Origin of the sequence: Cedecea sp. AS113, assembly GCF_037152415.1 — a bacterium.
Lineage (GTDB): Bacteria > Pseudomonadota > Gammaproteobacteria > Enterobacterales > Enterobacteriaceae > Cedecea.
In genome coordinates, this window is record NZ_JBBCMI010000006.1 from 110,050 (window position 1) to 167,027 (window position 56,978).

Consider the following 56,978-nt stretch of genomic DNA (forward strand, 5'->3'; position numbering starts at 1 on the left):
CCAGCAGCCGCTTGACGACTGGTTGCCTGCCGGGCTATCCCGACATCGTGCCTGGCTAAGCCAGCAGCAGCTTCCTCCTTTTGCAATGCCCGTCTGGCATTACCTGCAGCTACATCAATCCTCGCCTGAGTCCGAAGCGGCAATGCTGCGTCTGGCGGCGTCGCTATGGCTCTCAGACAAACTGACCCGGTCGGTCAACCAGCTTTCCGGCGGTGAATGGCAGCGCGTTCGCCTTGCCGCCGTGCTGCTGCAGATTGATCCCTCGGCCAATCCCGAAGGGCAGCTCTTGCTGCTGGATGAGCCGATGAACAGCCTTGATGTCGCCCAGCAGGCCGCATTAGATCGCCTGTTGCTTGCCTTTTGTGAGACGGGTATTGCGGTAGTGATGAGCAGCCATGATTTGAACCATAGCCTGCGTCATGCCCATAAAGTGTGGCTCTTGCGTGAGGGAAAAATGATCGCTCAGGGGCCGAAGGATGAAGTGCTGACGCCAAAAAATTTAGCCGCAGCTTACCAAATGCCGTTCCGACTCTTGCGTATCGAAGGGCACAGTATGCTGATAAGCCCGCTATAACATCGTGGAAAGCTTGCAATAATTCCGGGCGACAGGCTAAATTACTGGAAACAGCAAGACCGGGAGTTGTCTGAAAATGCGTTTGTGGCTTATTGCAGTGGCATGCATAGTGTTGGTGGGGTGTAGTCATAATGCCCCTCATCCGAACGCCAGGCTTTCCGATTCCATCACCGTTATCGCTCAGCTAAACGATCAGCTCCGCAGCTGGCACGGCACGCCGTACACCTACGGTGGCATGAGTCGACGCGGCGTGGACTGTTCGGGCTTCGTGCTGATGACCTTCCGCGACAGGTTCGATCTGATGCTGCCGCGCATGACCAGCGAGCAGGCAGAAATCGGCACAAAAATCGATAAAGACGACCTGCTGCCTGGCGATCTGGTGTTCTTCAAAACCGGCTCGGGCGAAAGCGGCCTGCACGTCGGCATTTATGACACCGACAACACCTTTATTCACGCGTCTACCAGTCGCGGCGTTATGCGTTCCTCTCTGGACAACGTCTACTGGCGTAAAAAATTCTGGCAAGCCCGCCGCATATAGCCTTTCTTGTTTGTTCTTGACTGAAAATCGTGACCGTTCCCGCAAATCTGCGGGCAACGTCAACGGTATTGGCAATATCAGGTAATATCGGGATGCATTGTGCTTTTCCCGCTAAGGATTGTGTCATGGTCACCCTCGAAGATGTTGCTGCCCACGCCGGCGTCTCCCGCGCCACCGTATCCCGCGTGGTGAATGGCGACACTAAGGTTAAATCGCAAACCCGCGTTAAAGTGGAGGCCGCGATTGCTGAACTGGGCTATTCCCCCAATCCTGCAGCCAGAGCGCTGGCGTCCAGCCAGAGCCATTCCATTGGTCTGGTAACCACGTCATACACCGGGGGTTTCTTCGGGACGCTGATGGATACGGTGCAAAGTGAAGCTGAATCCCACGGCAAGCAACTGCTGGTGACGCAGGGGCGTGGCGTAGAAGAGAACGAGCGCAATGCCATTCAGCGACTCTACAATCTGCGCTGTGATGGCTTGATTCTCCATGTCCGTGCCATCGCGGACGAAACGCTGCTTCAACTGGCGGAACGAGGTAACCGGTTTATCATCCTCGACAGAGACGTGCCCGCATTAAGCCCGCGCTGCGTGGTCTTCGATCATCGTCTTGCCAGCCACATGGCCACCCGCTATTTGCTGGATGCCGGCCACCTGGCAATCGCCTGCCTGCATGGCCCGACCCAGCGCGCCTCCAGCCTCTTACGACGCCAGGGCTTTCTCGATGCCATGGAAGAGCAGGGCATTACCCCGGTGGCGGTGGTGGAAGGCGAGTACGATATGCCCAGCGGCTATCGGCAAACCTCGGCCTTGCTGGATGAATATAAAATCAGCGCCCTTTATTGCTGTAACGAAGAGATGGCCGTCGGGGCGATGCTGGCCATTACCGAGCGGGGCTTACGCATTCCTCTGGATATATCCCTTATTTGTTATGACAGTGGCGATCGTGCGGCATTTGTCCGCCCGGCGTTAACCAGCGTTTATTTCCCAATAGGCGACATGGCCCGCTTTGCCACGCGTAAATTACTGAATGAACATTGTGAGAATGAATCTTTTTTACCTTGCATCATGGCTCGTGATTCCGTTCGGAATTTACGTTAAAAACTGGCTATGTACGGATATCCAGGATAAGCTAAAAGTTATTAAAACATAAAGCTTAAACGTTTCAGGGATGAGTGTGAAATTCACAGCGATAGCAGCTATCCGACTATTTTCGGATTGGCGCTGTATCTCTCTGCCGTCCAACCAGAAATCCACAGGGCTGGCAAAATGATTGTTTCACTTGATAGTGTTTATTGTTCTCACCTCTACTATCGCCCCGCCGTCAGGCCGGACGCTAGCATTTTGGGCGTCGAAATCGTTGCTAACTTCGTGGGGGCCGACGCGCCGGTTCGTATTCCAACCGAATTGTTAATTCCTCATCTTGCGCCTGAACAGCATCTCGAACTGTTTAGAGAAAAATTAACGCAAATAGAAGAACATCAGCATTTCTTTATCACCCGGTACCTTGTTGTCTGGGTTCATATTAATGAAACTATTGTTGATGCGCTAATTAACAACCAGGATTTATATATCCGGCTAAAGGCTTTGCCGTTTATTGAATTAATGATTAGCGAAAGCTTTCCTGATTTAAATAGCGGCAAAACGAATTTAAGACTGGCCTGGCTGGCTGAACGTTTCCCACTCGGTTTGGCTGACTTTGGTGCAGGCAATGCCACCACAAAATCTATTTTTGATGGTCTGTTCCGGCATGTGATCATGGACCGATTTTTTGTTCAGAAACAGCTTCCTGGCCGCACTTTCTCGCCCTTTATGCTTGCCATTCTTGGACAGGTTTCGCCGTTTTGTCAGGCATTGTTGATTGCCGGGATAGATACCGCCAGCGCGCGACGTAAAGTGCAGGGTTTAGGCTTTGCCGCGATGCAGGGCAAACTCTGGCCGCTGGTGCCGCCGGAAGGACTGGCCTCACTTTTCCCCCCTCATGAAGGTCTGGTTCACTAAAGCCCCTGCTGCTCGACTGTGTTTAAAATGCATTACTGGGGCTACACTGTCGGGCGGAGGAACCATGACCAATACTTTAACTTTTCTGAATACCTGGCACGATGAGCTGCCGGGGTTCTATAGCGAATTAACCCCCACGCCGCTGAAAAACGCCCGGCTGCTTTATCACAGCCAGCCGCTGGCAGACGATCTGGGGATTAACGCCTCGTTTTTTGCTGCACCACAGCAGGGGATCTGGAGTGGCGAAACGCTGCTGCCCGGCATGCAGCCGCTCGCCCAGGTTTATAGCGGGCACCAGTTCGGCGTCTGGGCAGGGCAACTGGGGGACGGGCGCGGTATTTTACTGGGAGAGCAGCAGCTGGCGGACGGACGCAAGGTTGACTGGCATCTCAAAGGCGCAGGCTTGACGCCGTACTCTCGCATGGGCGATGGCCGGGCCGTGCTGCGCTCCACTGTTCGCGAATTTCTCGCCAGCGAAGCCATGCATGCTTTAGGCATTCCGACGACGCGAGCGTTAACTATAGTCACCAGCGATACGCCGGTACAGCGTGAAATGGTTGAGCAGGGGGCAATGCTGCTGCGGGTGTCCGAAAGCCATCTGCGTTTTGGGCATTTTGAGCATTTCTACTATCGCCGCGAGCCGGAAAAAGTTCAGCAGCTTGCCGATTACGCCATTCATCACCACTGGCCGCATCTGCAGGGGCTTGAAGAACGCTATGAGCTGTGGTTTACCGACGTGGTGGCGCGTACCGCCGCGCTCATTGCCAGCTGGCAAACGGTGGGCTTTGCCCACGGGGTAATGAACACCGACAACATGTCGATTCTTGGCCTGACCATGGACTACGGCCCGTATGGCTTCCTCGACGACTATCAGCCTGAATTTATCTGTAACCATTCCGACTACCAGGGCCGGTATGCCTTCGACAACCAGCCGGCGGTAGGGCTGTGGAACCTACAGCGCCTGGCGCAGACGCTGTCGCCGTTTATTACGGCCGAGAAGCTGAACGCGATTCTGGATGGCTACCAGCCGGCAATTATGCGTGCTTTTGGCCAGCGGATGCGCGCCAAACTGGGGCTTTTCACCGAACAGCAGGCCGATAACCTAATCCTGAGTGAGCTCTTCGCCCTGATGAGCAAAGAAGGCAGCGATTACACGCGTACCTTCCGGATGCTGAGCGTGACGGAGCAGCTCAGCGCGGCGTCGCCGCTGCGGGATGAATTTATCGACAGGGCAAGTTTTGATGCCTGGTTTGGGCGCTATCGTGAGCGGCTTCAGGCGGAGCAGGTGAGTGATGCCGAACGCCAGCAGAAAATGCAGGCGGTGAACCCGGCGCTGGTCTTACGCAACTGGCTGGCACAGCGGGCAATCGAAGCTGCCGAAAAGGGCGATACTCGTGAACTGGCTAAACTCCACGAGGCGCTGCTCCAGCCGTTCTCCGATCGTGAGGACGATATGACGCAGCGCCCACCTGACTGGGGAAAACGGCTGGAAGTCAGCTGTTCAAGCTGATCACTGGCGCAGGCCTACCTGAGGAACCGGGTGTTCCGGATGTCGGAACACCCGCAGATCGGCCTGATACCAACGCTGCAACGTTTGCTCTTCCAGCACTTCATCAGGCGTTCCGTTTGCCACCAGCCTGCCTTTATGTAACAGCACGATACGGTCGGCCCAGAGTGCCGCCAGATTCAAATCGTGCAGCACAACGCAGACCGATAACGTCCCCATTTGCGCCAGGCGACGCAGCAGGCGCAGCACATGCTGCTGGTGGTAGAGATCCAGCGCCGACGTAGGCTCGTCCAGAAACAGCCAGCCGTGAGGCTGCCCGTCGCACCAAAGCTGCGCCAGCGCCCGGGCAAGCTGCACCCGCTGTTGCTCGCCGCCTGACAGACGACAAAAATCTCTGCCGCTCAGAGAGTCGCACCCGGTCAGCGCCATGACTTCCGCCACGACGCCGGCCGTTGACGCCTGCGGCCACGGTGCACGGCCCATAGCGATCACGTCTTCTACCGTCCAGCTAAACGCCATGCTGCTTTGCTGGCGCATCACCGCGCGTTTGCGGGACAGCGCTTCGTTGGACCACTGATTCAAATCCTGGCCTGCCAGCGCAACGTGCCCGCTGTCAGGCTGTTGAAACCCGGTTAACAGCCGCAACAGCGTGGATTTGCCCGCGCCGTTTGGGCCAATCAGCGCCACAACTTCACCCGGCTTCAGGCTGACATTGACGTTATCAATCAGATAACGGTGGTCCAGCTTCAGCGAAATATCGTGCGTGGACAAAACTTCATTCATCTCGCGCTCTCCTTGCTGCGAAAGATCATCGCCAGGAACCAGGGGCCGCCTATCAGGCTGGTCAACAGGCCTACAGGCATTTCTGCTGGCGCGACAATCGTTCTCGCCAGCGTATCGGCCACCAACAGCAGCATGGCACCGGCCAGCACGGAGCCGGGCACCAGCCAGCGATGATCGGACCCAAGCCACATGCGCACCAGATGCGGAACCACCAGACCAACGAAGCCGATCACGCCGCTGATGGCTACCGCCGCAGCAACCAACAATGCGCTCAGGATCAGCAAATGCCGCTGGGTTGTTTTGACATCCACGCCCAGGTAATGCGCTTCCTCATCACCAAGCTGGAGCAAATTCAGGCGCTTTGAAAGCAGCCAGATGCCCAGGCTTGCAGGAAGAATAAGCGACGCGGTGGCGAGCAGCGTGGACCATTGTGCCTGGCCCAGGCTCCCCATGCCCCACAGAGAAAGCTGGCGCAGCTGAGTGTCGTTGCTTATCCACGACAGCACGCCAACCGCCGCGCCGCACAGCGCATTGATGGCGATGCCCACCAGCAGCAGGCGAGACAAACTGTTGGTGCCTTTCCGGCTAAGCAGGAAAATCGCCAGCGTCACCGCCAGGCTGCCTACAAACGCTGCCAGCATAGGGGCATAAAGCGCTAAAACCGCCGGCAGAGCCAGCGGCATAACAATCGACAGCCCCACCGCCAGCGCGGCCCCGCTGCTGATCCCAAGCAGTCCCGGATCGGCAAGCGGGTTACGGAACAACCCCTGCATCACGCAGCCCGACAGCGCCAGCGCGCCGCCGATCAGCGCCGCCAGCAGCACCCTCGGCAGACGGATGTTGAGCCAGATGTCACGCAGCGTGTCGTCATGCGTCTGCCACAGCACGGCCACAGACAGCCGCATGGCGCCGAGGTTAGCGGCAATAAGCGCCATTGCCAGCAAAACCAGCCCCATCAAACACAGGGCATGGTGAGGCAAAGGTCGGCGTATCACGGCAGTTGCTCCGCTTTTTTGCGCAGGGCGAGGATCGTCTGCGGGGTATCAATGCCAAAGCCGAGCAGCGCCATGTCATCGACGACCATCAGCTGTTTATTTTTCCCGGCTGGCGTTTGCGCAAGCCCTGGCAATGCCCAGACTTTGGCTTCTCCACCGAGGGTTTTCACCCCATCGGTGGTGACCAGGATCAGGTCAGGTTTGCTGGCGATCACGCCTTCCTGAGACAGCGGCTGGTAGCGCTTGAAGCCCTGCATGGCATTGTCCAGTCCGGCGGCGTGAATCGCGGCATCCGCGGCGGTTTCCTGCCCGGCAGCCATGGCGGTCATGCCGCCGTGGCTCATAATGAACAGCACTTTTTTGCCCAGCGGTTTGGCCGGGATCGCCGCTAGCTGGTCGTGAAGCGTTTTGCGCAGCTTGTCGCCTTCGGCTGTTTTACCCAGCGCGGTAGCCACGGCAGCCACTTTGGCATCAATGCTCTCGAGGTTATTTTCCGCCGGAACGGTAACCACTTTCACTTTGCTGGCCTCAACCTGCTTCAGCGCCATGGATGGCTGAGCCTGAGCGCTGGCCAGTACCAGCGTCGGGCGCATGGCTAGAATACCCTCGGCATTAAGCTGGCGCAGGTAGCCCACATCCGGCAGTTTTTTCACGGCATCGGGATGAAGGCTCGTGCTATCACGAGCCACCACATCCTGACCCGCACCCAGAGCCCAGGCAATATCGGTGACGTCGCCACCGATGGTTACCACGCGCTCGGCCGCACCTGCCATCAATGGCAGGGCGAGGATGGCGAGCAGCAGGCGTTTCATGCCGCTAACCCTTTGCCGATCAGGGCTTCAATTTGCAGACGCCACTGCTCCTGCTCCGGCTGGCCTTCAGTACGTTGGCCGTACAGCTGGGCAATTTGCGTGCCGTCGGCGGCAAACAGCTCGAGGCTGGTCACGTGGCCGTCGGCGGTTGGTTTGCGGGTTACCCAGCTTTCGGCGATGGTGTCGCCCATCAGGTGCAGGGTGAATTCCGGGTTGAACACGTTGACCCAGTTTTCCATCGGGACCACTTTGCGGATTTCACCGGTGAAGATCTGCACGCAGCCGCGGTTGCCGACGAAAATCATGATCTCGTTGCCGTCTTCTTTCGCCTGGTTCAGCAGTTGGGACAGCGCTTCGTTATCTACGCGACAGGCCAGATCGTCTTTCACCAGGCGGAAAGCCTGCTGGCGAGTCAGCTGATGGCGTTTAAGCAGCTGGAAGAACTGGTGTACATCGGTCATTGCGCGCCATTCTGCGTCCACTTTGTCGGCCTCGACCGTAGGCGTCATTACCGCTTCTTCAACGGCTTTGATCGCCAGCGCCGGGTTGTCGGTGTGGATGAAACGGGTCAGCACCTGGCTCCAGGCTTCAACATCGGTGTTGTCGGTGGTGTATACCTTCAGCAGCGCATCACCCTGATGATCAAAGAATTGAATGCTCTGGCGTTCGCCGCGAGCGGTCTCTTCCCGGACGTGGAACACGCTCGCCCACTGGTTCAGGAACAAACGCAGATCCAGCGCACGAGGATTCAGTACCAGCCCGGCGTGGCCGTTAAGGTGCTGGTTCTCAAAGCGGCCTACCTGCTCGTGAACGGCATATTCGTTACGGCAGATGCACTTTGTTTCCCCCACGGCTTCCAGCGCGGCGAAGATCTCTTTCACATCGCCATCCAGGCGCCATGCGTCGTGCCCGACGCGGGCATGGGTCAGTTCCGCCTCGCTGATGTGCATCAGTTTGGCGATATCCCGGGCATATTTTTTCGGGTGTTCTTGCTTAAGCTGGATCCAGCTGTCGTAACGCTGACTCATGAATAACTCCTTTACCATTGATAGCTCACGAAAATTTTACCGTTACGGCCATCCTGCGGGAGACCCTGCGGTGACCAGTACTCTTTATCGAAGGCGTTGCCAAACACCAGCGTGGTGGTTAAACCGCGCAGCTGCTGCTGCCCTTTGTAGCTGACATAAAAATCGCTGACCGCATAGCCCGGCTGCTGTGCATAGGAGCTGCTGATATGGGTGGAACGCTCGGCGAAGGTGCCGACCCAGCCCACGGAGAAGCCGCTGTGTGACACAGGGATGTCCAGGGTGGTGGTGACGGTGTCCGGGTTCAGGCTGGAGATGTACTCGCCGGTATCTTCATCTTTACCGCGGGTACGGTTATAGGCGGTATCCAGACTGAACAGATCGGCGGTGTACTTCGCGTTGACGTCCCAGCCCCAAATTTTTGCTTTTGGCACGTTGTAGGACATGGTGGTCGCTTTGGCGAAGTCCACGGTGGTAGAGATGTAATCTTTCGCTTTGGTGTCGAAGTAGCTGGCTTTGAATTCCAGGCCGTCGTTAGCCATGGCCAGATTGTCGAAGCGCAGACCGAAGCCGTATTCCTGCGTTTCGTTGGTTTCCGGGCGCAGGTTCGGGTTTGGTACCCAATAGTTGGTGTAGCGAGTGCCGATAGAGAAGTGCTTGGAGTCGTTGTACATCTCGCCCATGGTCGGCGCACGGAACGCCTGCGCATAGGAACCAAACAGCATCAGCCAGTCGGTTGGGGTGACAGAAACCGCCCCGCGTGATGACCACTTGTCGGCATCCACGTCTTTATAGCCCTGACTGCTGCCGCTGTAGTTGTCATAACGCGTCCCGGCCAGGATAGAAATCGGCAGGTCGCGCAGGGTGATTTCATCCTGCAGCCAGCCGGAACCAAAGTTGATTTTCGCCTGTGGGAAACCGGTCGTCAGGCCACCAGGAGCCTGCTCCTGACGATAATATTCGCTGCCGTAGGTCAGCAGGTTAGCCGCGAAGCTGTCGCTAAACAGACGGCTGCGGTTTTCGAGCTTACCGCCTTTGGTCGTCTGTTTACGGAATTCCCCCCCCTGATTAGGGGTTTCCGCGTTGATACGAGCTTCGGACCAGTAGGCCGTCGCGGTCGCGTTCAGCCAGTCGTTATCCTGCGGATTGAGGTGGTATTTCAGCTGCGCGTCGCGCTGAATGGTGGAGCGATTGGTCATCGGGTTGCTGGAGGCTGAGGCATCCGGCGTCTGCGGGTTTTTCGGTTCCTGCGCGTTGTTATTGTAGTAGCGCAGGGAGCCGGACAGCGACTGAGCCGAATCGATATACCAGGTGCCTTTGGTCAGCAGGTTGCCGATGTTTTCGTCATTAGGCGCGGTTTCACCGTTGCTCTGGCGCAGGTTACCGCGATCGCGGCTGGACCAGGCGACGACGCCATCCAGGTTATCGGTACGGCCAAAGGCACTGGCGCCCATGCCGATGCTGTGGTCGCCGGTACCGCCGGTGCCGAAGACGCGGAAGCCGCTGTTTTGCCCGTCAAATAGAAGATCGGCGGCGTCTGCGGTTTCATAGGAAATAACACCGCCCAGCGCGCCGCTGCCGTACAGCAGAGCCGCCGGACCACGTACCACTTCAATACGCTTAATCAGCGCGGGATCGAGGAACGTACTGTTCAGGTGGCCGGTGTCGGTGCCCTGACGAATGCCGTCTACCAGGGTAAGTACGCCACGGCGGTCGTAACCGCGCATGTTGATGTCCTGGCCGTTGGTGCGCCCGGTGCCGTCGATGGTGATCCCCGGAACTTTGCGCAGCATGTCAGCGGCGGACGTGGACGTCTGGCTCTCTGGCGAATTCGCATCGATAACGCTCACCATCATTGGGGCTTCGAAAGTGCTGCGTTGGTTACCGGTGGCAACCACGGTCATTTGATCGTCTTTTGCGAAAGCGGGCAGGGCGGTAAATACGGCTAACGTGAGTACAGACAGACGAAAACCTGCTGTGTTGGTGCAAGGCATAGCGCAACTCTCCTAAGGAATATCGAAAGCGCTGGCTGCCTGGGTATGACCTGGGTGGCTGGCTAATTTCCCCGTTAGGGTGTGGGGAACGGTTTGTTTAATTTATTTGGTCAGGATCAGCTTCCCGGCCTGAGTCTGGCGTAACAGATATTGCTGTCCTTCATGGACGATAACAACGCGGCCATCGGCACCGAGCAGCGTTTTGCTGTCAACCTGGCGAGGTTCTGTCGCGGGCTGTGGGCGGGCGGGGGTGAATGGTTTGTCCATACGCTTCACTCTGTTTACAAATGACAATCAGTGTAACAATGAGAATCATTATCAGAAAAAGCCGAATCAGCAGCAAGCATTATTTGTAAGAATTGTGTGAATCAGGGAATTTCTTTGCGGGCGAGTTGTCGCGAGGCGTAATGCTATGATATCCGGCGGGTTATCAAGTGCCCGCCGGTGGAAACTATCAGAAGCGTCGGTCAGTGGCCTGCGCCAGCATCGCGACCAGCGTTTCCGTATCTTCCCAGTTAAGGCAAGGGTCGGTGATCGACTGCCCGTAAGTCAGGGGCTTGCCAGCAACGATTTGCTGCGTCCCTTCTTTCAGGAAGCTTTCCGCCATGATCCCGGCAATCGGCCGCGAGCCGTTGCGAATTTGCGTGCAAACATCTTCGCAGACATCCAACTGACGGCGGTGCTGCTTCTGGCAGTTACCGTGGCTGAAATCAATCACCAGATGTTCAGGCAAGTCAAACGCGCTCAGCGTGTCGCAGGCGGCGGCAATGTCTTCTGCGTGATAATTCGGCTGCTTGCCGCCGCGCATAATAATATGGCCGTAAGGGTTGCCGCTGGTCTGGTAAATCGTCATCTGCCCCTGTTTATCCGGGGAGAGGAACATATGGCTGGCACGCGCGGCACGGATGGCATCCACCGCAATGCGGGTATTGCCATCTGTACCATTTTTAAAGCCAACCGGACAGGAGAGTGCGGACGCCATTTCACGGTGGATCTGGCTTTCGGTCGTGCGCGCGCCAATGGCGCCCCAGCTAATCAGGTCGGCGATATATTGCCCGGTCACCATATCCAGAAATTCGGTCGCGGTAGGGACACCCAGCTCGTTGACCTGCAGCAGCAGGCGGCGCGCCTGTTCGAGGCCGTAATTAATGCGGTAGCTGCCGTTCAGATCAGGATCGGAAATTAACCCTTTCCAGCCGACGACGGTGCGGGGTTTTTCGAAGTAGGTACGCATCATGATCTCAAGACGATCCTGATGTTTTTCACGCAGCGTTTTGAGGCGGCGAGCATAGTCCATCGCGGCGTCAAGATCGTGGATCGAGCAGGGGCCGACGATTACCAGCAGGCGCTTATCTTCGCCGGTGAGGATCTTTTCGATCCGGCGGCGGGCGGCGGTGACGTGCTGGGCAACCTCGGCGGAAACCGGGAAGCGCTCGGTTAGCTCAGCCGGTGTCACCAGGCTGTCGATGCGCGCGGTTCGCAATTCATCTGTTTTGTTCATTGGGTGTCTCAGAAATTTTGTCTTCTCTGCGGCAGATTTACCGGGAAGTGATGGGGATCACAATAAACCAAAGCTGACCGATTTCAACATCCGACCGGCTTTGGCGAAAGGATTGCCCCACCGCAGTCTGTACACCCTAGCATACACGCCTGGTCTTTTGTACTAGTTTCTTAGTACATGCGGCGATTCAGCCCCATAATGTCGAGAATTTTGGTCGCCATCTCTTCAACAGAATAGTTGGTGCTGTTGAGGTAGCGGATCTGATTTTTACGGAACAGAGCTTCCACTTCGGCGACCTCCAGACGGCACTGGCGGAGAGAAGCATAGCGGCTGTTTTCACGCCGTTCTTCACGAATGGCGGCCAGGCGTTCAGGGTTAATGGTCAGGCCAAAAAGCTTGTGCTGCAGCGGTTTAAGCACGGCCGGGAGCTGAATGTTGTCCATGTCATCGGCAATAAAAGGGTAGTTCGCGGCGCGAATGCCAAACTGCATCGCGAGGTACAGGCTGGTCGGCGTTTTTCCACAGCGGGATACGCCCAGCAAAATGACCTGCGCCTGATCGAGATTGCGCATCGAAATCCCGTCGTCGTGCGCCAGCGTGTAATCAATGGCGGCAATACGGGCGTCGTATTTCGTCAGGTTACCGGGGTTAAGGCCGTGCGTTCGGTGGGCGACGGGAGTCGGGTCGAGTTTTAGCTCCTGCTGCAGCGGCGCAACCAGGGTTTGCACGATGTCCTGACAGAAACCTTCGCTCTGCATAATGATGTCGCGGATATTGGGCAGCACGATGGAATAAAACACCAGCGGACGCACCCCGGTTTGTTGGTAAATAGCGTCAATCTGCTCTTTTACCGCTTTTGCGCGGCTTTCATTTTCAACAAACGGCAGCGTAATACTGTTGATAGATACCGGGAATTGTGACATGACCGCGTGACCAAGTACCTCTGCGGTAATCGCGGTGCCATCGGAAATACAAAATACCTGACGATCGACTAAATTATCCATTTTTATTCCTGAGCGGGGAACCGGTTTCCCTAAAGCATAAAGTAAAACAAGGGATTCCGAGTAGCGCTAATCTTAATTTAAAAAGTGAAATAGCGTTTTTAAATTTAATAAACCATCTTAAATATATTCAAATCAATACTATACCCATCTAAATTGTGAGGATTATATGATAATCAATGGTTTATGAAATGAGCGGATCTATCCGAAAACGTCATATTTTATTTTGCTTGAACGATTCACTGGTTTCATTCCCCCCTAAGAATATGCAAAGCTAAATACGAAGTCTGGTGTTTCTTGTACCCATTCATTTAAAAAAGGATTGTTTCGATGTCCAATAACGGCTCGTCACCGCTGGTGCTTTGGTATAACCAACTTGGCATGAATGATGTAGACAGGGTCGGAGGCAAAAATGCCTCCCTGGGTGAAATGATTACCAATCTTTCGGGTATGGGCGTTTCCGTCCCGAACGGTTTTGCGACCACCGCCGAGGCGTTTAACCTGTTTCTCGACCAGAGCGGCGTGAACCAGCGTATCTACGAGCTGCTGGATAAAACCGACATTGACGATGTGAGCGAACTGGCAAAAGCCGGGGCGCAGATTCGCCAGTGGATTATTGACACGCCTTTCCAGCCTGAGCTGGAGCATGCCATTCGTGAAGCGTACCAAACGCTCTCCTCCGATGATGCAGAGGCCTCTTTTGCGGTGCGTTCTTCGGCCACTGCGGAAGACATGCCGGACGCTTCCTTTGCCGGGCAACAAGAAACTTTCCTCAACGTGCAGGGCTATGATGCCGTGCTGGTGGCGGTGAAACACGTTTTCGCCTCGCTGTTTAACGACCGTGCAATCTCCTACCGCGTGCATCAGGGCTACGACCACCGCGGCGTGGCGCTCTCCGCTGGCGTTCAGCGTATGGTGCGCTCCGACCTCGCTTCTTCCGGGGTGATGTTCTCCATTGATACCGAATCCGGTTTCGATCAGGTGGTGTTTATTACCGCCGCGTGGGGCCTGGGTGAAATGGTTGTGCAGGGCGCCGTAAACCCGGATGAATTCTACGTGCACAAGCCAACGCTTGAGGCGGGTAATCCGGCCATCGTTCGCCGCACCATGGGTTCGAAAAAAATTCGCATGGTCTACGCTCCAACGCAGGAACACGGCAAGCAGGTGCGGATTGAAGACGTGCCGGAAGCCGATCGCGACCGCTTCTGTATTACCCAGGAAGAGATTCAGGAACTGGCTAAGCAGGCGGTACAAATCGAAAAACATTATGGCCGCCCGATGGACATCGAGTGGGCTAAAGACGGCCATACCGGCAAGCTGTTCATCGTTCAGGCTCGCCCGGAAACCGTGCGTTCTCAGGGCCAGGTGATGGAACGCTACCAGCTGCACGCGCAGGGGCAGATCGTGGCGGAAGGCCGCGCGATTGGTCACCGCATCGGCGCGGGTCCGGTAAAAGTGATCCACGACATCAGCGAAATGAACCGCATCCAGCCGGGCGACGTGCTGGTCACTGACATGACCGACCCGGACTGGGAACCGATCATGAAAAAAGCGGCGGCGATTGTCACCAACCGCGGCGGGCGTACCTGCCACGCGGCCATCATCGCACGTGAGCTTGGTATTCCAGCCGTTGTGGGCTGTGGCGATGCCACCGAGCGCATGAAAGACGGCCAGAACGTGACCGTTTCCTGCGCCGAAGGCGACACCGGCTACGTTTACGCGGAGATCCTCGACTTCACCGTGAAAAGCTCCACGGTTGATGCCATGCCGGATCTGCCGCTGAAGATCATGATGAACGTTGGCAACCCGGATCGTGCGTTTGACTTCGCCTGCCTGCCGAACGAAGGCGTTGGCCTGGCGCGTCTGGAATTTATCATCAACCGCATGATTGGCGTGCACCCGCGCGCGCTGCTGGAGTTCGACCAGCAGGAGCCCGCGCTGCAGGCGGAAATCCGCACGATGATGAAAGGTTATGACGATCCGGTTGAGTTTTACGTGGGTCGCCTGACCGAAGGGATCGCGACTTTAGGCGCGGCGTTCTGGCCGAAGCGCGTGATTGTGCGTCTGTCTGACTTCAAATCTAACGAATACGCCAACCTGGTGGGCGGCGAGCGTTATGAGCCGGAAGAAGAGAACCCAATGCTGGGCTTCCGTGGGGCAGGTCGCTACGTGGCAGACAGCTTCCGCGACTGCTTCGCGCTGGAATGCGCGGCCATGAAGCGCGTGCGTAATGAAATGGGCCTGACCAACGTCGAAGTGATGGTGCCGTTTGTGCGTACCGTTGCCCAGGCAAAAGCGGTGGTTGAGGAGCTCGAACGTCAGGGCCTGAAGCGCGGTGAGAACGGGCTGAAGATCATCATGATGTGCGAGATCCCGTCCAACGCCCTGCTGGCGGACGAGTTCCTGCAATACTTTGACGGCTTCTCCATTGGCTCGAACGATATGACGCAGCTTGCGCTGGGCCTGGATCGCGACTCTGGTGTGGTGTCTGAACTGTTTGACGAGCGTAACGACGCGGTGAAAGCGCTGCTGTCGATGGCGATTAAAGCGGCGAAGAAACAGGGTAAATACGTCGGGATCTGTGGGCAGGGGCCGTCCGATCACGAAGACTTTGCCGCCTGGCTGATGGAAGAGGGGATTGACAGCCTGTCCCTGAACCCGGACACCGTGGTGCAAACCTGGCTCAGCCTTGCTGAACTGAATAAGTAACGTTCAACCCTTCTCTGCAATAAAGAGAGGGGATCCGGCCCGGAGCCTGCCTGCCTTATGCGGAGCAGGCCACCGGGCCGACACTTATCCCCGCTTAATCAATTCCTTCATGCCGGTAATAATGGCCTCGCACCAGGCGGCGTAATCATGCCCGCTCGACCAGGGGTTAAAGCTCACCTCGTAGCCCTTTTCACGCAGCACGGCTTCAAGCTGCTGCGTATTACGGTAAATACCGCCGTCTGCGCCTTTGCTTTCAAAGCGTCCCGCCTGCAGCCAAAATCGCACCGGCAAGCGCGGGGATGCCTGATACTGACGGGTAAGCCAGCCCGGCGCTTCGCCCTCGGGTGCCCACCAGTAAGAGCCGGACAAACTCAGCACGTTGCCAAACGCTTCGGGATGGCGAAGCGCCACCCAGGCTGAAGCCAGGCCGCCGTAGCTGGAGCCTGCCACGATGGTTTTTTGTGCCGGGGTGGTGATGCCCTGACGGCGCAGCCACGGCACCAGCTCATCGGCCATAAAATCGGCGAAATCGGGATTGGGCGGCAGCTCTTTTTCCCGTCGTTCGCCGTCGAGGCTGTCGATAAACACGGCGTTAACCGGCGGCAGGGCATGACGGGCTATCAGGCCGTCCAGCACATTGGTGAGATGATAACGGTCCTGGTACATACGGCCATCGAACAGCATTAGCGTCCAGCGGGCGGGCTGCCCCCCGCGTGGCCGATAGACGGCCACTTCCCGACGGTTGGCCAGCTTTTTGCTTTCTACCTGATAGCGAACCAGGGAGCCCTGTCGAATCGGCTCGGCGGTTGCCTGCGGGGTAAAATAGCGGTGGGTGGTCAGGTCCAAAAGCGAGAAACGATTCCAGCGGTCGCCTTTGCCTGCGGGGCTGAATTGCGGGTTAAGCGGGTCAGTCTGGGCCGACACCAGAATCGCCCGGCGCTGGTCGCGCGCGGTGCCTTCCACAAGGGGAACGTCGGGGGCAAGTTTGTACTGCATTAGCGTATCAGCCGGTACCACATAGCTGCGATACCAGACGTCGGACTGCCCGAGGCGGAACATCGGGTCATGGTCACCGGCCGGTGAACCGAGCACGAACACGTTGCCCTGGGCGCCTCGCCACAGGAACGTCACGCGTTTACGGCTGGCATCGATGGGCTCGACCAGCGGCGTGCCCTGCTCGCGCCTTTCCTGCCAGAAAGCTTCCGTACTTGCGCCGTGGCTCAGAGCCTGCTCAAGCGCCAGCAGTGCCGGGCTTTCCGGGGATTGTTCGTCGTTACGCTTGAGCGGCACGGTTTCACGGATCTGCCAGCGAAACAGCCAGCGCCTGCCGGGCTCACCGCGAAGCACCAGCGTAGAAGGCTGACCGACGGGCAGGGCAAAAAGCGGATTGTGCTGGCCATCCACCGGCCCATTTTCCACCAGCGAACGCCAGAGCCTGCCTTTGCTGTCTACCAGGCTGGCGTCGGTTACGCCGCTCAACCGGACGTTGGCGTAATTTTCACCCAGCGCCGGAAGGGCAAAGCAGATTTCGCCGCTGGCGTCGAACTTCCCATCCTGCTCACCCTGGCTGCCGGTAAAAGTACAGGTCGCGGCCACCGCCGACGCTGAACAAAGTCCCAACATTAATGCGCTCCACGCGGCTCTCATCGTGTTTATCATTCCTGATAAAAAAGTGCACACACGCTAATGCAAACGAGATTGATTTGCAATAACATTGCGAGTCGTTGCGTTTTACGACAAAACGTAACAGGAGAGAAAGGCGAACTTAATTCACCTAATCACATGGGATGTTACGGTCATGCACTTTAAAAATAATAAGGTAACCTGCGGCCTTTGGCTGATGGGATTCAGTGCCCTGGGGATGGGAAACGGCGTTCAGGCGCAGGAGCGGCAGGGCAGCGAGGAAACTCTGGTTGTCACCGGCTCCGTTAGCGAGGATCCTTCTGCGCCGCTGAAGGGGATGGTGGCTACCAAAACGCTGTCTGCAACGAAAACCGCGGCTGATTTGCTCCAAACGCCGCAGTCGGTTTCGGTGATTACCCGCGACCAAATGAACGCGCAGGATGTTACCTCCGTGTCGCAGGCTTTGCGCTATTCGGCCGGGGTGCTGACGGAGTATCGGGGCAGTTCGAACCGCAACGATGAGGTGTTTGTGCGCGGCTTCAGCTATGTCCCAAAATATCTTGATGGACTGAGCTACGGCGCAACAGCGTCTTCCCAGACCGGGACGTTTGACCCGTGGCTGCTTGAGCGCGTGGAGCTGGTGCGCGGCCCGGCATCCGTGTTGTTCGGCCAGGTGAACCCCGGCGGGCTTATCAGCATGACCAGCAAGCGGCCGACAAGGGAAGCGATACATGAAGTGCAGTTCCGCTCAGGCAACCAGCATCTGGCCGAGGGGGCTTTTGATTTTGGCGGCTCGCTAAGCGACGATAATCGGGTGCTTTATCGCCTGAACGGCATCGCACGCACGCAGCACAGCCAGGTGGCCGATTACAAAGAGCAGCGCCTGGCGATTGCGCCGGCGCTGCTCTGGTATCCCAACGAGCAGACTCGTTTTACTTTACTGACCAGCTACCAGAAAGACCCGAAGGCGGGCTATCGTAACTTCCTGCCTGCCGCAGGCCTGGTGACGGAAACCACGGCGGGGTATATCCCGCTGGACTTTAACGTTAGCGATCCCAATTACGACCAGTCGTGGCGCGAGCAAACGATGGTGGGCTATGAGTTCGAGCACAGCTTCAACGATATCTTCACCTTCCGCCAGAACGCCCGTTACGCCAGCATCAAACAGAAGTACCGTTACCTCGTGTATTCCACCTCAAAAAGCGAGACGCTACTTTCGCGCCGTGCGCAGCGAGAAACGCGTGATACCGATGAGTTTGGCGTGGATAACCAGCTTGAGGCGCAGTTTGATACCGGCGCGCTGGGGCATACGCTGTTAGGCGGCCTGGATTACAAGTCTAACCATGACCGGCAGCAGCTCAGCCGCGGTACCGGGGCGAAATACGATCTGTACTGGCCGAATCCGGTATATGGCCTCAATGTGGACGAAAGCACCTTCAGCGCGGTGAACGACGACCAGCAGAATCTCGACCAGACGGGCGTGTACCTGCAGGATCAGCTCAGCTGGAACAACTGGCAACTGCTGCTTTCCGGGCGTTATGATTGGGCCGAAGTGCGCACGACGGACAGATTAAAAAGTAAAACGACGCAGCAGAATGACAGCAAGTTCACCTGGCGTACGGGGCTGCTTTACGCCTTTGATTTCGGCCTGTCGCCGTATATCAGCTACAGCACCTCGTTTGAACCCAATCTGCAGACCAACCGTGCGCCAGGCGCTGCGCCGTTCGACCCAAGCCTGGGCAAGCAGACCGAAGTGGGCCTGAAGTATCAGCCGCTGAAAGAGACCTTCATGACGCTGGCGCTGTTCGATCTCCGCCAGACAAACGTTGGGACCTACAACAGCGCGCTGGGTTGGTTTGAAAACGCCGGTGAAATTCGTTCTAAAGGGCTGGAGGCGGAGGTGCATTCCACGCTGTTTAACAGCCTCAACCTGATAGGCTCTTACACCTGGACGGATGCGGAAACCGTGAGCACCACCGTGGCGGGCACCGAAGGAAAAACGCCCGCGCGTGTTCCAACACATATGGCGTCGGCGTGGGGCAGTTACACTATTCCTGAAGGCCTGCTGAAAAACCTGACGGCAGGTGTCGGGGTTCGCTACATCGGGACCAGCTATGGCGATGCGAAAAATACCTTTAAAGTGGCGGCCGTGGATCTCTATGACGCCATGCTGCGTTACGAGCTGGGAGAAGTGAGCCCTGATTTAAAAGGGGCCGCCCTGCAGTTCAACGTCAATAATCTGTCGGACACAAAATACGTGGCGTCCTGCGCGTCGGATTCAGCCTGTTTCTACGGCATTGGCCGCACCTTAACCGCCACCGTCAGCTATCGCTGGTAAGGAGAACTTTTGCGCTATCTGCTTATGGCGCTTATCGCACTCGCTGCTCCCTCGGGGGCAGCGGTCATTGCGGATAAGCCCTACACGCTGGCGAATACGCTGGTACACAGTCTGCATTCGCCGGAAAACGGTGAGTATAAAATTATGGTTTCCTGGCCTGAAGGCGAAGCGCCGTCAGAAGGCTGGCCGGTGATTTACCTTCTGGACGGTGAGTCCGTCTTCCCCGGCGCGGTGTCGCTGATGCAGCGCCTGAGCTGTGAGCGTTGCCCGTTGGCGCCGGGCGTGGTGGTGGCGATTGACTACCCGGAAAACAGCCGCCGGGAGCGGGATTATCGACCTGCGGTAGAAAAAGTGGTGCTGGAGCCGAATCCGGCAGGGGGCACTTATCCGCCTGGCGTCCCCGGCGAGGCGCAGAAATTCTGGCGGTTTATCGACGCTGAACTCCGGCCCTGGGTCGAAAAGCAGTGGAAAATCAATCCGCAGCGGCAGGCGCTTTTTGGGCACTCCTATGGCGGTCTGTTCACCACCTGGCTGTTTATGACCTCGCCGGGCGCTTTCCAGCATTATTACGCCTCAAGCCCATCGGTGTGGTGGAACGACCGCTATCTGCTGCGAATGGCGCAAAACTGGCGGCCTGATAAGGGAAATGCTCAGCTATCGCTCTCCGTGGGAAGTTATGAACAGTCGCTGCAGCCGCAGGAGGCCAGGCTGTCGGAAGAGAAGCGCGCCACGCTATTAAAACATCGTGGGCAGCGAGCGATGGTAGACGGGAACCGCGAAATGGCTAATGCTCTGATAGCTAACGCCCCGACCCGGGTTGATTTTACGCTGGTAGAAGGGCAGAGCCACCTGACCGTTGCCCCGTTGGTTCTGCATGGGGCGCTTATCAATCACTTTGCGAAATCAGAATAAAAAAAAGCCCATCATCAAGATGGGCAAAGACTACACACAGCAATTCGTTGTTTCACTCAGGGGATTTCGATGTTTATAAATCAACGTGTTGATTCATAACCGTGAGTTAAATAGTAGGCATCTCACTAAGTGGCGTCACTCAGATTCGTCTCAATCGTTAACAGAAGGTAAATAACTTGAGGCAGCATAGCCCGGAATGGGGACTTCAATGGCCGGAATAGCGAAGGGAAAATGCGTTATTGATTAGATTTATTAACCATTTGCGTTAAGTCACTGCTTTAGGCGCAAGCTATTCTGTCGTTAAAAAAGTTCCTGTGGAGATGTAGAGGATGTGAACGGAAACTTAGCTGTTGTTGCATAGAGGGTTTGAGCGAACAGGAACTCCTCAAACCCTCCGCATCCTTATTGCTTCACATTCAGCGTCTGCTGCTCCTCAAGCAGTTCGACCACCTCTTGTGGATCGTCCTGTGGGGCAGGCGCCTCGTGCATCCAGACCGAAATCAGGCGATAAGAAACCGCCAGCAGCACCGGGCCGATAAACAGGCCAATCATCCCGAAGGCAATCAAGCCGCCGATCACGCCGGAAAGAATCAGAATCATTGGCAAGTCCGCGCCCATGCGAATAAGCACCGGGCGAATCACGTTATCCATGGTGCCAACGACACAACTCCATACCAGCAGCACCGTCCCCCAGGTGGTATCGCCGCTCCAGTACAGCCAGATAATGGCGGGCACCAGAATCACCAGCGGGCCAAGCTGAATCAGGCAGCTAAGCACCATCAGCACCGTAAGCAGCGCGGCGTAAGGAATGCCGGACACCGCCAGGCCAATACCGCCCAGTACACCCTGTGCTAGCGCGGTGACAACCACGCCCAGCGCTACGGCGCGAATCGCCTGGCCGGCCAGCAGTACGGCAGCATCACCGCGTTTGTCCGCGAGGCGGAAGGCGAAATGACGAATGCCGTTCCCCAGCGTCTCACCTTTGGCATACAGCAGCACGCTGAACAGCAGCATCAGGCCGAGATGCACCAGCAGAGTACCTATGTGTACGGCCTGACCAAGGAACCAACTGGTCGTCGTGCCGATATAGGGCCGGATCTTTTCCATAATCGCACTGCCGCCGCTGCTCACCAGCGTGTTCCAGCCGCTGTAAAGTTTATCGCCAATAAGTGGGACGCTGTGCAGCCATTCGAAGGCGGGCAGCGCCATGTGCCCTTTGGTCGCCCAGTTAATCACCGGGCCGCTGTTGTCCACCAGGCTGTTCACTAACATCGCGACCGGGATGACAAACAGCATCAGCAGGAGCAGCGTCATCACCAGCACCGCAAGGGAGCGTTTGCCCCACAGCAGCTTTTGCAATTTGATGAGCAGCGGCCAGGTCGCAATGACGATGGTTCCAGCCCAGGCGAAGCCCAAAACAAACGGGCGCACAATCCACAGACAGGCAAGAATCATCACCGAAATAAACAGCACCGACAGCAGGATCTGCAGCAGATCCTTTGGCTGACTGACTTTGATCATAGGAAGAATCACCTCAATAAAATGCACCCGCGCTAAATTCGCATGGCGATAATTTAATGATGATGTATTTCCTCGATTTTTGACAGGTGCATTTCGCATCGCGTTATCTGAAATAACAGCCGCAAATCGCGACGGAATATGATAAAAACAAAACAGACACGCAAACGATAACTCTTACTAAGCAACACAGGGTCGACCCGTCAATGATCCCACAAATTTCTCAGGCACCAGGCGTCGTTCAGCTGGTGCTCAGCTATTTAGCATCACTGGAGCAACAGGGCTTTACCGGCGATACCGCCACCAGCTATGCAGACCGCCTGACCATGGCGACCGACAACAGTATTTACCAACTGCTGCCGGATGCGGTGCTTTTCCCTCGTTCAACCGCCGACGTCACGCTGATTACCCGCGTGGCCTCCGAAGAGCGCTTTAAATCCCTGGTGTTTACCCCGCGCGGCGGCGGCACCGGCACCAACGGGCAGTCGCTGAACGGCGGCATCGTGGTGGACATGTCCCGCTACATGAATCGCATTATCGAAATCAACCCGGAACAAGGTTGGGTGCGGGTGGAAGCCGGCGTAATTAAAGACCAGCTCAACCAGTTCCTGAAGCCGCACGGCTACTTCTTTGCCCCGGAATTGTCGACCAGTAACCGCGCCACGCTGGGCGGGATGATCAACACCGATGCCTCCGGGCAGGGATCGCTGGTGTACGGTAAAACCTCCGATCATGTGCTGGGCGTGCGCGCCGTGCTGATGGACGGTGAAATTCTGGACACGCACCAGATGGCAACCGGGCTTGCCGAAGAGCTGGGCCGCGAAGAGACATCGAGCGGTAAAATCTACCGCACCGTGCTTGAACGCTGCCGCGAGCAGCGTGAGCTGATTATCGATAAATTCCCCAAACTAAACCGCTTTCTTACCGGCTATGACCTGCGCCACGTCTTTAATGACGATCTGAGCAAGTTCGATTTAACCCGCATTCTTACCGGCTCCGAGGGGACGCTGGCCTTTATCACCGAGGCGAAGCTGGATATCACCCGCTTGCCGAAGGTGCGCCGGCTGGTGAACGTCAAGTATGACTCCTTCGATTCAGCCCTGCGTAATGCGCCCTTTATGGTGGATGCTCGGGCGCTGTCGGTGGAAACCGTCGACTCCAAAGTCCTGAATCTGGCGCGGGAAGATATCGTCTGGCACTCGGTCAGCGAATTGATCACCGACGTGCCGAACAAAGAGATGCTCGGGCTGAACATCGTTGAGTTTGCCGGGGACGACCAGGCACTGATCGACGGCCAGGTCACTGAGCTATGTGCTCGCCTCGATGCGCTAATAGCCGCAGGCGAGGGCGGGGTGATTGGCTGGCAGGTTTGTGACGAGCTGGCCGGTATCGAAAAAATCTACGGCATGCGGAAAAAAGCCGTTGGCCTGCTGGGGAACGCCAAAGGCCAGGCTAAACCGATTCCGTTTGCCGAAGACACCTGCGTGCCGCCGCAGCATCTGGCGGACTACATTGTTGAATTCCGCGCTCTGCTGGATAGCCACAACCTGAGCTACGGGATGTTTGGTCACGTTGATGCAGGCGTGTTGCACGTTCGCCCTGCGCTGGATATGTGCGATCCGCAGCAGGAAATGCTGATGAAAAGCATCTCCGACGACGTGGTGGCGCTGACGGCAAAATACGGCGGTCTGCTGTGGGGCGAACATGGCAAAGGGTTCCGGGCCGAGTACAGCCCGGCCTTCTTCGGTGAAACGCTGTATGAAGAACTGCGCCGGATTAAAGCCGTGTTTGACCCGGCTAACCGGCTGAACCCCGGGAAGATTTGCCCGCCGCTCGGCGTGGACGACCCGATGATGCAGGTCGATGCCGTTAAGCGCGGGACGTTTGACCGACAAATCCCGATTGCGGTACGCACCTCCTGGCGCGGCGCGATGGAGTGCAACGGCAATGGCCTGTGCTTTAACTTCGACGTGAAAAGCCCGATGTGCCCGTCGATGAAAATCTCCAGCAACCGTATCCACTCCCCGAAAGGGCGAGCCACGCTGACCCGTGAATGGCTGCGGCTGCTGGCCGAGCGAGGCGTTGACCCGCTGCAGCTTGAGAAACAGCTGCCGGAGCAGCGCGCCAGCCTGCGAGGCCTTATCGAGCGTACCCGCAACTCGTGGCACGCCAGCAAGGGCGAGTACGATTTTTCCCACGAAGTGAAAGAGGCGATGTCCGGCTGCCTGGCCTGTAAAGCCTGCTCGACCCAATGCCCGATTAAAATCGACGTGCCGGAGTTCCGCTCTCGCTTCCTGCAGCTTTACCACACGCGCTATCTGCGCCCGCTGCGCGATCACGTTGTGGCCTCCGTGGAGAGCTACGCGCCGCTGATGGCGCGCGCGCCAAAAACCTTCAACTTCTTTATGAGCCAGCCGTGGGTCCAGAGTTTGTCCCGCAGGCACATCGGTATGGTTGACCTGCCTATGCTGTCCACGCCGACGCTGCAGCAGCAGTTGGTCGGGCACCGCTCAGCCAACGTCACGCTGGAAGAGCTGGAGCATTACTCAGATGAGCAGCGCGCCAAAACCGTGCTGGTGGTGCAGGACCCGTTCACCAGCTATTACGATGCTCAGGTGGTGGCTGATTTTATTAAGCTTGCAGATAAGCTAGGCTTTGAACCTGTGGTGCTGCCGTTCTCACCGAACGGTAAGGCTCAGCATATTAAAGGGTTCCTGCAGCGTTTTGCGCGCACGGCGAGTAAAACGTCTGAGTTCCTGAACCGCATTGCGAAACTGGGTATGCCGATGGTCGGCGTCGATCCGGCGCTGGTCCTGTGCTACCGCGATGAATATAAACAGACATTAGGCGAAGAGCGCGGTGAGTTTCAGGTGCAGCTGGTGCACGAATGGCTCCAGACTGCGCTGAAAGAACGGGAAGTGCAGGGCGCGGGAGGGGAAGCATGGTACCTCTTTGGCCACTGTACCGAAGTAACGGCGTTGCCGGCGACACCGAATCAGTGGGCCGGTATTTTTGCTCGTTTTGGCGCGAAGCTCGAGAGCGTGAGCGTTGGCTGCTGCGGCATGGCTGGCACTTACGGTCACGAGGTGAAAAATCTCGCCAATTCATTGGGCATCTATGAACTCTCCTGGCATCAGGCGATGCAGCGCCTGCCGCGCAACCGCTGTCTGGCAACCGGCTACTCCTGCCGCAGCCAGGTCAAGCGCGTTGAGGGCAACGGCGTACGGCATCCATTACAGGCTCTTCTGGAGATTATCGGATGATTTGGCGACGTGAAGCCACGCTTGCCGCGCTCAATAAAATGGGTGCGAACAATATGGTCGGCCATGTAGGCATTGAATTTACGCGTTTTGACGACAACGAAATTGAGGCCACCATGCCGGTGGATGAGCGCACCCGGCAGCCGTTTGGCCTGCTGCACGGCGGCGCGTCGGTGGTGCTGGCGGAAACGCTGGGTTCCGTAGCAGGCTACCTGTGCACCGAAGGCGACCAGAAGGTGGTTGGGCTGGAAGTGAACGCCAACCATATCCGCTCGGCGCGAGAAGGCGTGGTGCGGGGCGTTTGTCGCGCGGTGCACGCGGGGCGTCGTCATCAGGTGTGGCAAATTGATATCTACGATCAGCAAGACCAGCTGTGCTGTACCTCCCGCCTGACTACGGCGGTGGTGTAAAGCAACGGCTAAAATATTCCCACGTTCAGCCCTCGGGGACGTGGGATTGTTTTAATTTGTGATTATTTCTTTAAAAAACTATATATCCACCACCCATTTTGTTAAAAAACCTGCCTCATGATGTTTTCAGGCTTAAGGAAAAATGATGTGGATATTGCTGGCAGCCGCCTTACTGGTTTTACAATTTAATAAAAAAATTTCCCTCGGATTATTACTGGTGACCGTGGTATGGGGTGCCGTTGACGGTGTACTCGACTGGCGGGCACTGGCTTCACTGGCGGTAATGACCGCTCTTGCCGTCGCTTATTTAAAAGCCGCAAACAGAAAGCCCGTGCGCTATGTGCTTGAATTTTTGCTGGTCGCCGCCGCAGTAGCGCTGACCATCCATGTTATTCCCGGTTTCCATAATCAAAAGGTGCTGGACTCGGTGACCGCCGGGCCGCAAAGTGCGCCGTTTTCCATGTATTACAACTTCGACAAAGCGCTGGTGCCCTTTATTTTGCTGGTGATGATGAAGTCGCTGTTCGTCAGCGAGCCGAAATATCAGCCCGCTAAGCTCTGGTGGATCTTGCTGATTGCTTTGATCCCAGGGCTGTTGCTATTGGCGGTAGCTTTGGGTGGCTTAAAGATTGAACCTCATTTCCCGCAGTGGCTGCCGCCGTTCCTGTTCGCAAATATTTTCTTTGTTTCGCTGGCGGAGGAAGCGCTCTTCCGGGGGTATCTCCAGCAGCGTTTATCCGGCTTTATGCACCCGGTTGTGGCGCTGATTATTTCAGCCGCGATATTTGGCGGACTGCATTTCGCCGGTGGCCCGCTGCTGATTGTTTTTGCCGCACTGGCGGGGCTTATTTACGGCCTGGCGTGGATGTGGAGCGGGCGGCTGTGGGTTGCCGTGGCGTTTCATGTCGGGCTGAATATGACCCATTTATTGCTGTTTACCTATCCGGTGCTGCAGCATTCTGTGCACTAATTTTTTACGACATCGGAACCTGGCTCCGATGTCGTAAATCTCATCGCCTTAACAACCGAATAACCAGCCATGCGCTTCCCGCAATAGCAAACAACAAGCCAAGTACAGGGAAAAATGGGATGCCAAACAGCGTCCAGTTCAACCCGAGCAGCCATGGAGCTATCGCGATTGTCAGGGCGGCTAAAACAAGGGCGAGCGCCAGAGTAGAGGCCGCTCGCTCAAGCGACTTTCCGAGCTGGTTAATATTCTCTACGTTAATGTCCGCGTGCAGCTTACCGTGACGAAGCCTTTGCATCACCAGACGTAGGGTCTGCGGCAGCGAATCACCTCCCTCAAGAAGCTGGTTGCCGAGTTTAAGCAGGCGTCTGCGGCTCCCGAGGCGGGTATAGCGTTTTAACAGCTCCTGCTTAATCACCGGGCGAAGAATGCGAATAATGTCGAACTGCGGATCCATTCTCAGCAATACGCCGTCCGCGGTGATCAACGCCTTAAACAATAAAACCAAATCCGGCGGCAGCGCCAGCTGGAATTCCCGGACGGTGGAAAGCATATCGGTCAGCGCTTTTCCCAGCTGTAGCGGGAGATTGCCCTGTTTTTGCAGAAAATAGCTGGCTGCAAGTTCCAGTTCGGTAAGATCTACTGTCTCCTGGCCACTCCAGGCGATGAGGGCATCGACAATCCCGCTGGCGTCACGCTCGCTGATGGCATAAATCAGCGACAACAGCTCGTCGCGTCGCGCCTGGCTCAGGCTTCCCACCATGCCGAAATCAATGAAGCCGACCCGGTTGCCCGCCAGGGCCATGACGTTGCCGGGATGCGGATCTGCGTGGTAAGTCCGCAGGTCAAAGAGCATATTGATAAACGCTGTCGCGCCTTTACGCGCCAACAAGGGGCCATCAAACCCGGCGGCGGCAAGCTGCTGGCTGTCAACCGGCGCCACACCGGGCAAAAATGCCTGTACCATCAGCGTCGGGTGGCACCAGTCCCAATAAATCCTGGGGATGACGACGTCTTCGTTGTCAGCGAAAAACTGATAAATCTTTTCCCCGTTGGCTGCTTCATGGCAAAAATCCAGTTCCTGATTCAGGGCGTTTTCCAGATAACGCACCAGCATCACCGGCTGAAAGCGAGCCAGCCCCGCGCTCTGCTGCTCCAGACTTTCCGCCAGGTAACGGAGTAAACGCAGGTCGGCCTTGAGGGTTGTTTCAATCCCGGGGCGCTGAATTTTGACGATAACCTCGTTGCCATTTTTCAGCGTGGCCCGGTGAATTTGTGCTATCGAGCCACTGGCCAGCGGGGTTTCATCAAAGATAGCGAAAACCTCCGCAGGCTGAGCCCCGAGCGTCGCTACAACGCCTGGTTCAAGCTGCGGCCAGGGCAGAGGGCTGGCGCTCGAGTTCAACTGGCTAAGCGCTTCCGTCCATGCGGGTTCAAGCAGGTCGCTACGGGTTGAGAGAATTTGCCCGAGCTTAACGAACGTCGGGCCCAGTTCTTCCAGCGCCGCGCACAGGCGCTGCGGCATCGGTAAAGCATCGTGTTGGCTGCCGCCACGTATTTTGTCATGCAGCGAGGCCAGGCCCAGCAAACGCACAATGTCCTGCAATCCATAGCGAAGGAAAACACCGATAATTTCCTGCAGCCTCACGCGATCGCGGGCGGTGACCATAATCATTTTCAGCATCAGGCTAAGCTCCTTTTTTCTTAACAGGAGGATAGTCGATAAATCGGAATATTTTCACGCCATTCTTATCTCAGGGCAGAGGGTTAGCCTGTCGCATACATGCTGCGGGAAATTTGACGTTAAAGCGATGGAAGGTAATGAGAGTCGTCAATAAAAGCTAACTGATCTTCATCTCATCTATTTATCTTGTTTTTTTTGGTATGTGTATCGTTTTCTCTTATTGCTAAATCTGATTTTTATTATCGATTTTTTACCACTTTTGCCCGAGGTGAATTCTGAAAGTCTGGTGGTTTTTGATGTGTTTGTTTATGTCTAATTTGTTATTTTTTGTTTTTATTGTTTTAAAAAACAATGAGTTAATTTTATTTTTTATGGCTAAGAATATTCACTTCAGGCTATTTTTATCATTATTTCTGTGTTGCCTTGTTAATTCTATTTATGAATAATTTCTCCGCACAGTAATGGTTTAATTATAATAATGGAGTAATTTTAATGAATAATAAGTCTTTGTTGGCCTTTCTTGTTTCTGGATTATTAGTCACCCAGTCTGTCTCTGCTCTTGAATGGGGGGACTGGTCATCAGACGTGACTTCCAGTAACTCCCATGCTGATGCTGATAAAACCAATGGAAATTTCGGTGATATTAAAAATAACGTTGATACCATTGATTCAGCGCTGAATGAAAGCATTCAAAAACAGCAGACAGTCAATGACCAACAAAAAATGCTCAACGATCGGCAGAATACCACCAACGTCAAGCAGGCCGAGTGGAATGAGAACCAGAACAGCGTAAATAGCCAGCAGAATGCGGTGAATCAACAGCAGTCCACGGTTAATGCGAACCAGGCTAACGTCAACAATCAGCAGGGGGCCATTAATCAGACCCAGGCAAATCTGAACAATCAGCAGGGGGCCATTAATCAGACTCAGGCAAATCTGAACAATCAGCAGGGGGCCATTAACCAGTCTCAGGCAAATCTGAATACGCAGCAGAATACCATTAACCAGAGTCAGGCCAGGAGCAATGCTCAGTTCCAGGACTCCATCACCCAGCTTAATGGCGATCTTAACCATCTCGGTAACCGCGTGGATAAACTGGATCACAAAATGAAGCGTGGGTTTGCCTCCCAGGCGGCGCTCTCAGGGCTTTTCCAGCCCTACAGCGTTGGCAAATTCAACCTTTCTGGCTCGCTAGGCGGGTATGAATCTACCAGCGCGATGGCCATTGGTAGCGGGTATCGGTTCAATGAAAATGTCGCCGCAAAGGCCGGGATTTCAACCAATACCGAGGACTTCAAGGCCGTGACATACAATGCGGCAGTCAACTTTGAGTGGTAATGCAGCCCAACATAGCTAACTCAGTTCCCCTGGTTAACCTTATGCCCTGGTAACCAGGGGGCGGATTTTTCTGAACAGATACCTTAATCCCCCTGCGACCGCACCTCTTCTTGTTCCCGTAAAACTGAAAATTACTGGTACTTTATGGCGCTAATTTCGCATTCAGTGCGCCTCCAATCACATAAATAGATATTTTCTATACATCTTTTATCTTGCCCGGTTCAGGCGTTTTTCATCTTTGATATTTCCTTTTACACCAGTGGCTTAAACAGCTCTTTTCGCCATCGGCAAGAGTTTCATGACGGTCTATCCTTAGTAAAGACGCCCAAAAAACCAGCGTTTCGCGAATACCCCTGTTTTCATAACGTTGTATTGATAATTGTTATCATTAACATAAGGGTATCGGCCTTCGGGCGCAGAGAATGATGAGGTGAAGAATGGATGTGCAAACCGGTTCCTTTGATCCCAATGATTTTGCCTGGCAGGGGCTGACCCTGACCCCGGCCGCCAGCGCGCATATCCGCGATCTGGCCGCCAAACAACCCGAGCTTAAAGGCATCCGCCTGAGTATCAAACAGACGGGCTGCGCTGGCTTTGGCTACGTGCTGGACACGGTCACCGAGCCGAAGCCGGACGATCTGGTCTATGAGTTTGACGGCGCGCGCCTGTGGGTGCCGCTCTCCGCCATGCCTTTTATCGACGGCACGGAAGTGGATTACGTGCGTGAAGGCCTGAATCAGATCTTTAAATTTAATAACCCGAAAGCGCAGCACGAGTGCGGCTGCGGCGAAAGCTTTGGGGTATAGGCGGTACTATGTCTCGTAATACTGAAGCAACTGACGATGTCAAAACCTGGACCGGCAACCTCAATTATAAAGAGGGCTTTTTCACCGAGCTGCAGACCGAGCAGCTGGCGAAGGGCATAAATGAAGAGGTGGTTCGGGCAATCTCTGCCCGTCGTAACGAGCCCGAATGGATGCTGGAGTTTCGTCTCAACGCCTTCCATGCATGGTTGAAAATGGAAGAGCCGCACTGGCTGAAGGCGAATTACGACAAACTGAATTACCAGGATTACAGCTATTACTCTGCGCCATCCTGCGGGAGCTGCGACGACACCTGTGCGTCCCAGCCCGGAGCGGTGCAACAGCCACCTAATGCTTTCCTGACGAACGAAGTCGAAGACGCGTTTAAGCAGCTTGGTGTACCGGTGCGCGAAGGCAGTGAAGTGGCGGTTGACGCCATTTTTGACTCCGTGTCTGTGGCAACCACTTACCGCGAAAAACTCTCCGAGCAGGGCATTATTTTCTGCTCCTTCGGCGAGGCGATTCACGACTACCCGGAACTGGTCAAAAAATACCTGGGTACCGTGGTGCCGTCTAACGATAACTTCTTCGCCGCGCTTAACGCCGCGGTGGCCTCTGACGGCACCTTTATTTACATCCCGAAAGGCGTGCGCTGCCCGATGGAGCTGTCCACCTATTTCCGTATCAACGCGGAAAAAACCGGTCAGTTCGAGCGCACGATTTTAGTGGCGGATGAAGGCAGCTACGTTAGCTACATCGAGGGCTGTTCTGCACCAGTGCGCGACAGCTACCAGCTCCACGCCGCCGTAGTGGAAGTGATTATTCACCGCGATGCGGAAGTGAAGTACTCCACGGTGCAAAACTGGTTCCCGGGGGACAACAACACCGGCGGCATCCTGAACTTCGTCACCAAGCGCGCCCTGTGCGAAGGTGAGAACAGCAAGATGTCCTGGACACAGTCAGAAACCGGCTCTGCCATCACCTGGAAGTACCCGAGCGTGATCCTGCGTGGCGACAACTCCATCGGCGAGTTCTTCTCCGTGGCGCTGACCTCCGGCCATCAGCAGGCGGATACCGGCACCAAAATGATCCACATCGGCAAGAACACCAAATCGACGATCATCTCGAAAGGGATCTCCGCCGGTCATAGCCAGAACAGCTACCGCGGCCTGGTGAAAATCATGCCCACCGCGACCAACGCTCGTAACTTCACCCAGTGCGACTCGATGTTGATCGGGCCGGACAGCGGGGCGCACACCTTCCCGTACGTGGAGTGCCGCAACAACACGGCGCAGCTGGAGCACGAAGCCACCACGTCGCGCATTGGTGAAGATCAGCTGTTCTATTGCCTGCAGCGTGGCATCAGCGAAGATGACGCCATCTCGATGATCGTCAACGGGTTCTGCAAAGACGTGTTCTCAGAGTTACCGCTCGAATTCGCGGTGGAAGCACAAAAATTATTAGCCATCAGCCTCGAACACAGCGTCGGTTAAGGATTAAGGGAAAACTATGTTAAGCATTAAAGATTTACAGGTCAGCGTTGAGGATAAAGAGATCCTGCGTGGCTTAAACCTCGAAGTGAAGCCGGGCGAAGTTCACGCCATCATGGGGCCAAACGGCTCCGGGAAAAGTACTTTATCCGCCACGCTTGCCGGTCGTGAAGACTACGAAGTGACCGGCGGCTCGGTGCAGTTCAACGGCAAAGACCTGCTGGAACTGTCGCCGGAAGACCGCTCCGGCGAAGGTATTTTTATGGCCTTCCAGTACCCGGTGGAAATTCCCGGCGTCAGCAACCAGTTCTTCCTGCAAACCGCGCTGAATGCGGTGCGGGAATACCGGGGCCTCGAGTCGCTGGATCGCTTTGATTTTCAGGATCTGATGGAAGAGAAAATCAAGCTGCTGCAAATGCCGGAAGATTTACTCACCCGCTCGGTGAACGTCGGCTTCTCCGGCGGCGAGAAAAAGCGTAACGACATTCTGCAAATGGCAGTGCTGGAGCCGGAGCTGTGCATTCTCGATGAAACCGACTCCGGGCTGGATATTGATGCCCTGAAGATTGTGGCCGAAGGCGTTAACTCGCTGCGTGACGGCAAGCGTTCATTTATCGTGGTCACCCACTACCAGCGTATCCTCGACTACATCAAGCCGGACTTTGTTCACGTGCTGTATCAGGGGCGCATCGTTAAATCTGGCGATTTCAGCCTGGTGAAACAACTGGAGGAGCAGGGTTATGGCTGGCTTACCGAACAGCAGTAACGGCAACGCGCTCCAGCAGTGGCATCATCTGTTTGAAGCTCAGGGCACGGGCCGCTCGCAGGTGGCCCAGCAGCATATGCAGCAGCTGTTGCGCCTGGGTTTACCGACACGCAAGCATGAAAACTGGAAATACACGCCGCTCGACGGGTTGCTGAATAACCAGTTTGTCTTTGCGCCTCAGTCGCCTTTAAGTGCGCAACAGCGTGACGAGCTTGCCCTGCCTGTAGACGCGCTGCGGCTGGTGTTTGTTGACGGGCATTTCAGCGCCGAACTAAGCGATGACATCGCCGACAGCGGTTTTGTGATAAGTATCGACGATAACCGCCAGACGCTGCCCGCGCCGGTTCAGGGCGAAGTGTTCCTGCACCTCACGGAAAGCCTGGCGGAGACCGTGACGCATATCCGCGTGGCGCCTAACACGCAGCCTGAAAAAGCGCTGTTGCTGATGCACGTCACGCGCGGCAGCAAGGCGCAGGAGATGGCGACGGCACATTACCGTCACCACCTGATCCTTGAGCAGGGCGCTCAGGCCACGGTGATGGAGCACTTCGTCAGCCTTGACGAGGCGGCGCATTTCACCGGCGCACGATTTACCGCCGAAGTGGCCGCCAACGCGCAGCTTAGCCACTACAAGCTGGCGTTTGAAAATGCCGCCAGCTACCACTTTGCGCACAACGATCTACTGATTGAGCAGGACTCGACGGTGAGCAGCCACAGCTTCCTGTTGGGGGCCGCAGTGCTGCGCCACAATACCAGCACGCAGCTTAACGGCGAGAACAACCAGCTGCACATCAACAGTCTGGCGCTGCCGGTAAATAACGAGGTGTGCGACACCCGAACCTGGCTTGAGCACAACAAGGGCTACTGCAACAGCCGCCAGCTGCATAAAACCATCGTGCGTGATAAGGGCCGAGCGGTGTTTAACGGCATGATCAAAGTGGCTCAGCACGCGATTAAAACCGACGGGCAGATGACCAACAATAACCTGTTGCTTGGCCGCCTGGCGGAGGTGGACACCAAGCCACAGCTGGAAATCTACGCCGATGACGTGAAGTGCAGCCATGGCGCAACCATCGGGCGCATTGATGACGAACAGATGTTCTACCTGCGCTCCCGTGGTATCAGCGAACAGGCTGCACAGCAGATGATAATCTTCGCCTTTGCCGCAGAGCTTACCGAAAGTATTCGCGACGAGGCCTTAAAACAGCAGGTGCTGGCACGTATCGCCCGGCGCTTTGCAGGGGGCGAGGCATGAGTTTTTCAATTGAGCAGGTCAGGGCTGATTTCCCGATTCTGAGCCGCGAGGTCAACGGCCAGCCGCTGGCCTATCTGGACAGCGCCGCCAGCGCGCAGAAACCACAGGCGGTGATTGACGCCGAGCTTGAGTTTTATCGCCATGGGTATGCCGCAGTGCACCGTGGCATTCATACTCTGAGCGCAGAAGCAACCACCCTGATGGAAAACGTGCGCAGTCAGGCGGCACGCTTTATCAACGCGGCAAAACCGGAAGAGATTGTCTTTGTGCGTGGCACCACCGAGGGGATAAACCTCGTGGCCAATAGCTGGGGCAGCGCCAACGTCCAGGCCGGGGATAACATCATCATCAGCGCCATGGAACACCACGCTAACATCGTGCCGTGGCAGATGCTGTGTGAGCGTACCGGTGCGGAGCTGCGCGTTATCCCGCTCAACCAGGACGGCACGCTGCAGCTTGATGTCTTCCCGACGCTGATTGACGAGCGCACAAAACTGTTGGCGATTGCCCACGTTTCTAACGTGCTCGGTACCGAAAACCCGGTGAAGGAGATGATCGCTACCGCGCATCAGGCGGGCGTCAAAGTGCTGGTGGATGGCGCACAAGCGGTGATGCACCACGTCACGGATGTGGCGGCGCTGGACTGCGATTTTTATCTTTTCTCCGGGCACAAGATTTACGGGCCAACGGGGATTGGCGTGTTGTATGTGAAAGAAAGCATTCTGCAGGATATGCCGCCATGGGAAGGCGGTGGGTCGATGATTGCTACCGTCAGCCTGACTGCAGGGACGACTTACGCCGCAGCCCCGTGGCGCTTTGAAGCCGGGACGCCAAACACGGCTGGCATTATCGGCCTTGGGGCAGCGTTGAGCTACGTTGAAGGGCTGGGCATGGAGGCGATTGGCGAGTATGAACGCAACCTGATGCGCTATGCTCAACACGCGCTGCAGGCCGTGCCCGATCTCACCGTATACGGCCCGGCAGAGCGCCGTGGTGTGTTGGCGTTTAATCTCGGGAAACATCATGCCTATGACGTCGGCAGCTTCCTCGACAACTACGGCATCGCGGTTCGCACCGGGCACCATTGCGCCATGCCGCTGATGGCGTTCTACAGCGTCCCGGCCATGTGCCGCGCCTCCTTTGCCATGTACAATACCGAACAAGAAGTGGATCGCCTGGTCGCCGGCCTGCAGCGTATCCACAGCCTGTTAGGATAACGGAGACGGTCATGGCCACGCTGCCGGATAAAGACAAACTGCTAAAAAATTTCAGCCGCTGTGCGAACTGGGAAGAGAAGTATCTCTACATTATCGAACTGGGCAGCCGCCTGCCGGAACTGGCGGCGGAGCAGCACAAGCCTGAACATATTATTCAGGGCTGCCAGAGCCAGGTATGGATAGTCATGCACCAGCAGCCCGATGGGGTGATTACGCTGGAGGGTGACAGCGATGCCGCTATCGTTAAAGGGCTGATCGCTATCGTATTTATTCTCTATCAGCAAATGACGCCGCAGGATATCGTGGCGTTTGATGTGCGCCCGTGGTTTGAAAAAATGGCGCTCGCACAGCATCTGACGCCATCCCGCTCTCAGGGGCTGGAAGCGATGATTCGCGCAATTCGCAACCAAGCCACCAATCTCATTTAAGTTAGCTAAACTTAATCATACCTATGGTCCTGTTTTGCGAGGCGGTTTTCTGCCTCGCTTGTCTTTCAGCCTGCTGGCGCTCGCCAGCGCGACTACAGGAATAAAAAGTATGAAATACGCGTCTTTACTCACACTGGCCATTATCGGCGCTCTGAGCGCTATTCAGCCCGCTTTAGCCCTGGATTATCCCTTACCGCCGGAAGGCAGCCGCCTGATTGGCCAAAACCAGACTTATACCGTACAGGCAGGCGATCGTAACCTGCAGGCTATTGCCCGGCGTTTTGACACCGGTGCGATGCTGCTGCTGGAGGCCAATAACACCATTGCGCCAGTGCCTAAACCCGGCACGGTGCTAACCATCCCCAGCCAGCTGCTGCTGCCGGACGTGCCGCGCGAGGGGATTGTGGTGAATCTTGCCGAGCTGCGGCTGTATTACTTCCCGCCAGGACAAAACATTGTGCAGGTTTATCCGATTGGTATTGGTCTGCAAGGGCTGGAGACGCCGCTGATGACCACCAGGATTGGGCAAAAGATCCCCAACCCTACCTGGACACCTACCGCCGGTATTCGCCAGCGCTCCCTGGAAAAAGGGATCAAGCTGCCGCCCGTCGTGCCTGCCGGGCCTAATAACCCGCTGGGGAGATTCGCCATGCGGCTGGCCTACGGTAATGGCGAGTACCTGATTCACGGTACCAGCGCGCCGGACAGCGTGGGGCTGCGCGTCAGCTCCGGTTGTATCAGAATGAATGCCCCCGACATCAAAGCCCTGTTTGAGCAAACGAAAACTGGCACGACGGTGCGGGTGATTAACGATCCGGTGAAATTCTCCGTTGAGCCAAACGGCGTTCGCTACGTCGAAGTCCATCGGCCGCTTTCTCAGGATGAGCAGCAGAACACGCAGACTATGCCTTACGTGCTTCCCGCGGGCTTTAGCGAGTTCCGGGCCGGTAGCGGCGTGGAGAAAGCGTTAGTGGAGAAGGCGCTATACAGGCGTGCGGGGTATCCCGTTGTGGTCTCTGCGGGGCAAACACCTGCGGCAACGATGGCGGTGCAGTCGGCGAGGAATGGCGTGGTAAATGCAGAAGAGGCGACTAGCGCGACACAGTAGCCGGTGGGGATAAATGACAGGCAAAAAAAATGGCGCACATTGTGCGCCATTTTATACCAGTGACTCTTACTTACGGTAAGAGTGAGCCTGGTTGTCCAGACGCTGGTTAGCGCGAGCGGCGTCGTCTTTAGCAGCCTGAACGTCAGAACGCACTGCGTTCACGTCGTTGCTCAGCTGATCAACTTTAGCGTTCAGAGTCTGAACGTCAGAAGACAGTTGATCGATTTTAGCGTTAGAAGAACAACCTGCCAGCATAGTAGAAGCCAGGATTACCGCGCCCAGTACCAGTTTAGTACGATTCATTATTAATACCCTCTAGATTGAGTTAATCTCCATGTAGCGTTACAAGTATTACACAAAGTTTTTTGTGATGAGAATAATTTTTTGTCGGGAATACCCCTAAATTTGATCGTTCGCTCAAAGAAGCACCGAACGGAGCCGGAAAGTTAAAAAAAAGAGAGAAAACAGGGGAATTTCATCGGATTCATCTTAATTAAGAGTAAGCTTAAATAGTAAAATCCGATTTGCATTTTTATTAAGATCTGACTGCAAGTGATATAAAAAAAGCGCCCGGAGGCGCTTTTTTGTTAATTAAACTTGTTAACAAGTCAATTACAGAACATGGACCGAGGCGGTGTTAGTGGTGCCGCTTGGGACCAGCGCACCAGAAACCATCACCACGATATCGCCTTTACGAGCCAGGCCGCTTTCCAGCGCCACTTCTTTACCCAGGCGGTAGAAGTCGTCGGTGGAGGCAATTTCTTTCACCATCTGGGTGACAACGCCTTTGCTCAGCACCAGCTGGCGCGCGGTTACTTCGTTGGTGGTCAGCGCCAGAATAGTCGCGTTCGGGAAGTATTTACGCACGGCTTTAGCGGATTTACCGCCCTGGGTGGCAACCACGATCAGCGGGGCTTCCAGTTTTTCTGCGGTTTCAACGGCGCCACGGCAAACGGCTTCGGTGATGCGCAGTTTACGGCTGTCGTTGCTGTTGTCCAGACGGCTGGTCATCACGCGGTCGGTACGCTCGCAGATAGTTGCCATGATGGTCACAGCTTCCAGCGGGTATTTACCTTTTGCAGACTCACCGGACAGCATCACTGCGTCGGTGCCGTCGATGATGGCGTTAGCAACGTCACCGGCTTCTGCGCGGGTAGGGCGCGGGTTTTTGATCATGGAGTCGAGCATCTGGGTTGCGGTAATCACCACTTTACGTGCACGAACGCATTTCTCGATCATCATCTTCTGCGCGAAGATAACTTCTTCCACCGGGATTTCTACGCCCAGGTCGCCACGAGCAACCATGATGCCGTCAGATGCTTCGAGGATTTCGTCGAAGTTGTTCAGGCCTTCCTGGTTTTCGATTTTGGAGATGATCTGGATTCTCTCGCCGCCGTGGGCTTTCAGGTGCTCACGAATTTCAACCACGTCAGAACGCTTACGGATGAAGGAGGCTGCCACGAAGTCAACGCCCTGTTCGCAGCCGAAGATCAGATCCTGTTTGTCTTTCTCAGCCAGCGCTGGCAGCGCGATGGACACGCCCGGCAGGTTAACGCCTTTGTTCTCACCGAGGTCGCCGTTGTTCAGCACTTTACAGATAACTTTGTTGCCTTCGATGGCGGTGACTTCCATGCCGATCAGGCCATCGTCCACCAGAACGGTGTTGCCTACGGTCAGGTCATTGGTGAAGCCTTCGTAGGTCACTGCGACGATTTCGCTGTTACCAACCACGGATTTGTCGGTGGTGAAGGTAAAGGTCTGGCCTGCTTTCAGGGAGACGTCGTTACCGCCTTCCAGCTTGATGGTACGGATTTCTGGCCCTTTGGTGTCCAGCAGGATAGCGGCTTTTTTACCTGTTTTAGCAACGACGTTGCGCAGGTTTTTAATGCGCTGGCCGTGTTCTGCATAGTCACCGTGGGAGAAGTTCAGACGCATAACGTTCATGCCCGCGTCGAGCATTTTAGACAGCATCTCTTCGGATTCGGTTTTTGGACCGATGGTGCAAACGATTTTAGTCTTTTTCATGACAGTCTTATCTATAAGTTGAGGAGGAATGTTGAAATCGTGTTCCGGGAGACCGGGCTGCCGGAGCTTAAAAGAATACTGTGGTGTTGAAAGTGGCACCTGGTAAGGATAGGTGACAGAAATAAAGCGTGCAGAGGAAAGTGTGCTTGTGGTTCAGCAGGGGAAAGCGTTAGACGATGTTGTTGTATAAAAAAGGAGTCCAATGAGCTGAAACCATTCAAGTTAAGAACGGGCGTAGTATAGATAAATCTGGCTGGAAAAGGAATCAAAACCGTTGATTCAGCGACGGAGTGCACAGTTTTACAGCGAGTTGTTATCAGGGCGTTGCCAGATGTTTGAGCGTTTTCAGAGATGATGAAAATAAAAAGAAATGGTGCGTTCAATTGGACTCGAACCAACGACCCCCACCATGTCAAGGTGGTGCTCTAACCAACTGAGCTATGAACGCATTTAATACGATTTATAAAACGATAACCGACTGAATTGATTATTGTTTTATCTTCTTTGGTGAGAAGTAACAACATTATGACGGGCAATCGGGATGTTGACAAGCCCCGTAGAAACCGTCCGGTGAATGTTTGAGCTTTTTATGCTTGTTCTGGCTGGCGTTTCAATCTGGCTGCTGATAAAACCGTTTCTTCTCCGACAGTCAGAGGCATTTTTATGATAACCATTATTGGCGCTGGTGTAGCGGGGCCGCTGCTGGCGTACATGTTGCACCGCCAGGGTATTGCGGTCTGTATTCTCGAGGCTGATGCTTCTCTCGATTCACGCCATCAGGGTGGCATGCTCAATCTGAACGAAGGCACGGGTAAACCTGCACTTCGAGCGGCGGGATTGTATGAAGCCGCAATGGCTCTGGTGTTGGAGGGGGCGGATGCAACTCTGATGCGTGATAAAAACGGCCATATCTTGTATCAGGATGAAGGTGATGGCTCCCGCCCGGAAGTCGACCGCGGCGCGTTGCGCAAACTAGTGATAGAGGCGTTGCCCAAGGGGATCATTCGTTGGAACAGTCGGGTAAGGTCCGTCGAACGACAGGGCACAGGCTTTCTTCTCCGGCTAGAGAACGGCAGTACGCATGTTTGTGATGCCCTGATAGGCGCCGATGGTGCGTGGTCGAAAGTCAGGCCTTTGTTAACGGGACAGCAACCGCTTTATTCCGGAATAACCTTTGTTGAGCTGCGTTACCCGAACGTAAGCCAGCAATATCCTGCGGTGAAAGCGCTGGTGGGCAAGGGGTCGTTGTTTGCTCTGAGCGAAGGCCGGGGCATCATGGCTCACTGTGAACCTGGAGACGAGGTTTCAGCCTATGCCGCCATACCCGTACCGGAAGCGCAATCGCGCAGAACCTTTACTCGTGATGAATTGGCTGAACACTTCCGTGACTGGGGCGAATGCTACCGCGAGATGTTGATGCAAAGTGAGGGGCCGATGGTTGCCAGGCCAATCTATGTGTTACCTACCGCGGAGTTCTGGAAGGCAGCGGGAAATGTGACCCTGATTGGTGATGCCGCGCATGTTATGTCACCTTTTGCCGGGGAGGGCGTGAATCTGGCGATGGCGGATGCCGTCGATCTCGCCTATGCCATCATTTCCCAGCCTTTCAGCATGGAGGGTGCTTTTAAGGTATATCAGGAGGCAATGGCTGCACGAACCGTTCGTTTTCAGCAGGAGTCTGCCGCGAATTTTGCCATGGGGTTTGCGGCTGATGCGCCGCGGGAACTGCTGGGGTTATTCACCGGGTTAGGAGCGCAGGATTAGAGCCTGTCATTCCCAAATCATTTCATCGGGATGTTGTTAATGGTCCATATGCTTCACCAGGCTGTCGATAAACAACCTCACTTTGGCTGCCAGATGTTTCCGATTAGGGTACACCACGTTCACGCTCAGTGGCGTGCCGCCTAATTCAGGCAGTACGGGCACCAGTGTGCCCTCTGCGACATCCCGGGCAACGAGAAAAGCTGGCAGGAAAGCGATGCCTAAGCCTGCAACAGCGGCGGCGCAAATAGCCTCTCCGCTGTCGAAGCGGATCCTGCTGTGCCCTTCAACCAACACGCTCTCATTGCTGGCCGTGAACAGCGTCCAGTTTGTCGTTTGAGGGCTCAGGCCGTAAATCAGCCGCTGGTGAAGGCGAAGATCTTCTGGCGAACCTGGTATACCTGAACTGGCCAGGTAGTCTGGGGAAGCAAACAGATGAGGGCGAATGCGCTGCACGGTTCGTGCAATAAGCTGCGAATCTTTCGGTAAATCACCCAGTCGGAGGCTGAGATCGAACCCCTCCGCGACGAGGTCCACCACGCGGTCGGTGAAATTGACTTCAATATCCAGTCTCGGGTAGGCCGCCATGAAGTGCTTCAGAAAAGGCAGAAGCACTACTTTGCCCCACGTTTCCGGGACGCTGAGCCGAAGCACTCCGCCGGGGCTGGAAAAATTCTGCCGGACACTCGCCTCTGCTTCTTCAATATCCTGCAAAATCTGTGCGCAGCGTTCATAAAAACCGTAGCCATCGCGGGTCAGGGCGACGCTTCGCGTCGTACGATTAAATAGTCGCGTTTCCAGCTGTGCTTCAAGGCGTGCAATCGCTTTTCCTGCGGCGGAACGGGTTAAGCCCAGCGCCTTTCCTCCGGCGACAAAGCTCCCGCTTTCCACGATAGCCACGAAAACTCGCAGGCTACCGAGATCGAGGTCTGAATGGCTTTTAGTGCCTGTGCGGAGTGACATTGGCGAACCTCTTTCGTCAAATCATTAAGCATAATCTTTTTTGTTTAATCACAGTAGACAATGGAGAAATAAATGCTTCCTGATAACGCACAGGCAGCCCTTATGGGCTGGATAAAAGCCGCCGGGCCGGTTGTGAAGAAGGTATATGGCCAGTCTGATGCTGACTGGAAAGCAGTTCGGGCTGACTATGTGAAGCAGCTGGATGAGTTGTTCCCTCCCGTGGAGGGCGTAGCCTTTGCCGATGCCAGCCTGGGCGGTATTGGTGCGATGTTGGTCACGCCTGAGGAAGTCACTGAGGGTCGGGTGATGATTTATATTCATGGCGGAGGCTATGTTCACGGTGGGGTCGAAGCTTATCGGGGATTAACCGGGCGTTATGCTCGCGCCTTGAAGGCTAAAGTATATGCGGTAGATTATCGTCAGGCGCCTGAGTTTCCTTTCCCGACGCCAATCGATGATGTCTTTCAGGCCTACCGAGCCTTGCTTGAGCAGGGTACAAACCCGCGCTCGCTGATAATTTCGGGGGATTCTGCCGGTGGGGCGATGGTTGTCACGCTGATGCGTAAAGCGCGCGATGCTGGCCTGGCATTACCCGCCGCCGCAGTAGCTATTTCACCGTGGGCTAACTTAACGCATAGCGGCGTATCTGCAACGGTGCGGGATGGGCTGGACCCTTTATGCAGCGTAGCTTTCCTGAACCAACTGGCCCGAAGTTTCCTTGCCGGAGAGCTGCCCACACATCCGGATGCTTCTCCGGTTTTTGCCGATGTACAAGGCCTTTCTCCCACGCTGATACAGGTTGGTGAAAACGAGGTGATGCTGAGCGACGCCATTCGCCTTGCATCCCACATGAGTGAGAGCCGGGTTCGTACCACTCTAGAAGTTTGGCCGGAAATGTTTCACGTCTGGCATTTGTTTGCCGGGATATTGCCGGAGGCGGACCAGGCGCTACGAAACGCGATAAGATTCTTCGAAGATGCGCTAAACCCGGTCAACATCGGGTGAGATAAAAATGATTCATCTGCAGGCGCGTGAATTGCGAGCCTTTAAATAATGGGGAGAGACAGTCGTGTCAGACAGAGAAATTATTATGCCGCCTTCCATGCAAGTACTTGCTGAACGGGCGGGATATGCACCTGCGGTGGTGGTAGGTAACACGGTTTATTGTGCCGGGCAGGTTGGGCGCACGCCTGATTTGCAGGTGATAGCTGACCCAAGGGCGCAGTTTATGGCCTGCTGGGAAAACCTGCGTCTGGTCCTTCAGGCCGCGGGCTGCAACTTTGAAGACGTTGTGGAAATGACTACTTACCACGTAGACATGGAAGAACACATGGCTGTTTTTCGGGAGGTGAAAGACGAACTGTTTCCGCGGGGACACTGTGCCTGGACCTGCGTCGGCGTGTCAGAACTGGCTCGCCCGGGGCTGCTGGTTGAAGTGAAATGTATTGCCGTGAGAAGAACGGCGTAACATAAAAAACCGGCTGAGTAAGCCGGTTTTTTATCAGATTTTGCAGGCGTCGCCGCAGTCGTCATCGGCCACAACGGCCTGAGCTTTTTTGTCTGCGTCTTCCTGGCGCTCGGCGTTGCGCGCTTCGGCTTCATCTAACCCGGAAAACACCAGATTATTGAGATCGATTTCCATAAGTTACCTGTCGTGGTTTAGTGAATGACTCGCTTTATGATATGCAACCTTTCGGGTTTTCGCATCACCAAACAACGGCGGACGCTCAAAACGCTAAAAATGACGTTTTCATGCGCTACTGGCTTGCGTGTAAAAATGAAATTTGGAATTTATCAGCTGGAAGAAAAGCGGGTTAAAGAAGGGAACTGCTTTAGCAAATATGGTGCGTCCGAGTGGACTCGAACCACCGACCCCCACCATGTCAAGGTGGTGCTCTAACCAACTGAGCTACGGACGCACTGATATATTTGAAAATGGTGCGTTCAATTGGACTCGAACCAACGACCCCCACCATGTCAAGGTGGTGCTCTAACCAACTGAGCTATGAACGCATTGTTGTCTTGGCGACAGCGGGGACGAATATTAGCGATACACCTCGGGGCTTGCAAGGGAAAACTCGCAATTTTATTCCAGATTTCACACGATTGCCGAGCATCTGCGCAGAATGGAGAGAAAGTAGCCGCGGATGCGGCTACCGTTGTTTAATTAACGAGCGGCGCGCTGCAGGATTGTGACGGAAGGCTGACGCTGCAGCCAACGCATACGCAACATCATCATGACCGCGGCGGAAGTCAGGCCGATAATAAAGCCGATCCAGAACCCGGCCGGGCCCATCGGTTCGACGACCCTGTCGGTTAGCCCCAGAATATAGCCGGCTGGCAGCCCCAGCACCCAGTACGCGATGAACGTAATAAAGAAGATCGAGCGGGTATCTTTGTAGCCACGCAGAACGCCGCTGCCAATCACCTGGATTGAGTCGGATATCTGGTAAATGGCTGCCAGCAGCATCAGATGCGCCGCCAGCGCGACAACTGCCGGATTGTCGTTGTACAGCAGAGCAATGTGCTCCCGGAAAATAACGGTAAACAACGCGGTGCACATCGCCAGGCAAATGGCCACGCCAACCCCGGTGCGGGCGGCGATTTGTGCATCCAGGGTTGAGCCCTGCCCAAGACGGAAACCGACGCGAATAGTCACCGCGGCCCCTAAAGAGAGCGGCAGCACAAACATCAGCGAGCTGAAGTTGAGGGCAATCTGGTGCCCGGCAACGTCGGTGATACCCAGCGGGGAAACCAGCAGGGCGACAACGGCAAACAGCGTAACTTCAAAGAACAACGCCAGGGCAATCGGCAGTCCGAGCTGGCTCAGGCGCTTGACCACCGCCCAGTCCGGCTTGCTGAAACCTTCCGGGTTTTTGATGTCGCGCATCGAACGCGCTTTTTTGATGTAAGACAGCATGCTGAAGAACATCACCCAGTATACCGCCGCCGTTGCCACGCCGCAGCCCACGCCGCCCAGTTCGGGCATGCCGAAATGGCCATAAATGAAGACGTAGTTGACCGGAATATTGACCAGCAGGCCGATAAAGCCCATCACCATACCTGGCTTGGTTTTGGCCAGGCCTTCGCACTGGTTACGTCCTACCTGGAAGAACAGGTAACCTGGCGCCCCCCACAGCAGTGCTCGGAGATAGCGAACGGCTTTATCCGCCAGTTCAGGATCGATATTGTGCATAGCGTGAATGATATGGCCCGCGTTCCACAACACCACCATCACCAGCACGGAAACCATGCCAGCCAGCCAGAACCCCTGGCGAACCTGGTGCGCAATGCGGTCACGTCGCGCCGAACCGTTGAGTTGCGCAACGGTTGGCGTTAAGGCCAATAGCAGCCCGTGGCCGAACAGAATAGCGGGCAGCCAGATGGAGGTGCCGATCGCCACGGCGGCCATGTCGGTAGCGCTGTAGCCGCCGGCCATCACGGTATCGACGAATCCCATTGCAGTTTGAGCGACCTGCGCGATGATGACAGGTATCGCCAGGGCAAGGAGCTGGCGAGCTTCGATGAGGTACTTCTGCATGATTACACCTGATTATTTTTATATGTATGAGAGACTAAAAAAGCCGCCAAAACAGGCAGCAAGAAGATGAACTGGGGAAATAACCAGTCTATTGTAGCGGGAGTTTATTTATACGCCAGTCAAAAATAGAGCCAGCGCACGCCCCGCACTGGCAAGCTGATTTTCCAACTGTTAAAGTGCGAAAATGTCTGTTAATGGCGGTAGCGTTACCGTCTGCGAATTGCCAGGAGTTTTTAGATGTTTACAGGTATTGTGCAGGGCACGGCGACCCTGATTTCCATCGATGAGAAACCGAATTTCCGCACCCACGTTATTGATATGCCGACTGAAATGCTGCCAGACCTCGAAACCGGGGCTTCGGTGGCGCATAACGGCTGCTGCCTGACGGTAACCGAAATCAACGGCAATCACGTTAGCTTTGATTTGATGAAAGAGACGTTGCGCATCACCAACCTCGGTGAGCTAAGCGTGGGCGACAGCGTGAACGTTGAGCGTGCTGCTAAATTTAATGACGAAATCGGCGGACATTTAATGTCGGGTCATATTATGACCACGGCCGAAATTTCAAAAATCCTGACCTCAGAAAATAACCGCCAAATCTGGTTTAAGATTCAGGATAAGACCCTGATGAAATATATCCTTTATAAAGGTTATGTGGGCATCGACGGGATCAGCCTGACGGTGGGCGAGGTGACCGCCACGCGTTTTTGCGTGCATCTGATCCCTGAAACACTGGAGCGCACTACGCTTGGTGCTAAAAAACTGGGGCAGCGCGTGAACATTGAAATTGACCCGCAGACCCAGGCAATTGTCGACACCGTTGAACGCGTGCTGGCTAGCCGTGAAGCGGCAATAGCAGCGGCGATTCCCGCTAGCGAATAAACATTCTTCAGCCATAAAAAACGGGGCCAGTTGGCCCCGTTTCTCGTTCTTAACCAGGATTAATCTTCTTCGTTAAACCCGTTTTCGACTGCAGTTTTCATAAACCACTCGCCGCTTTTCTTAATCGTGCGCTGCTGGGTATTAAGATCCAGCGACACAAAGCCATAGCGGTTTTTGTAGGCGTTGCACCATGACCAGTTATCGATAAATGTCCACATGTGGTAACCAAGGCAGTTGCTGCCCTCGCTGATGCCCTTATGCAGCCACTTCAGGTGGTCACGAACGAAATCAATCCGGTAATCATCGTTGATTTGGCCGTTGTCGATAAAGCGCTGTTCGTTTTCGACGCCCATGCCGTTTTCTGAAATATAGCAGGCCGGGTTGCCGTAATTTTCACGCAGATTGGTGAGAATATCGTAGATCCCGCGCTCGTAGATTTCCCAGCCACGATAAGGGTTCATTTTGCGACCCGGCATTTCGTAGGACTCAAAGAACCACTCCGGCATAAACGGACTTTCCGGGTTAACCAGCGTGTCGCGACACTTAATGCGGCGCGGCTGGTAGTAGTTAATCCCCAGTAAGTCTACGACGCCCGCAGCGAGCAGGGCTTTGTCTTCAGGCTGACAGGCCGGAAGTTTATCGTGCTCTTTCAGGAACGCGACCAGCTCAGCAGGATATTCACCGCGCAGTGCCGGGTCGAGGAAACTGCGGTTAAACATCAGGTCGGCCAGGTTGGCGGCCTTTACGTCAGCCGGGTTTTGCGAACGAGGGTAAGATGGCGTCAGGTTGAGAATGATGCCAATCTGGCCGTCATCGCTGCGGGCATGGTAAGCTTTGACCGCTTTAGCGTGGGCAAGCATGGTGTGGTAAGCGACGGTCACCGCGCGGTTGAAATCCACCACGTTAGGGTAGTGGTAGTCATAGAGGTAGCCGCATTCAACCGGAACAACCGGCTCGTTGAAGGTAAACCAGTGCTTCACGCGATCGCCGAAAAGCTCGAAACAGGTATTGGCGTAGGCGGCATAGGCATCAACCACTTCACGGCTTTCCCAGCCGCCTTTTTCCTGCATCACCATGGGCATATCAAAGTGGTACAGGTTGATAAATGGCTTAATGCCCTGAGCCAACAGTTCGTCAATCACCTGGTTATAGAACTCAACCGCCAGCGGGTTGACTTCACCCGTGCCCTCGGGAATCAGGCGAGCCCAGGAAATGGAGGTGCGGAAAGTATTGTGATTGAGCTTTTTCAGCAGGGCGATGTCTTGCTTCCAGCGCTGATAAAAAGTTGAGGTGTTTTGCGGCCCGACGCCGTGGTGGAAACGGTTAGGCTGCTCGGCGAACCATCGGTCCCAGATGGTTTCAGATTTGCCAAAGTTCAGCGCTTCGCCCTCGGTTTGTGGGCCGGAGGCTGCGCTGCCCCACCAGAAATGCTCAGGAAATGCGTATTTCATCGTTGTCCTCACGGTCTGACCTGCCATCTCCGACAGGCAATCATTGATGCGGCTAATGCCCAGATTGTCTGTGATTGATGAAACCGGTTTCCATCCCAGGAAATGATATCTGTTAAGCAGATCAAGCCGCTAAGCGCAGGCAGGGCTAAACCTGTGAGGTTAATCACATTGGTGCGCAAAGAGAGACAATTGCAAAGAAGAAAACCCGGCATTCACCGGGTCTGTTTTAACGGGGTACGCGCAGGCCGTGCTCAATGCCCCGGCTGAAAACAACCTGCCAGAGCTGAATGTCGCGCGCCCGGAAAGCGCCGGCGCAGGCATTCAGGTAGTAGCTAAACATCCTTTTAAAGCGCTCAGAATAGTTGCCTTCGATTTCTGACCAGGTTGCCAGAAAACGCTCGTGCCAGGCCATCAGCGTTTTGTCATAGTCGGCGCCGAAGTTGTGCCAGTCTTCCATCACAAAATGCGGTTCGCTGGCCTCGGCAATCTGCCGCACCGACGGCAGGCAGCCATTAGGGAAAATGTACTTATTGATCCACGGATCGACATTATTGTCGGTCTTTTTAGAACCTATTGTGTGTAGCAGGAAAATGCCGTCCGGCTTGAGGTTGCGGTCGGCAACGTCAAAGTAGGTGGCATAATTTTTAGGCCCGACGTGCTCAAACATGCCGACGGAAACAATGCGGTCAAATTGTTCGTTCAGGTCGCGGTAGTCCTGTAAAAGGATGGTGACATCCAGGCCTTTGCAACGCGCCTGCGCCATTTTTTGCTGTTCTGCTGAGATAGTCACACCAAAGACGGATACGCCATAGTTGCGTGCTGCAAACTCGGCCAGACCGCCCCAGCCGCAGCCGATATCCAGCAGCTTCATACCGGGTTTCAGCTGCAGCTTTTCGCAGATCATTTTGAGCTTGGCATCCTGAGCGTCGCTGAGATTTGTCGCGTCTTTCCAGTAACCGCAGGAGTATTGCATGTGCTTGTCCAGCATCCGGCTGAACAGATCGTTGCCAAGATCGTAATGCTCTTTCCCGACTATCCATGCGCGTTTTTTAGACTGCAGGTTAACCAGTCTTGCCGCCGCAATGCGCAGGGTATCTTTGAAATGGTGGGGGAGTTGGTTTTCCAGCCCGGCACGCAGGACTTTAGTGAAAAAGATATCCAGCCGTTCGCATTCCCACCAGCCGTCCATATAGCTTTCGCCAAGGCCGAGAGAACCTTCCTGCAGAACGCGTTTAAAAAAGTTCGGGTTTTTGACCTGAATATCAAAGGGGTTTGGGCCGTTGAGGGTGATACCTGCCCGGCTCAGCATTTCATTTGCGATACGATACCATTCGTTATCTCGTACGCTCACTTCTTCTATACACGATGAACTCATAGCTTCTCCATCACCTTGTTGTGATCAGAACCTTAAAACAGCGTAGACGCTATTCCCGGCTTGTGAGAACTCTCACGGAAAATTCCGCGTGCCTGATATCCGACGTAGAACAGAGAAAGGGGGGATTCTCCCTTACTGAAAGGCCATCCATGGAAAAACGGAAGCGCTCCGGCTTCCGCAAAATAAAATTGATAAGGCTTATCGTAGAACCGCAATTACTATAAGCCCGTTTAATTGAGGGTTCAATGGAATATTGTTAGCAAGCTAATCACACAACATTCACATTATCATGCAGGTTACTGTGCGCGGGACAGCTCGCTGTGGCCCTTGTTGGGTGCTTCGCGTTGGGCTGCGTGTTGCAGGGCATAGCCCAGACCAGCAAGCAGGACTGTCGCCAGCATCACGCTGGTGGTGGTCAGCAGCGGCGTAGTGATCAGCCAGGAAACCATTAAGCTTGCCAGGAAGCAAAGCCCAAGCTGCAGGGTGTTTTGCAGGGCTGCGGCTTTCCCGGTTGCCTGCGGGAAAGGCAGCAGGGCCGAGGACACCACGATAGGGTAGATGGCGCCGTTCGCCGCGGCCATCACGCAGAACGGAATAAGCAGCAGCGTCAGATCAGCATGGCCGCTCACCGCCACGCCCCAGGTGGCGACCACGCTCAGGGTATACAGCGCCAGCAGCCACGGAAGTAGCTGTTTGCCACTCCACTTTTGCAGCGCGCTGCGGCAGCCATAGCCACCAACCAGGAAAGCGACAGTCTGCGGCATGTAGCTCAGGCCAATCGCCGCGGGGCTGTAGCCCATCTCATTCAGAATAAATGGCGAGCCGGTAAGCCAGGCGAAAAAGCTGGCGGAACAGGCGGCGTAAATCAGCACGTTGCCACCGTAAACGCGGGAACGTAATAAAGAGAAGAAGCTGACTTTATTGTCTTCGGTTTGCCCGTGGTGCTGAGTCCGGGGCTTGAGGCGCAGCGTGGGGATCATCAGCAGCAAAGCGACGGCGAACAGCACGGCAAAAATAGCCTGCCATTCAAAATGGTTCAGCAGCCAACTGCCGAGCAGCGGGGCCAGCGCCGGAGAAAGCCCGACCAGCGGCATGATGGTGGCAAAAATGCGGCCAGCGCGGTTGGCGGGATAATAATCAGTCACCAGGGCCTGCCAGCTAACGGCGGCTGAGCAAACGCCCACGGCCTGAACAAAGCGCAGCACCAGCAGCGTGGTGGCATCCTGCACCCAAAGCATTCCGATACAGCCGGCGGCAAACATGGCCAGGCCAATCAACAGCACAGGTTTACGCCCGAAGCGGTCGGAAAGCGGGCCCCAGATTAGCTGGGCAAAAGCAAAGCCGGCGAGGAACAGGCTCAGGCTGGCACTCACGGCGGAGGCGGTGGTACCCAGATCTTGTTGAATGGCGGCAAAGGCGGGCAGGTACATGTCGGTGGCCAGGAAACCCAGCACGCTCAGCCCCGCAAGCCAGATAAGAAATCCCTTTGATGGTTGCATATTTCACTCTTGATTTTGATAGCAGGTTAACGGGGCAGGAGTCTACGGAGTGCAAAACCGCTTGTGAAACGCTAATATTTGCAAATTGCATTCAATTTTTTTGCAGGCAGAAATATGTGGTCTGAATATTCGCTGGAAGTGGTTGATGCCGTGGCGCGAAACGGCAGCTTTAGCGGTGCAGCCCAGGAGCTGCATCGCGTGCCTTCTGCCATTAGCTACACGGTGCGTCAGCTTGAAGAGTGGCTGGCCGTGCCGCTGTTTGAACGGCGTCATCGGGACGTTGAGCTGACCGCCGCCGGGGCGTTTTTTCTCAAAGAAGGTCGGTCTGTTATCAAAAAAATGATGGCAACGCGCCAGCAGTGCCAGCAGATAGCCAACGGCTGGCGTGGGCACCTGTCCATTGCGGTAGACAATATCGTTAAACCTGATCGTACTCGCCAGCTGGTGCTGGATTTTTATCGTCATTTCCCGGATATCGAGTTAAGGATTTCCCAGGAAGTGTTCAACGGCGTGTGGGATGCGCTTGCCGACGGGCGAGTTGAGGCGGCGATTGGCGCCACGCAGGCTATCCCGGTCGGGGGGCGTTACGCATTTCGGGACATGGGGGCGCTAAGCTGGCGCTGCGTGGTTTCCGCTGACCATCCGCTTGCGCAACGGGAAGGTATCATTCTGGATGATGACATTCGTCCCTGGCCATCCCTTGTGCTGGAAGACACATCCCGTTCGTTACCCAAGCGCATTACCTGGCTGCTGGACAACCAACGCCGCGTGGTGGTGCCGGACTGGGCGTCGGGGGCGGATTGCCTGACGGCGGGATTATGCATTGGTATGGTGCCGACGCACATTGCCCAGCCGTGGCTCGTCAGGGGCGACTGGAAAGAGCTGATGCTGGAGAATCCATTCCCGGACGCGGCCTGCTGCTTAACCTGGCGGCAGGACGATGCTTCGCCCGCTTTGAGCTGGCTGCTGGACTATTTGGGTGACAGTGAGACGATGAATCAGGAGTGGTTGCAGGAGCCGGGTAACATATTCCCGGCCCCCGAAGAGGCTTAGCGGCGGTAATCGCGGAACGGGCCGTCGGCCACCGAGCGGCGTTCAATCAGACGAGGATGGACTTCAATCGTCTGCGACTCTTCGCGCTTATTAATGATGCGGTCGAGCAGCATGTTAAACGCCGTTTCGCCCAGGCGCTCTTTCGGCTGGTGGATTGTGGTCAGCGCCGGAGAGAAATAGCGGGCGTTGCGCACGTTGTCGTAGCCTATGATAGAAATGTCCTGCGGCACGCGCAGCCCCATTTCGTCTGCGGCGCAAATTGCACCCATCGCCATAATATCGCCGCCGCAGAAAACGGCGGTAGGGCGATGCGGCTGGTTAAGCAGTTGCTGCATGGCGCGATAACCAGACTCTGGTTCGAAATCACCCTGAACCACCCAGTTATCCGGCACTTTGATATTGGCTTCTTCAAGCGCCTTCAGGAACCCTGCATGGCGGCCGCCGCCGGTATTTCGCTCCAGCTGACCCGGAATAGCACCGATATCGCGATGGCCACGTTCAATCAGGTAGCGGCCCGCAAGGTAGCCGCCGTGGAAGGCGTTATCGACCACGGAATCGGTAAAGTCCGCACGAGCTTCGCCCCAGTCCATCACCACCATCGGAATATGGCGGTACTCTTCCAGGGTTGAAAGCAGTGTCTCAGGGTATTCGGAACACATGACCAGCAGCCCATCCACGCGTTTTTGCGCCATCATGGACAGGTATGCGCGCTGCTTTTCAAAGTTGTTGTGCGCGTTGCCCAGAATCAGGGTGTAGCCCTTGGCGAAACAGCTGTTCTCAACGGATTCAATAATTTCCGCAAAATAAGGGGCTTCGCTTGAGGTGGCAAGCAGGCCGATGGATTTGGTGTGGTTGACCTTCAGGCTGCGAGCCACGGCGCTAGGCGAATAGTGCAGCTCTTTGATGGCTGCCCAGACGGCGTTGCGTGTCTCTTCCGCCACAAAACGGGTCTTGTTAATGACATGTGACACAGTGGTAGTGGAAACGTTTGCGCGCTTCGCTACGTCCTTAATCGTTGCCATTAGATGTCACTCCAGACCATATCGTAAACTCCTGATAACTCATGTGTTAAACGTTTGCCTTCGCTAACTCCTGGGGCAACACGTTGGTTGCAGGCCTGTCGGGGATGCGACATACAGCGGGAGGAGGGCGTTGCCGGGCGATACGCGGTAAATTAGCGAAGGATTTTGGCTTATCCCGGGGCAAAGTGGAAGAGGGAAAACCGATATCTGTGCAAATCCAGCAGGATTTTTATCGCTAATTGTGGGAAAATCACCCCACATACACTTTGTAGGGAAATAAAAGGAGCTTACGATGAGTACCGATCTGAAGTTTTCCGTGGTGACTACGGTTATCGTACTGAGTCTGATTGTTGCCGGGGCGCTAACCGCCGTCCTGCACTGATTTACAAAGGGCCGCTTTCGCGGCCCTTCTCGTATATAGAAGAAAAGCGTTGCTTCCCTCCTTCGTGGTTAACCGCTAAAAATCAGCCCGCCAGGTTTTGCGCAACAAATTCCCAGTTGACCAGCGCCCAGAAGTGGTCGAGATAAACCGGGCGCGCGTTGCGGTAATCGATGTAGTAAGCATGTTCCCATACGTCCACGGTCAGCAGCGGTTTTGCTCCGGTTGTTAATGGGGTACCTGCGTTAGAGGTCGAGACGATAGCCAGGCTGCCGTCGCTATTTTTCACCAGCCATGTCCAGCCGGAGCCGAAGTTTTTGATGGCCGCTTCGGTGAACTGCTTTTTAAAGGCTTCCACGCTGCCAAAAGCGTGGTTGATGGCTGCCAGCACGTCACCGGTCGGCTCCCCGCCGGCATTCGGCGCCAGGCAGTGCCAGTAGAACGTATGGTTCCAGACCTGGGCCGCGTTATTGAAGATCCCGCCGTCAGATCCTGTCACGATCTCTTCCAGCGTTTTACCTTCAAACGGGCTGCCTTTGATCAGATTATTCAGGTTAGTGACGTAGGTCTGGTGATGTTTGCCGTAATGGTATTCGAGTGTTTCGGCTGAGATATGCGGTGCCAGCGCATCTTTGGCATAGGGCAGGGCGGGTAGTTCGAACGACATGGCTTCACTCCTTGTTATTTTGCTTCACAATATAACTACATTTTGTGTGGTTATAAGGTTAGCAAATTACGAGAGTGCAAAAAAGCGCAATGAAACAACAAAATAAAACAGCCCGTGCCGGGCTGTTAATATTTTAATCAGTCTGATTAGCCCGAAAGGGCGCGATAAGATTAACGAATAGTTTTTGGCGTCATGACCCGGCGGGCGCCCACGTAATGGCGCTGCCAGTAATCTTCGCTCAGGGAGGTGATCTGAATATCGCGGCCGCTGCGCGGGGACTGAATAAACTTCCCGTTGCCAACGTAGACGCCAACGTGATCGGCGGTGCCACGGCCCTGGGTACGGAAGAACACAAGGTCACCGCTTTCCAGTTCGCCGCGGTCAACGGAGGAGGCATCGCGCAGGTGATACATTTCATTGGCGGTGCGTGGAATACGGATATTCACCAGATCTTTATAAGCGTAATAAATCAGCCCGCTGCAGTCGAAACCTGTGCGTGGGGAAGTACCTCCCCAGCGATACGGTTTTCCAATTTGCCCCATCAGCTTGTTCATGGCCGTTTTTTGCGCTTTCTGCACGCGCACTTTATGCGCCTGCGCGATGGTCAGATTTTTTTCCGACTTCACCTTAACGCACTGCTTTTTATGCCCTTTACGATGAGTGCATTTTTCAGTGTAGGCAACGGTGGCTGAGGCTGGCTGTAGGGCTAATTTCTGCGAGGTTTTTTTGCTGCTAGTTTTAGCGAGGGTGCTGCTTTTGCCTGAGGTGGTGTGTTTTGCCACTTTGGCTTTCGCCGGTGAGGTTGTTTTTTTACCGGACTTCTTTGTGGAGGCTGTGCTGACCTTCGGTTTTGCTTTTTCTTTGCCCTTGTTGCTTTTACTGGTTGTTGTCTTGGCCGGATGGCCTTTTTGTGCAACAGGATGGCGGGCGTGCTCGGACGCCTGCGCCAAAGGTGTATAGGGCAAAGCAAATAGCAGAGCACATAGCGTGATAGAGATTTTATTTATCCGCGCCACTCGTCAATCCCCTGATAAATGAAGACACGATGCTAACCATCATGCCTGCGTATGATTTTTGCGAAACCCGACGATTCTAATGCATAAAAGCCGATAATGTTAATAGGCAAATACTATTTAACGGTCAAAAGTGTAAGCTATAGCTAAAAAATTAGCCATTCCAGGGTGTTATCCGCTGTTTAATTGATCTTGAATGAAGCAAATTGCTCATTTTCGCGCGCCGTAAAAGTGTTATTCTTAAGGTATGTTTGCGCGCCAGGCGGGGGAAAGAGAAACCCTGATAAAAATGGTGTTTTCTGCCCGGGGCGCAACTGGCTACAATGGCAGGCTATTGCCGTATCAAGGTTTGAGGAAGCAAGACAATGAGCACTATTGAAAAAATTCAACGCCAGATCGCTGAGAACCCGATTCTTCTCTATATGAAAGGTTCCCCGAAGCTGCCGAGCTGCGGCTTCTCCGCTCAGGCCGTTCAGGCGCTGTCCGCCTGCGGTGAGCGTTTCGCCTATGTGGATATTCTGCAGAACCCGGACATTCGTGCTGAGCTGCCAAAATACGCTAACTGGCCAACGTTCCCGCAGCTGTGGGTGGACGGTGAGCTGGTCGGCGGCTGCGACATCATCATCGAGATGTACCAGCGCGGCGAACTGCAGGCGCTGATCAAAGAGACCGCAGAGAAGCATAAATCTGAAGAGCCAGGCGCAGAATAATTTCGCCAGCCAGTAAAAAAGCGACCCTCAGGTCGCTTTTTTTATGCTTCAGATTCCGGTTCGTCGGCCAGCGGCAGCGGCCAGCCGCCGAGGCGCTTCCAACGGTTGACTATTTCGCAGAACAGCAGGGCGGTTTGCTCGGTGTCGTACAGGGCGGAGTGGGCCTGCGAGCTGTCAAACTTCTGGCCTGCGGCGATGCAGGCTTTGGCCAGCACGGTTTGCCCCAGTACGAGGCCGCTCAGGGCCGCGGTATCAAACGTCACAAACGGGTGGAACGGGTTGCGTTTCAAAGAGGCTCGCTCTGCCGCCGCCATCATAAAGCTGTGGTCGAACGTGGCGTTGTGCGCCACCATAATCGCCCGGCTGCAGCCGCTGTCTTTAATGCCTTTTCGCACGGTTTTGAAAATCGCGTGCAGGGCATCGTATTCGCTGACGGCACCACGCAGGGGGTTATGCGGGTCAATACCGTTGAACGCCAGGGCTTCAGGCTGCAGGTTCGCGCCCTCAAACGGATCGACATGGAAGTGCAGCGTTTCGTCGGGGGATAACCAGCCGTCTTCATCCATCTTCAGGGTAACGGCGGCGATTTCCAGTAACGCATCGGTTTTAGCGTTAAAACCTGCGGTTTCAACGTCGATCACTACCGGATAAAAACCACGAAAACGGTCGCACAGGCCATGCAATTGCGTGTTGTCTGACATCAGCTTCTCTTAATACGGGGAAAATGCAGCGCGCATTATGGCAAATTTCGGGGAGTGTTGCAGTAAAGGCCGCACAACCTGCGCCTTCAGGGTGTGGATAACTCCCCAATAATAGGAGAGGCGGCCCGAAGTCATTATGAAATAAACCAGAAAAATCAATTCATTGATTTTCATCTGTTAACCACAAAGAGGGAAAAACCACGCTTTTTCCCTCTTTAGTTAGCAACCATCAGGGCGCACAACACGCCCCTTGTTTGACGCTAATCGCCTGAAAATCAGTTACCCAGGCCTTTGCCCGCGTGCTTCTCTTCGATCAGCTCGATTTTGTAACCGTCCGGATCTTCAACAAAAGCGATAACGGTGGTGCCGCCTTTTACCGGGCCGGCTTCACGGGTCACGTTGCCGCCGTTATTGCGAATGCGTTCACAGGCGTCTGCGGCGTTATCCACGCTCAGCGCGATGTGGCCGTAAGCGGTGCCCAGCTCATAGCTGTCCACGCCCCAGTTATAGGTCAGTTCGATAACCGCCGTGTCGCTTTCATCGCCATAGCCGACAAACGCGAGAGAGTATTTGTACTCGGTGTTTTCGCTGGTACGCAGCAGTTTCATGCCCAGCACTTTGGTGTAAAACTCGATGGAGCGTTGCAGGTCGCCAACGCGCAGCATGGTATGAAGTAGACGCATAAAATCCTCGTCGAATGAGACAGTTATTTCTGGAGTCGTTGAGTATAGCGGCGTTTGCGCGCCGCTATCAATGAAAGGTACTGCGGAGTTACAGCGTTGGGTAGTCGGTGTAGCCTTCCGCGCCGCCGCCATAGAAGGACTCTGGGCGCTGTGGGTTCAGCTCGGCATTTTTGTGCAGACGAGCGACCAGGTCCGGGTTGGCAATGAACGAACGGCCAAACGCGACGGCGTCGATCAGGCCTTTGCCGATCAGATCTTCCGCTTTCTCCGGGGTATAGGCGCCAGCGCCAACGATCACACCGCTAAAACGCTCACGGACTTTGGCACGGAATGCCTCGGTGTACGGTTCGCCACCGGCCCAGTCCGGCTCGGACATATGCAGATAAGCAATGCCGCGTTTGCCCAGCTCTTCAATCAGGTACAGCGCGTCAGCCTCTTCGTCCGGGCCGTTGTCCACGTTCTGGAAGGAGCCAATCGGTGATACGCGGATCCCGATGCGGTCGGCACCCCATTCTTTGATCCCGGCATCAACCACTTCCAGCACCAGGCGAGCGCGGTTCTCGCGGCTGCCGCCATATTCGTCGGTACGGTGGTTAGAAGAAGGAGACAGGAACTGGTGCAGCAGATAGCCGTGAGCAGAGTGCAGCTCAACCAGGTCAAAATCGGCGTCACGTGCATTGCCAATTGCCTGGCGGAA

General features: G+C 55.2%; 51 protein-coding genes, 3 tRNA genes and 1 other RNA gene (2 of these 55 only partly in view). 26 read left to right on the forward strand and 29 right to left on the reverse strand.

Annotation, left to right across the window (positions count from 1 at the left end):
* The 5 genes from btuD to selO all read left to right on the forward strand — a co-directional run.
* Positions 1-574: the 3' portion of a vitamin B12 ABC transporter ATP-binding protein BtuD gene (btuD, locus tag WFN87_RS09195; protein ID WP_442892764.1), read on the forward strand. Its footprint begins 164 nt before the window's first position; 574 of the gene's 738 nt are visible here — the last part of the coding sequence; its start codon lies beyond the left edge, outside the window; its stop codon occupies positions 572-574.
* A gap of 76 nt (positions 575-650) precedes the next feature.
* Positions 651-1,112, forward strand: coding sequence for a C40 family peptidase (locus WFN87_RS09200; RefSeq protein WP_008456552.1), 462 nt, complete (start codon positions 651-653; stop codon positions 1,110-1,112).
* A 125-nt stretch (positions 1,113-1,237) separates the two neighbouring features.
* On the forward strand, positions 1,238-2,212 hold the full coding sequence (locus WFN87_RS09205) for a LacI family DNA-binding transcriptional regulator (protein ID WP_336982592.1): 975 nt from the start codon (positions 1,238-1,240) through the stop codon (positions 2,210-2,212).
* A 168-nt stretch (positions 2,213-2,380) separates the two neighbouring features.
* Entirely contained in the window at positions 2,381-3,112 is a 732-nt protein-coding gene (locus tag WFN87_RS09210) for an EAL domain-containing protein (RefSeq protein WP_336982594.1), read from the forward strand.
* 64 nt (positions 3,113-3,176) lie between these two features.
* The gene (gene selO / locus WFN87_RS09215; RefSeq protein ID WP_336982596.1) at positions 3,177-4,622 is read left to right on the forward strand and encodes a protein adenylyltransferase SelO; all 1,446 of its coding nucleotides are present in this window, start codon (positions 3,177-3,179) and stop codon (positions 4,620-4,622) included.
* Here the strand turns inward: selO and WFN87_RS09220 are convergent, their stop codons facing one another.
* From WFN87_RS09220 to ppsR, 8 genes are all read right to left on the reverse strand, one after another.
* Positions 4,623-5,402: a heme ABC transporter ATP-binding protein gene (locus tag WFN87_RS09220; RefSeq protein WP_336982598.1), complete on the reverse strand. Its 780-nt coding sequence runs from the start codon at positions 5,400-5,402 to the stop codon at positions 4,623-4,625.
* Entirely contained in the window at positions 5,399-6,358 is a 960-nt protein-coding gene (locus WFN87_RS09225) for a FecCD family ABC transporter permease (protein WP_008456543.1), read from the reverse strand. The genes WFN87_RS09220 and WFN87_RS09225 overlap by 4 nt, the downstream gene beginning before the upstream one ends.
* A 35-nt stretch (positions 6,359-6,393) precedes the next feature.
* A complete protein-coding gene (locus WFN87_RS09230) occupies positions 6,394-7,209 on the reverse strand; it encodes a heme/hemin ABC transporter substrate-binding protein (RefSeq protein ID WP_336982600.1) in 816 nt (271 codons plus the stop codon).
* Positions 7,206-8,237 (reverse strand): hemin-degrading factor, encoded by a 1,032-nt coding sequence (locus WFN87_RS09235; RefSeq protein ID WP_336982602.1) that lies wholly within the window; start codon positions 8,235-8,237, stop codon positions 7,206-7,208. The genes WFN87_RS09230 and WFN87_RS09235 overlap by 4 nt, the downstream gene beginning before the upstream one ends.
* Before the next feature lie 11 nt (positions 8,238-8,248).
* Positions 8,249-10,228, reverse strand: a complete 1,980-nt coding sequence (locus WFN87_RS09240) for a TonB-dependent hemoglobin/transferrin/lactoferrin family receptor (protein ID WP_008456539.1) — start codon at positions 10,226-10,228, stop codon at positions 8,249-8,251.
* Between the two features lie 102 nt (positions 10,229-10,330).
* Complete coding sequence (gene hemP / locus WFN87_RS09245) at positions 10,331-10,495, reverse strand: hemin uptake protein HemP (RefSeq protein ID WP_008456537.1); 165 nt, start codon at positions 10,493-10,495, stop codon at positions 10,331-10,333.
* Between the two features lie 187 nt (positions 10,496-10,682).
* Entirely contained in the window at positions 10,683-11,729 is a 1,047-nt protein-coding gene (aroH, locus tag WFN87_RS09250; protein WP_336982605.1) for a 3-deoxy-7-phosphoheptulonate synthase AroH, read from the reverse strand.
* 170 nt (positions 11,730-11,899) lie between these two features.
* Positions 11,900-12,733, reverse strand: a complete 834-nt coding sequence (gene ppsR, locus WFN87_RS09255; protein ID WP_008456534.1) for a posphoenolpyruvate synthetase regulatory kinase/phosphorylase PpsR — start codon at positions 12,731-12,733, stop codon at positions 11,900-11,902.
* 327 nt (positions 12,734-13,060) lie between these two features.
* Here ppsR and ppsA point away from each other — a divergent pair, with 327 nt between their 5' ends.
* Positions 13,061-15,439, forward strand: a complete 2,379-nt coding sequence (gene ppsA, locus WFN87_RS09260; protein WP_008456532.1) for a phosphoenolpyruvate synthase — start codon at positions 13,061-13,063, stop codon at positions 15,437-15,439.
* An 84-nt stretch (positions 15,440-15,523) separates the two neighbouring features.
* Here the strand turns inward: ppsA and WFN87_RS09265 are convergent, their stop codons facing one another.
* Positions 15,524-17,086: an alpha/beta hydrolase-fold protein gene (locus tag WFN87_RS09265; RefSeq protein ID WP_336982608.1), complete on the reverse strand. Its 1,563-nt coding sequence runs from the start codon at positions 17,084-17,086 to the stop codon at positions 15,524-15,526.
* Between the two features lie 151 nt (positions 17,087-17,237).
* Here WFN87_RS09265 and WFN87_RS09270 point away from each other — a divergent pair, with 151 nt between their 5' ends.
* A complete protein-coding gene (locus tag WFN87_RS09270; protein ID WP_442892760.1) occupies positions 17,238-19,400 on the forward strand; it encodes a TonB-dependent siderophore receptor in 2,163 nt (720 codons plus the stop codon).
* Between the two features lie 9 nt (positions 19,401-19,409).
* Positions 19,410-20,312 carry an alpha/beta hydrolase gene (locus tag WFN87_RS09275; RefSeq protein ID WP_336982612.1) on the forward strand — a complete coding sequence of 301 codons (903 nt, stop codon included), beginning with the start codon at positions 19,410-19,412 and terminating at the stop codon, positions 20,310-20,312.
* Here WFN87_RS09275 and rprA read toward each other — a convergent pair.
* Positions 20,309-20,415, reverse strand: an RNA gene (gene rprA, locus WFN87_RS09280) — antisense sRNA RprA. The genes WFN87_RS09275 and rprA overlap by 4 nt on opposite strands.
* A 299-nt stretch (positions 20,416-20,714) precedes the next feature.
* Positions 20,715-21,833 carry an AI-2E family transporter YdiK gene (gene ydiK / locus WFN87_RS09285; RefSeq protein ID WP_166994084.1) on the reverse strand — a complete coding sequence of 373 codons (1,119 nt, stop codon included), beginning with the start codon at positions 21,831-21,833 and terminating at the stop codon, positions 20,715-20,717.
* Positions 21,834-22,036: 203 nt separating this feature from the next.
* On the opposite strand from ydiK, the gene ydiJ reads away from it, so the two are divergent.
* From ydiJ to WFN87_RS09300, 3 genes are all read left to right on the forward strand, one after another.
* Complete coding sequence (gene ydiJ, locus WFN87_RS09290) at positions 22,037-25,093, forward strand: D-2-hydroxyglutarate dehydrogenase YdiJ (RefSeq protein ID WP_336982615.1); 3,057 nt, start codon at positions 22,037-22,039, stop codon at positions 25,091-25,093.
* Positions 25,090-25,500, forward strand: coding sequence for a 1,4-dihydroxy-2-naphthoyl-CoA hydrolase (gene menI / locus WFN87_RS09295; protein WP_008456522.1), 411 nt, complete (start codon positions 25,090-25,092; stop codon positions 25,498-25,500). Before ydiJ ends, menI begins: the two co-directional genes overlap by 4 nt.
* A 145-nt stretch (positions 25,501-25,645) precedes the next feature.
* Entirely contained in the window at positions 25,646-26,470 is an 825-nt protein-coding gene (locus tag WFN87_RS09300; RefSeq protein WP_336982731.1) for a CPBP family intramembrane glutamic endopeptidase, read from the forward strand.
* Positions 26,471-26,510: 40 nt separating this feature from the next.
* Here WFN87_RS09300 and WFN87_RS09305 read toward each other — a convergent pair whose 3' ends face one another.
* Complete coding sequence (locus tag WFN87_RS09305) at positions 26,511-28,151, reverse strand: ABC1 kinase family protein (protein WP_336982616.1); 1,641 nt, start codon at positions 28,149-28,151, stop codon at positions 26,511-26,513.
* Between the two features lie 492 nt (positions 28,152-28,643).
* Between WFN87_RS09305 and WFN87_RS09310 the strand changes: the two genes are divergently transcribed.
* The 8 genes from WFN87_RS09310 (at position 28,644) to ldtE (ending at position 36,556) form a co-directional block, all read left to right on the forward strand.
* Positions 28,644-29,489, forward strand: coding sequence for a YadA C-terminal domain-containing protein (locus WFN87_RS09310; protein WP_336982618.1), 846 nt, complete (start codon positions 28,644-28,646; stop codon positions 29,487-29,489).
* 437 nt (positions 29,490-29,926) lie between these two features.
* Positions 29,927-30,295 carry a Fe-S cluster assembly scaffold SufA gene (gene sufA, locus WFN87_RS09315; protein ID WP_039292468.1) on the forward strand — a complete coding sequence of 123 codons (369 nt, stop codon included), beginning with the start codon at positions 29,927-29,929 and terminating at the stop codon, positions 30,293-30,295.
* A gap of 8 nt (positions 30,296-30,303) precedes the next feature.
* On the forward strand, positions 30,304-31,785 hold the full coding sequence (gene sufB, locus WFN87_RS09320; protein WP_008456512.1) for a Fe-S cluster assembly protein SufB: 1,482 nt from the start codon (positions 30,304-30,306) through the stop codon (positions 31,783-31,785).
* 16 nt (positions 31,786-31,801) lie between these two features.
* Complete coding sequence (gene sufC, locus WFN87_RS09325) at positions 31,802-32,548, forward strand: Fe-S cluster assembly ATPase SufC (RefSeq protein ID WP_008456510.1); 747 nt, start codon at positions 31,802-31,804, stop codon at positions 32,546-32,548.
* The gene (gene sufD / locus WFN87_RS09330) at positions 32,523-33,803 is read left to right on the forward strand and encodes a Fe-S cluster assembly protein SufD (RefSeq protein ID WP_008456509.1); all 1,281 of its coding nucleotides are present in this window, start codon (positions 32,523-32,525) and stop codon (positions 33,801-33,803) included. The genes sufC and sufD overlap by 26 nt, the downstream gene beginning before the upstream one ends.
* Complete coding sequence (gene sufS / locus WFN87_RS09335) at positions 33,800-35,020, forward strand: cysteine desulfurase SufS (RefSeq protein ID WP_166874784.1); 1,221 nt, start codon at positions 33,800-33,802, stop codon at positions 35,018-35,020. Before sufD ends, sufS begins: the two co-directional genes overlap by 4 nt.
* An 11-nt stretch (positions 35,021-35,031) precedes the next feature.
* Positions 35,032-35,448, forward strand: coding sequence for a cysteine desulfuration protein SufE (gene sufE, locus WFN87_RS09340; RefSeq protein ID WP_008456507.1), 417 nt, complete (start codon positions 35,032-35,034; stop codon positions 35,446-35,448).
* A 109-nt stretch (positions 35,449-35,557) separates the two neighbouring features.
* The gene (gene ldtE, locus WFN87_RS09345) at positions 35,558-36,556 is read left to right on the forward strand and encodes a L,D-transpeptidase LdtE (RefSeq protein ID WP_336982622.1); all 999 of its coding nucleotides are present in this window, start codon (positions 35,558-35,560) and stop codon (positions 36,554-36,556) included.
* Between the two features lie 66 nt (positions 36,557-36,622).
* Here the strand turns inward: ldtE and WFN87_RS09350 are convergent, their stop codons facing one another.
* The 3 genes from WFN87_RS09350 to WFN87_RS09360 all read right to left on the reverse strand — a co-directional run bounded on the left by WFN87_RS09350 (position 36,623) and on the right by WFN87_RS09360 (position 39,029).
* Positions 36,623-36,859 (reverse strand): major outer membrane lipoprotein, encoded by a 237-nt coding sequence (locus tag WFN87_RS09350; RefSeq protein WP_008456504.1) that lies wholly within the window; start codon positions 36,857-36,859, stop codon positions 36,623-36,625.
* Between the two features lie 309 nt (positions 36,860-37,168).
* Positions 37,169-38,581: a pyruvate kinase PykF gene (pykF, locus tag WFN87_RS09355; protein WP_008456501.1), complete on the reverse strand. Its 1,413-nt coding sequence runs from the start codon at positions 38,579-38,581 to the stop codon at positions 37,169-37,171.
* Positions 38,582-38,952: 371 nt separating this feature from the next.
* Positions 38,953-39,029: transfer RNA gene (locus tag WFN87_RS09360), tRNA-Val, on the reverse strand.
* A 215-nt stretch (positions 39,030-39,244) separates the two neighbouring features.
* Here WFN87_RS09360 and WFN87_RS09365 point away from each other — a divergent pair.
* Positions 39,245-40,345, forward strand: coding sequence for an FAD-dependent oxidoreductase (locus tag WFN87_RS09365; protein WP_336982625.1), 1,101 nt, complete (start codon positions 39,245-39,247; stop codon positions 40,343-40,345).
* A gap of 36 nt (positions 40,346-40,381) precedes the next feature.
* Here WFN87_RS09365 and WFN87_RS09370 read toward each other — a convergent pair whose 3' ends face one another.
* Positions 40,382-41,305: a LysR family transcriptional regulator gene (locus tag WFN87_RS09370; protein ID WP_336982627.1), complete on the reverse strand. Its 924-nt coding sequence runs from the start codon at positions 41,303-41,305 to the stop codon at positions 40,382-40,384.
* Positions 41,306-41,377: 72 nt separating this feature from the next.
* Here WFN87_RS09370 and WFN87_RS09375 point away from each other — a divergent pair, with 72 nt between their 5' ends.
* Positions 41,378-42,310: an alpha/beta hydrolase gene (locus tag WFN87_RS09375; protein ID WP_336982629.1), complete on the forward strand. Its 933-nt coding sequence runs from the start codon at positions 41,378-41,380 to the stop codon at positions 42,308-42,310.
* 64 nt (positions 42,311-42,374) lie between these two features.
* Positions 42,375-42,773: a Rid family hydrolase gene (locus tag WFN87_RS09380; RefSeq protein ID WP_166994107.1), complete on the forward strand. Its 399-nt coding sequence runs from the start codon at positions 42,375-42,377 to the stop codon at positions 42,771-42,773.
* Positions 42,774-42,806: 33 nt separating this feature from the next.
* Here WFN87_RS09380 and WFN87_RS09385 read toward each other — a convergent pair whose 3' ends face one another.
* The 4 genes from WFN87_RS09385 to mdtK form a co-directional block, all read right to left on the reverse strand.
* Positions 42,807-42,947 carry a hypothetical protein gene (locus WFN87_RS09385; RefSeq protein ID WP_008456485.1) on the reverse strand — a complete coding sequence of 47 codons (141 nt, stop codon included), beginning with the start codon at positions 42,945-42,947 and terminating at the stop codon, positions 42,807-42,809.
* A gap of 200 nt (positions 42,948-43,147) precedes the next feature.
* Positions 43,148-43,224, reverse strand: a tRNA-Val gene (locus tag WFN87_RS09390).
* Positions 43,225-43,241: 17 nt separating this feature from the next.
* Positions 43,242-43,318: transfer RNA gene (locus WFN87_RS09395), tRNA-Val, on the reverse strand.
* A 154-nt stretch (positions 43,319-43,472) separates the two neighbouring features.
* Positions 43,473-44,846 (reverse strand): MdtK family multidrug efflux MATE transporter, encoded by a 1,374-nt coding sequence (gene mdtK, locus WFN87_RS09400; protein WP_336982632.1) that lies wholly within the window; start codon positions 44,844-44,846, stop codon positions 43,473-43,475.
* Positions 44,847-45,083: 237 nt separating this feature from the next.
* Between mdtK and WFN87_RS09405 the strand changes: the two genes are divergently transcribed.
* Positions 45,084-45,728: a riboflavin synthase subunit alpha gene (locus WFN87_RS09405; RefSeq protein WP_336817672.1), complete on the forward strand. Its 645-nt coding sequence runs from the start codon at positions 45,084-45,086 to the stop codon at positions 45,726-45,728.
* Between the two features lie 59 nt (positions 45,729-45,787).
* Here the strand turns inward: WFN87_RS09405 and WFN87_RS09410 are convergent, their stop codons facing one another.
* The 3 genes from WFN87_RS09410 to punC form a co-directional block, all read right to left on the reverse strand.
* The gene (locus WFN87_RS09410) at positions 45,788-47,179 is read right to left on the reverse strand and encodes a glycoside hydrolase family 1 protein (RefSeq protein ID WP_213715784.1); all 1,392 of its coding nucleotides are present in this window, start codon (positions 47,177-47,179) and stop codon (positions 45,788-45,790) included.
* A gap of 226 nt (positions 47,180-47,405) precedes the next feature.
* Positions 47,406-48,554 carry a cyclopropane fatty acyl phospholipid synthase gene (gene cfa, locus WFN87_RS09415; RefSeq protein WP_166994113.1) on the reverse strand — a complete coding sequence of 383 codons (1,149 nt, stop codon included), beginning with the start codon at positions 48,552-48,554 and terminating at the stop codon, positions 47,406-47,408.
* A 296-nt stretch (positions 48,555-48,850) separates the two neighbouring features.
* Positions 48,851-50,053, reverse strand: coding sequence for a purine nucleoside transporter PunC (punC, locus tag WFN87_RS09420; protein WP_336982634.1), 1,203 nt, complete (start codon positions 50,051-50,053; stop codon positions 48,851-48,853).
* A 114-nt stretch (positions 50,054-50,167) separates the two neighbouring features.
* Between punC and punR the strand changes: the two genes are divergently transcribed.
* Positions 50,168-51,106, forward strand: a complete 939-nt coding sequence (gene punR / locus WFN87_RS09425; protein ID WP_336982636.1) for a DNA-binding transcriptional activator PunR — start codon at positions 50,168-50,170, stop codon at positions 51,104-51,106.
* On the opposite strand, the gene purR is transcribed toward punR, so the two are convergent.
* Positions 51,103-52,128, reverse strand: coding sequence for an HTH-type transcriptional repressor PurR (gene purR, locus WFN87_RS09430; RefSeq protein WP_008456478.1), 1,026 nt, complete (start codon positions 52,126-52,128; stop codon positions 51,103-51,105). The two genes, punR and purR, sit on opposite strands and share 4 nt — an antisense overlap.
* A gap of 292 nt (positions 52,129-52,420) precedes the next feature.
* Here purR and cydH point away from each other — a divergent pair, with 292 nt between their 5' ends.
* Positions 52,421-52,510, forward strand: a complete 90-nt coding sequence (cydH, locus tag WFN87_RS09435; RefSeq protein ID WP_008456477.1) for a cytochrome bd-I oxidase subunit CydH — start codon at positions 52,421-52,423, stop codon at positions 52,508-52,510.
* Between the two features lie 82 nt (positions 52,511-52,592).
* On the opposite strand, the gene sodB is transcribed toward cydH, so the two are convergent.
* On the reverse strand, positions 52,593-53,174 hold the full coding sequence (gene sodB / locus WFN87_RS09440) for a superoxide dismutase [Fe] (protein ID WP_008456476.1): 582 nt from the start codon (positions 53,172-53,174) through the stop codon (positions 52,593-52,595).
* A 170-nt stretch (positions 53,175-53,344) separates the two neighbouring features.
* The gene (locus WFN87_RS09445) at positions 53,345-54,190 is read right to left on the reverse strand and encodes an NlpC/P60 family protein (protein ID WP_166994121.1); all 846 of its coding nucleotides are present in this window, start codon (positions 54,188-54,190) and stop codon (positions 53,345-53,347) included.
* Positions 54,191-54,552: 362 nt separating this feature from the next.
* Between WFN87_RS09445 and WFN87_RS09450 the strand changes: the two genes are divergently transcribed.
* The gene (locus WFN87_RS09450; protein WP_008456474.1) at positions 54,553-54,897 is read left to right on the forward strand and encodes a Grx4 family monothiol glutaredoxin; all 345 of its coding nucleotides are present in this window, start codon (positions 54,553-54,555) and stop codon (positions 54,895-54,897) included.
* 41 nt (positions 54,898-54,938) lie between these two features.
* Here the strand turns inward: WFN87_RS09450 and rnt are convergent, their stop codons facing one another.
* The 3 genes from rnt to WFN87_RS09465 all read right to left on the reverse strand — a co-directional run.
* Positions 54,939-55,598: a ribonuclease T gene (rnt, locus tag WFN87_RS09455; RefSeq protein WP_008456473.1), complete on the reverse strand. Its 660-nt coding sequence runs from the start codon at positions 55,596-55,598 to the stop codon at positions 54,939-54,941.
* 275 nt (positions 55,599-55,873) lie between these two features.
* Positions 55,874-56,281: a lactoylglutathione lyase gene (gloA, locus tag WFN87_RS09460; protein WP_039292495.1), complete on the reverse strand. Its 408-nt coding sequence runs from the start codon at positions 56,279-56,281 to the stop codon at positions 55,874-55,876.
* 88 nt (positions 56,282-56,369) lie between these two features.
* On the reverse strand, positions 56,370-56,978 hold the 3' portion of the coding sequence (locus WFN87_RS09465) for an alkene reductase (protein ID WP_336982638.1). Its footprint extends 489 nt past the window's final position; 609 of the gene's 1,098 nt are visible here — the last part of the coding sequence; its start codon lies off the right edge, out of view; it ends in the stop codon at positions 56,370-56,372.

Excerpts from the sequence above, each read along its gene's own strand:
- WFN87_RS09230 (WP_336982600.1), bottom strand. The coding sequence starts at position 7,209 with ATGAAACGCCTGCTGCTCGCCATCCTCGCCCTGCCATTGATGGCAGGT.
- sufD (WP_008456509.1), top strand. The coding sequence starts at position 32,523 with ATGGCTGGCTTACCGAACAGCAGTAACGGCAACGCGCTCCAGCAGTGG.
- sufS (WP_166874784.1), top strand. The coding sequence starts at position 33,800 with ATGAGTTTTTCAATTGAGCAGGTCAGGGCTGATTTCCCGATTCTGAGC.
- mdtK (WP_336982632.1), bottom strand. The coding sequence starts at position 44,846 with ATGCAGAAGTACCTCATCGAAGCTCGCCAGCTCCTTGCCCTGGCGATA.
- WFN87_RS09205 (WP_336982592.1), top strand. The coding sequence starts at position 1,238 with ATGGTCACCCTCGAAGATGTTGCTGCCCACGCCGGCGTCTCCCGCGCC.
- ldtE (WP_336982622.1), top strand. The coding sequence starts at position 35,558 with ATGAAATACGCGTCTTTACTCACACTGGCCATTATCGGCGCTCTGAGC.
- punR (WP_336982636.1), top strand. The coding sequence starts at position 50,168 with ATGTGGTCTGAATATTCGCTGGAAGTGGTTGATGCCGTGGCGCGAAAC.
- WFN87_RS09225 (WP_008456543.1), bottom strand. The coding sequence starts at position 6,358 with ATGGGGCTGGTTTTGCTGGCAATGGCGCTTATTGCCGCTAACCTCGGC.
- sufB (WP_008456512.1), top strand. The coding sequence starts at position 30,304 with ATGTCTCGTAATACTGAAGCAACTGACGATGTCAAAACCTGGACCGGC.
- ppsR (WP_008456534.1), bottom strand. The coding sequence starts at position 12,733 with ATGGATAATTTAGTCGATCGTCAGGTATTTTGTATTTCCGATGGCACC.
- WFN87_RS09350 (WP_008456504.1), bottom strand. The coding sequence starts at position 36,859 with ATGAATCGTACTAAACTGGTACTGGGCGCGGTAATCCTGGCTTCTACT.
- selO (WP_336982596.1), top strand. The coding sequence starts at position 3,177 with ATGACCAATACTTTAACTTTTCTGAATACCTGGCACGATGAGCTGCCG.
- WFN87_RS09385 (WP_008456485.1), bottom strand. The coding sequence starts at position 42,947 with ATGGAAATCGATCTCAATAATCTGGTGTTTTCCGGGTTAGATGAAGCC.
- sodB (WP_008456476.1), bottom strand. The coding sequence starts at position 53,174 with ATGTCGTTCGAACTACCCGCCCTGCCCTATGCCAAAGATGCGCTGGCA.
- sufC (WP_008456510.1), top strand. The coding sequence starts at position 31,802 with ATGTTAAGCATTAAAGATTTACAGGTCAGCGTTGAGGATAAAGAGATC.
- WFN87_RS09220 (WP_336982598.1), bottom strand. The coding sequence starts at position 5,402 with ATGAATGAAGTTTTGTCCACGCACGATATTTCGCTGAAGCTGGACCAC.
- WFN87_RS09450 (WP_008456474.1), top strand. The coding sequence starts at position 54,553 with ATGAGCACTATTGAAAAAATTCAACGCCAGATCGCTGAGAACCCGATT.
- sufA (WP_039292468.1), top strand. The coding sequence starts at position 29,927 with ATGGATGTGCAAACCGGTTCCTTTGATCCCAATGATTTTGCCTGGCAG.
- WFN87_RS09235 (WP_336982602.1), bottom strand. The coding sequence starts at position 8,237 with ATGAGTCAGCGTTACGACAGCTGGATCCAGCTTAAGCAAGAACACCCG.
- ydiJ (WP_336982615.1), top strand. The coding sequence starts at position 22,037 with ATGATCCCACAAATTTCTCAGGCACCAGGCGTCGTTCAGCTGGTGCTC.
- pykF (WP_008456501.1), bottom strand. The coding sequence starts at position 38,581 with ATGAAAAAGACTAAAATCGTTTGCACCATCGGTCCAAAAACCGAATCC.
- WFN87_RS09240 (WP_008456539.1), bottom strand. The coding sequence starts at position 10,228 with ATGCCTTGCACCAACACAGCAGGTTTTCGTCTGTCTGTACTCACGTTA.
- WFN87_RS09365 (WP_336982625.1), top strand. The coding sequence starts at position 39,245 with ATGATAACCATTATTGGCGCTGGTGTAGCGGGGCCGCTGCTGGCGTAC.
- WFN87_RS09410 (WP_213715784.1), bottom strand. The coding sequence starts at position 47,179 with ATGAAATACGCATTTCCTGAGCATTTCTGGTGGGGCAGCGCAGCCTCC.
- rnt (WP_008456473.1), bottom strand. The coding sequence starts at position 55,598 with ATGTCAGACAACACGCAATTGCATGGCCTGTGCGACCGTTTTCGTGGT.
- sufE (WP_008456507.1), top strand. The coding sequence starts at position 35,032 with ATGGCCACGCTGCCGGATAAAGACAAACTGCTAAAAAATTTCAGCCGC.
- purR (WP_008456478.1), bottom strand. The coding sequence starts at position 52,128 with ATGGCAACGATTAAGGACGTAGCGAAGCGCGCAAACGTTTCCACTACC.
- punC (WP_336982634.1), bottom strand. The coding sequence starts at position 50,053 with ATGCAACCATCAAAGGGATTTCTTATCTGGCTTGCGGGGCTGAGCGTG.
- menI (WP_008456522.1), top strand. The coding sequence starts at position 25,090 with ATGATTTGGCGACGTGAAGCCACGCTTGCCGCGCTCAATAAAATGGGT.
- ppsA (WP_008456532.1), top strand. The coding sequence starts at position 13,061 with ATGTCCAATAACGGCTCGTCACCGCTGGTGCTTTGGTATAACCAACTT.
- WFN87_RS09310 (WP_336982618.1), top strand. The coding sequence starts at position 28,644 with ATGAATAATAAGTCTTTGTTGGCCTTTCTTGTTTCTGGATTATTAGTC.
- WFN87_RS09200 (WP_008456552.1), top strand. The coding sequence starts at position 651 with ATGCGTTTGTGGCTTATTGCAGTGGCATGCATAGTGTTGGTGGGGTGT.
- WFN87_RS09370 (WP_336982627.1), bottom strand. The coding sequence starts at position 41,305 with ATGTCACTCCGCACAGGCACTAAAAGCCATTCAGACCTCGATCTCGGT.
- cydH (WP_008456477.1), top strand. The coding sequence starts at position 52,421 with ATGAGTACCGATCTGAAGTTTTCCGTGGTGACTACGGTTATCGTACTG.
- hemP (WP_008456537.1), bottom strand. The coding sequence starts at position 10,495 with ATGGACAAACCATTCACCCCCGCCCGCCCACAGCCCGCGACAGAACCT.
- WFN87_RS09375 (WP_336982629.1), top strand. The coding sequence starts at position 41,378 with ATGCTTCCTGATAACGCACAGGCAGCCCTTATGGGCTGGATAAAAGCC.
- WFN87_RS09300 (WP_336982731.1), top strand. The coding sequence starts at position 25,646 with ATGTGGATATTGCTGGCAGCCGCCTTACTGGTTTTACAATTTAATAAA.
- WFN87_RS09270 (WP_442892760.1), top strand. The coding sequence starts at position 17,238 with ATGCACTTTAAAAATAATAAGGTAACCTGCGGCCTTTGGCTGATGGGA.
- WFN87_RS09405 (WP_336817672.1), top strand. The coding sequence starts at position 45,084 with ATGTTTACAGGTATTGTGCAGGGCACGGCGACCCTGATTTCCATCGAT.
- WFN87_RS09305 (WP_336982616.1), bottom strand. The coding sequence starts at position 28,151 with ATGCTGAAAATGATTATGGTCACCGCCCGCGATCGCGTGAGGCTGCAG.
- cfa (WP_166994113.1), bottom strand. The coding sequence starts at position 48,554 with ATGAGTTCATCGTGTATAGAAGAAGTGAGCGTACGAGATAACGAATGG.
- gloA (WP_039292495.1), bottom strand. The coding sequence starts at position 56,281 with ATGCGTCTACTTCATACCATGCTGCGCGTTGGCGACCTGCAACGCTCC.
- aroH (WP_336982605.1), bottom strand. The coding sequence starts at position 11,729 with ATGAACAAAACAGATGAATTGCGAACCGCGCGCATCGACAGCCTGGTG.
- ydiK (WP_166994084.1), bottom strand. The coding sequence starts at position 21,833 with ATGATCAAAGTCAGTCAGCCAAAGGATCTGCTGCAGATCCTGCTGTCG.
- WFN87_RS09265 (WP_336982608.1), bottom strand. The coding sequence starts at position 17,086 with ATGAGAGCCGCGTGGAGCGCATTAATGTTGGGACTTTGTTCAGCGTCG.
- WFN87_RS09210 (WP_336982594.1), top strand. The coding sequence starts at position 2,381 with ATGATTGTTTCACTTGATAGTGTTTATTGTTCTCACCTCTACTATCGC.